We start from the raw sequence: 56,726 nt of genomic DNA on the forward strand, positions 1-56,726 counted from the left end.
GACACGGCGCGGGCGGCATAGGCCACACATCCCGACGCCGCCCGCGCCATGTCGGATCGCGAAAACCGCTTGCGCAACGTGACGGCATCTCACAGGTTCTCGTCAGCGTCATCCATCATGCCAGATTTGACTCAACTCGCCCTGTACGTCGCCGCGGCCTTCCTGCTCGCCGTCACGCCCGGTCCGGGCATCTTCTACGTCGCGGCGCGCACGCTTGCCGGCGGTCGTGCGGAAGGCATTGCCTCTAGCTTCGGCACGGGGTTGGGGGGCATGGTCCACGTCCTTGCCGGAAGCTTGGGTGTTTCTGCCATCGTGCTCGCGAGCGCCGAACTGTTCGCCGTGCTGAAACTGATCGGCGCCGTCTACCTGGTCTGGCTCGGCTTTCGCACCTTGCAGTCCGCCCGACGGGACGCAGCGACAGTTCTGAAGGGTGGCACCGTGGCGCCTCCGGTCGGGGCCCGGCGGGCGTTTCGTGAAGGGGTGCTGGTCGAGGCGCTCAACCCGAAGACAGCAGCCTTTTTCCTCGCCTTCATTCCGCAGTTTGTTGATCCGAGCGCCGGGCACATAGCTCTGCAATTCGTGGTGCTTGGCTTCGTGTCGGTTGCGCTCAACACCCTCGCCGACATCGTGGTCGCTTTTGCGGCCAGTGGCATCCGAGAAGGTGCGGCAGCGCGTCCTGGGCTAGTCCGCCGGTTACGCGAGGCGTCGGGAGGCGCGATGATCGCGCTGGGCGTCGGCCTCGCTCTGGCGAAGCGCCCTGCCACCTGATCGCTGGGCGATGGTCGGAACCGGCCGGGCGCTTTTGTCGACAGTGCTGCAACTCCCTGGCATCGAGCGGCACATGCGAGCGGACGGCATAGAGGTGAAGCCTTCGTGACAGGCGGCCCTTCTCATCAAGTCTTGTCCATGCGCGGCCTTTACGCGCGATTGCGAAGAGCGGGTTGGCGCAAGATGTTTTCCCCTCCGCCAGTCTTCCCGCGTCCGGCCGCGCCGGGAATGCCTGGCCCGGATACCGGTCGATACAGGGTCCGTCGGCGAGGCAGGGCGTCGCAGCGGTCCGTATGGTATCGGCGCCCCGGGCGACCGACCCCGGCGGGTCGCGCGTCGTGGCCGCCTTGCGCTCAGTCGCCTGCGTAGCGGGGTGTGCGCTTCTCGGCGAAGGCAGCCAGCCCCTCCGCCAGATCTGTCCCGGTGAGATGTTCGGCGAAGGCGGTGATTTCCGCGGCGAGCCGGGCCTCGCGCAGCGGGTCGGATGGCAACATGAGTCGCTTGATCGCGCGCTGCGCCTCGGGGCTCTGGGCGGCGATCTCGCCGGCGAGCTCGCGGGCACGCGCCAGCAGCCGGTCGCCGGGCACCACTTCGTTGACGAGCCCCCACGCGGCCGCGGTGGCGGCATCGATCAGCGCGGCGGAGTGGAAGAGCTGCGCCGCCCGGCCGCGCCCGATCCGCTCGCCGAGTCGCACCGTCGCTCCGCCGGCCGGCACGACGCCGTATCGCGCATGGCCATCACCGAGCCGCGCATCGTCGGCGGCCAGAATGATGTCGCACGCCAGCAGCAGCTCGAGCCCGCCGGCGACAGCAAGGCCGTTGGCAGCCCCGATCACCGGCACCGGCAGCGCCTCGATCAGCCCGATGACCTGCTGATTGTAGCGCAGCACATCGAGCAGCGCCGTGCCCCCTGCCGCAAGCGCCGCGCGGAATTCGTTTAGGTCGCCGCCGGCGCTGAAGGCGCGTCCGGTGCCGGTGACGATGACGGCGCGCAGCGACGGCAACGCCGCCAGCTCGCGCAGTCGCCTCTCCAGCGCCCCCATCATCGCCGCCGAGGCGGCGTTGAGCGTCGCCGGACTGTCGAGCGTCAGGATCGCGGTCGGCCCGTCGAAGGCAAGCCGGACCGGCCCGTCGACGGCGCTCAGCGCGAAGCTCTGCGGCAGCGGCGCCAGTGCCTTGCCGATCGCGACGAGTTCGCCCGCCGTCACCCCGGCGAGCGTCGCGGCCACAAGCGTCCGCTTCTGCGCATCCTCGCTCACCTCGGCCGACAGCAGGCTGCCGGCCGCGGTACGGCCGGCGATCTCCTGCCTGAGCTTCTCGCGGATCGCCGCCTTGCGCAGGTCGGGCTTGAAGATCTTGCCGACGGCCGTCACCGGCAGTGCGTCGAGCGTCAGGATCGTGCGCGGCCGTGCGGGCGGCTCGTGGATATGTGCCTCCATATGCGCGGCGAGCGCATCGAGATCGAGGGGCGCGCCCCTGGCCGGCACCACAAACAGCACCGGCACCTCGCCGGCATACTGGTCGGGCATCCCGACCGCAGCGCTGATCGCCACGCCCGGGAACCCGTTGGCGACATCTTCGATCGCTGCCGGGTCGATATTGTGCCCGCTGCGGATGATCAGATCCTTCGCCCGCCCCGTCAGCACCAGCCGCTCGTCCGGGGTCAGATATCCGATATCGCCGGTGGTCAGCCAGCCATCCGCCGACAGCGTGCCGATGTTGTGCTGTGGCTCGACATAGCCGGGGAACACCTGCGGGCCGCGCACCTGCACCACACCGCTCTCGCCCGGCGAGCACAGGCGGTCGGGCTCGTCGGTGCGCACGATGCGCAGCTCCGACCACGGCGCCCGGAAACCGACACTGCCGGCCAGCGGTTCGCCCCGCCCGGGATTGAAGGCGATCGCCGCGGCCGTCTCGGTCATGCCGTAGGTCTCGAACAGGCGGATGCCGGTCCGCTCCATGAAGCGCCGGCCGACCGCCGGCGGCATGACCGCGCCGCCGGTTCCGGCCATCCGTACCGACGTCACGTCGATGGCGGGATCGAACACCTCGGTCAGCGCACCGATCGACGTGGGCACTGCACCGACCACGGTCGCGCGGAAATGTTCGACGAGCCGCCAGTACGCCGCGATCACGGCCGGCGGACGCAGGGCATAGGGCGAGGGGACGACGACATGCCCCCCCGCCGCCAGCACGGACAGCCCGACCGTCATGGTCCCGCCGACATGGAAGAACGGAAAGCCGTTCATCACCACGTCTCGTTCGTCGTAGCCGAACACCTGCGCAAACGAGAAGGCGGCATGGATCTGGTTGCCGTGGGTAAGCTGCACCAGCTTCGGCCGCCCGGTCGTGCCGCCGGTATGGAACAGGGCGCAGACGGTGTCGCGGTCGGTGCAGGGCGCGAAGTCGAGAACCTCGCCGGAATGCGCGGCCAGCGCCGCGGACAGCGGGCGGAAGCCCTCCGGCAGCGGCCCGTCGCCACCGATCACCAGCACCTCGCGCAGGCCCGGCACGGCCTGGCGAAGGCCCTGAGCCTTGTCCCAGCACTCGCGGTCGAGCGATGCGGCCGGAATCACCAGCACCGTCGCACCCTCGGCGACCAGGAGATCGGCGATCGCGTCGGCGCTGAGCAGATAATTGATGGCGCTGGCCACGCCGGCGACCTGGGCCCCCAGCATCAGCACGGGAAGTTCGGGAAGGGTGGGCGCCAGAAAGGCCGCCGCACCCTGCCCCGGTGCAAGGCCGAGGCTACGGAACATGTTCGCCGCGCGCGTCACCTCGGCCAGAAGCCGGGCATGCGTCAACGCGGCGCCCACCTCCGCCGGGTCTGGCGCGCGCAGCACCGTCAGGGCCATCCGGTCCGGATGGTGGAAGGCTGTGGCGCGGAACAGATCGTAGAGATTGCGCGCCGTGATCAGCGCGTCCATCGGCTCGGCCTCGATGGCGCGAATGTCTTCGATGGTGCGGACCGTCCGCACCGGTCGGGTGGTCCTGAGCGGTTGATCCATGGTCAGTGCACCGCTGCGTACATGATCGTTTCCTCGTCGGTCCGGTGCCCCTCGAACTCCTCGACGATCCGCCCCTGGCGGCAGACGAGGATACGGTCGGACAGGTGGAGGATCTCCGGCAGGTAGGACGAGATCACCATCACCGCGACGCCCGCATCGGCCAGCCCGTTGATGATCTGGTGAATCTCGGCGATGGCGCCGACGTCCACGCCCCGCGTCGGTTCGTCGAAGATGACAAGCTTCGGCTTCTGTACCAGGGCCTTGGCGACGACCACCTTCTGCTGGTTGCCGCCGGACAGCTCGATGACGCGCGCATCGGCATTGATCGCCCGGATCTTCAGCGCCTCGATCCAGTGTCGGGCGATGTCCTGCATTTCGCGCATCGACACCACCGCGGCGCGGGTCTGTCCGCTCGCCATCGCGCCGGTATGGATGTTCTCGGCGATCGACATCGTCTCGAAGAAGCCTTCCGCCTTGCGGTCCTCGGTGACGTAGATGATTCCGTCCCGCACGCCCGGACGCGGCACCCGGTAGCGGACCGGCCGTCCGAACAATCGGATCTGGCCACCGTGGAAGAGGTCGCGCTTGAACACCCCGGCAATGACCTTGGCGGCTTCTGTCCGGCCCGATCCGATCAGGCCGAAGACACCCGTCACCTGCCCTGCAAACAGCGAGAACGAGGTGTTGCGCACCATCCTGCCCATCGACAGGTTCTGCACGCTCAGCACCTTCTCGCCGGCCGGACGCGGCGAGCGGTCGCGATGCGCGCCATAGAGCTCCTCGGTCAGGCCGCGGCCCACCATCGCCCGCACGATGCTCTCGCGATCGAACGACGATGCCGGGCCGGTCACCACATGGCCGCCGTCCCGCATCACGGTGATCGTGTCGGCGATTGCCAGCGCCTCCTCGAGTGCGTGGCTGATGAACACGATCGACACGCCACGTGCCTTCAGCCGTCCGACCAGGGCGAAGAACTGGTGCTTCTCTTCAGGCGTCAGCGTCGCCGTCGGCTCGTCGAAGATGATGCAGCGCGCATTGTGATGGACGGCGCGGGCGATCTCGACCATCTGCTTCTGGCCGGCTCCCAGCGAGGCCACCAGCGCGGTGGGATCGACGTGGAAGTTCAGCGATTGCAGAAACTGCTGGCCGGCGATGTAGAGGCCGCGCAGGCGGTGGAACCGCCGGGCATCGGTCAGATAGATGTTCTGCGCGACGGTCAGCGAGGGAACCAGGCTCGTCTCCTGATAGACCATCGCAATCCCGCGGTGCAGCGCCTCGGCCGGGGTCTGCAGGACGGCCGGCTCCCCGTCGATGAGCAGCGTGCCGGACGTGGGCTGCACGACGCCCGCGATCATCTTGGTCAGGGTCGACTTGCCGGCCCCGTTCTCGCCCAGCAAGGCATGCACCTCGCCCCGCATGAGCGCGAAGCTCACGTCCCTGACCGCAGGAACGCCGCGATACTCCTTGGAGACCCCGCGCAGTTCGACCAGCGGTGTCATGACGTCCCCCCGTGCTGGAGCGGAATGCGGACCACGACGCCATCGCCCCGGGCTGCCGCCCACAGCGCACCGTCGTGTTCGATCGCGCTGGTCACGCCGTGCGTCGTGCCATCGGCGCGGCTCTGCAGACTCGCCCGCGGCTGGAAACCCCTATCCAGACGCACGCAGAACCCGGCCGACATCGTCGGTGCCCAGGGCTTGAGAATGCCGAGCTGCTTCACGCCGCCGCCCTGCAGCGATTCATAGAAGCTGCGGCCAGCGCGCAGCTTCGGGGCGACCCAGTACGGCTCGGGCACCTCGGCCATCATGCGGCGCCGGAAGGCCGGTTCGCGCAGCACGAATTCGACGAGCTGGCTGCGCGGCGCGAACATCGTCATCCAGTAGCCGCCCGATCCGGCCGCGAGCCGGCCCGGATAGCCGGGCAGGTCGCCATGCAGCACGGCCCCGCCGGGCCGGACGATGCGGTGCCGCCAGGCTTCGGTCACCACCACGCCGTGATCATCGACGGTGACGCCGGCCGGCCATGCCAGCCCGGCGGCGATCCGCTGTGAGCTGCCGGTGCCGACGGCGATGCGCCACAGGCTGCCGCTGTCGCCGCGCTCGAGCAGGTCGCGCTGCCAGCCGGCTGGACCGTGGCGCTCCGACCCGTTGGCGAGAAGGATCGACTCGCCCTCCGCGGCGATCGCGGTGATGCAGCGCAACCCGGTGTCGATCCTGGCACCATCGAAGCGCCCGCCCTCGACGTGCAGGGATCCGTCCTCCAGCGCCACCGCCAGTCCGCCGGCGAACGGCGCGAGGGCCGAGACTGTCGTGTCGAAGCTGCGATGTGCGACGAATCTGCCATCCCGCTCGACCAGCACCGCGCAGCCGGCCGACAGGTAGAGCCGGCCGTCCGCTGCGGCAAGGCAGTCGGCATCGGCGACCGGCACACGCAAGGGGGCATCGTCGAGGGCCCGGTTCGGCAGCATCGCCCCGTCGAGCGGCGGCACCGTGACGGCTGCCTCGCCGCGGCCGAAGAAGCCGTCGATCAGGCGCATCAGCGGGGCGATCATGCCCGCCCCCAATAGGATTGCCAGCCGGTCCAGCCGGGGTCGGCGCCCTCGAGCTTCAGCCGGCCGATCCGGTTGTTGGAAATGCCACCGATGTAGAGATGGCCCTTGTGTTCACGCATCGAGGTGATCATCGGGTGGTTGTCGCCCTTGCGATCCCAGAACGTCTCGATGACCCGGCCGGTCTCGTCGAAGCGCAGCACGCAGCCGGTGTTGATGTTGGGGAACATCCATTCATCCGGCGCGACGCGACGCGCCATCCGGCGACGGAAGCCGGGCATGCGCAGCGCGAGGTCGAACGCCGGCGTCCGCATGCCGACCAGCGCCAGCCAGTAGGTGCCGTCCGAGGCCCGATTGATGTTGTCGGGATAGCCGGGCAGATCCGGGATGATCGGCTCGACCTGCCCCTTCCTCGGCCCGTCGAACCAGTAGCGGCTGACCCGGCACGCCCAGGTTTCGGCGAACAGGAAGGACTGGCCGTCATGGGTCATGCAGATGCCGTTCGGGAACACGAGGTTCCTCAGCACCGTGCGGGTCGTGCGGCTGTTCGGATCGTAGCAGATGATGCGGCCGTTGCCCCGCGATTCGAGACAGTCGACGGGCCATTCGTGCATCTCGTAGCGCACCGTGGCCTCGGAGAAGAACACCCGGCCGTCGGGGGCGATGTCGAGGTCGTCGGCAAGCCGCAGGCGGGAATCGTCGATGATCGAGAACAAGGACCGGTTGGTCTCGTCGGTCAGCCGCTCGACCGTCCGGTCCTGCCCGATACGGTACAGGCCCATGCCGCCGATGCAGACCAGCAGCGCCCCGTCGCGGGCGAGCGCCATGCCCAACGGCCGGCCGCCGACATGGGCGAAGACCTCGTGCCGGCTGTAGTCGGGAGCGAGGAAGCGCACGATGTCGCCGGTACGGTTGCCGACATAGATGTTGTCGTCCTCGTCGAGAATGACATCCTCGGGACCGTCGATCTCGCCCAGCCCGATCGCCTCGACCGGACGCAGGCGGTCGTTGAGGGCATAGGGCGAGCCGTCGTCGGTGCCCGGCGCCGGGGGCAGGTCCGCGTAGGTGGGCGAGACATAGACCTTGGCCAGCACCTTGTTGCGGTTCTTCAGCCAGCGCACGTCGATCGCCACCGCGATCAGCAGGACGAGCCCGAGCAGCAGCGAGTTCGCGCCGCTGGTCACGCCGAGCCGCACCAGGCCGTTGACCAGGATCATCACGATCAGCGAGCCGATCACCGCCTTCGCCGCCGAGCTGCGGCCGCCGCCCAGGCTGTTGCCGCCGAGCACGGCTGCCGTCAGCGCCGCGATCTCGAGGCCGAGACCGATGTCCGATCCCGCCGCGCCGAGGCGCGAGGCGAACAGGACGCCGGCGCCGGCAGCCAGCGTGCCCGAGACGACATAGGTCATGCAGATGACGCGGCGAACCGGGATCCCGACATTGTGCGCCGAGCGCCGCGACCCGCCGACCGCCAGCACCTGCCAGCCCGGCCGCGTGCGGCTGAGCACCAGGTGAAGGATCAGCGCGACAGCGACCGCCACCACGACGCTGACCGGAATGCCCGCGACGAAGCCGTCGCCGAACCAGAACCACAGGTCGCTGTCCGGAAACGACGCCGCGATCGCCACCGCGTAGCGCAGCAGCAGCATGTCCACGACGGCCCGCACGATGATCAGCGTGACGAGCGTCGTCAGGAAGGCACGCAGCCGCAGGTAGCCTACCAGCAGCCCGTTGACCAGCCCGACCGCCGCCCCGCAGGCCATCGTCAGCACGACGACCGCCCAGACGGGCAGCCCGGCCACGCCAATCAGCGCCAGCGCCACGATGTTGCCGAGCGCGAAGGTCGAGCCGACGCTGAGATCGATGCCGCCGGCCGCCATCACGATGGTCAGCGCCAGCACGATCAGCGCGAACTCGCCCCACTGGCGCGCCAGATCGGACAGGCTCTGCGGACCGTAGAAACCGGGAATCAGCGATCCGAACACCGCTGCCACGGCGACGAGGATGATGAGCGGGATAGCGTTGTCCATCCAGCGCTTGGACAATAGCTCGCCAAGCACATGGTCGGGGACGAGGCGGTAACGCCATCGCACCAGGCGGTCGGTCAGGGTCATCGGGTCTGCCGCAGCGATAGGGAAACGGCGCGGACGGCACAGGGCCGCCCGCGCGGGACACGAGGTGTCAGCTGGGCAGATCCCAGCACGATGCCGGCGTCATGTTGTCCTTGTTGAGGAACACGAGCGGCGTGAACAGCGTGGTGCGCGTCGTGCCCGGCTTCTGGCCGTTCTGCAGCAGGTGCTTGATCATCGTCGCCATGTCGCGTGCCTGACCGGGCACGTGATAGACGACCACTTCCGAGAAGGTGCCGTTGGCGATGTTGTCGCAGGCCATGCGGTTGCCGCCGCCCTGGGTCAGCAGGAACACGTCCTTTCCCGATTCCTTGATCGCCGAGGCTGTGCCGATGTCCATCACGTCCCAGAAGCCGGTGATGGCGCACAGGTCGGGGTGCTGCTGGATGACGGTGGCGGCGATGTTGCGCGCCTTGGTCGAATCCCAGTCGGCCGCCTGGTTGGAGACGACCTGGATCTCCGGATGCTGCTTGAGCACGTTGTCGATCCCCTGCATCTGGTAGATGCTCGCCGCCGCCGTCAGCACGCCCTGGGTGATCGCCACCTTGCCGCTGCCGCCATTGGCGGGGGAGCACTTCTCGACCAGCCGTCGGCCGATCTGCTCTCCCATGCCGACATAGTCGGCACCGACGAACACGTCGGTCGAGTAGCTCGAGCGCATGTTGACCTGCACCACGTAGATGCCGGCCTCCTCGGCCCGCTTCAGGAGCCGCGCATAGGACTGCACGTCGGGATTGTGCACGACGATGACGTCAGGCTTTTCGGCGATCAGCGACGTGATTGCCTGAGCGCCGGCGTCGGTGTTCCAGTTCGGATCGCGAACCTCGAAGGTGATCCCGAGCGGCTCGAGCGCCTCGCGCAGGCCGGCGGCCCAGCCCTCGGTCAGGTCGAAGCCCATGGCGACCGGAACATAGGCCACCCGCTTGCCGCGCAGGCTGTCGTAGTAGGCGGCCCGGGCCGGATCGTCGATGCCCTGGGCCAGGGCGAGCCCCGGCACTGCCAGCGCGGCGCACAGGACGAGATTGCGCATCAGTCTCATTCCGTTCCTCCCTCCATGGCTATGGATCAGATGTCCCCTTGCTGGGCGGTCTGCTCGTCGCGGGGATTGACGATCGTGTCGATCATGATGGCGGCCAGCAGCAGGGCGCCCTTGATGACGTTCTGGATGGTGTACTGGATGTCCATGATCGTCATGCCGTTGAGCAGCACGCCGATCAGCAGCGTGCCGACGATCACGTTGCGGATTCCGCCCTTGCCGCCGGACAGGCCGATGCCGCCGAGCACCACGACGAGGATCACGTCGTAGACGTAGGTGGACAGGGCGAGCCGCGTGTTCATGCTGGCGACCGATGCCGCCGTGACGAGGCCGGCCAGATATCCGATGGCGGCCGACAGCACATATTGCAGGACGATGACCGGCCGGGTCGGGATGCCGGTGATCCGTGCCGCGGCGAGGTTGTCGCCGACGGCGCGCAGATATCGGCCCCACACCGTGTAGCGCAGGAACAGGTGGGCGGCGAGGCAGATCGCGGCAAAGGTGAGGATGGGCACCGGAATGCCGAGCACGCTGCCCTGGCTCAGCCAGAGGATCGGCGCGGCGCCCGGCGGCAGATAGGCCACATCCAGGCTGAACAGGAAGTAGCGTCCGAAACCGTAGATCAGCGTGCCCATCGCCAGCGTCGCGAAGATCGCGGGGATCTCCGCATAGGCGATCAGCCAGCCGTTGATCGCGCCGACGGCGAGGCTGAACGCCAGCGTGAGCACGATCGCCTGGGCAAGCGGCATGCCGGCCGTGACGAGATTGAGCATCCAGGCGACCGACACCGCCATCAGCGCCACCAGCGACAGGTCGATGCCCCTGCCGATGACGACGAGGCCCATCGCCACCCCGAGAATGCCGAGGATCGAGACGCTCCGGATGAGGTTCAGGATGTTGTCGCCGGTCAGGAAGCCGGGCAGTGACAGCGCGAAGCCGGCGCACAGGAGCACCGCCAGTGCGAAGACGATCTGTTCCTGGCTCAAACGCGGAATCATCCGCTCCCCTCCCCGCCGCGACTGGTGCATGGCTTTCGGGGAGACTAGCGATGGCGACCGCCGGCTTCTTTCAGCGGCGCGCACGCGACTTTACTGAGCGCGCACTGCCGGCGACGCTGCTGGACAGGTTACGGGCTTGCCTCTAGCCTCACGGCGCGGAGCCGACCTTGCACGTTGAAGGCGGGCGGCTCCGGGCGGACGACTGCCTGTCCGCGATGGGAGGAACGCATGGACAGTGTCTTCTCGACCGACGACCTGCCGCCGCATGCGCGCTATGGCGCCTGGCGGGACGCCATCTGCGACGTCTATGTGAACGTGGAGGTGTGTGCGAGCGACCCCGAGAACTATCGCGGTTACATCCGCGAGGCGCGCTTCGGCGACGTGACCCTGACGGACATCCTGCTGTCGGAACAGCGCATCCGCCGCGACCGTCGCCATATCGCCCGCCTCGACAAGGATTGCTGTTACGTGCAGCTTCTGCACTCGGGCACCCTCGACGTCCTGCAGCGCGGCGAGACGCTGCGTTCCAATCCGGCATGCGGCGCCATCTTCTCGGCGGCCGAACAGTACGAGCTGCAGGTGCGCGGCGAGGTGCGCTCCTTCTATCTGGAGCTGCCGCGCGACGCCTTCGCGCAGCGCTTTCCGCAGCAGCGCATCCCGGTCCCCGCAGCCAGCAACACCACCCGCGGCATCGGCCGGGTGGTCACCGAATTCTGCGCAACGCTCGCCAGTGAGAGTTCGCGGGTCACGGGCGAGCAGCGCCGCAGCCTCGGCGGCCAGGTGATGGATCTCCTCGCGCTGGCGCTGATGGCGCCGCCCGAAGACAGCGGCATCGCCGACGCTTCGGTTCGCACCGCGCGCCTGCGGGCCGTGCAGCGCTGGATCGAGGCGAACCTCGCCGAACCGGACCTGTCGCTGCAGCGGATCGCCGCAGCCAACGGGATCTCGGTACGCTACCTCCACGTCCTGTTCGAAGGCACCGGCATGTCGGTGTCGGAGTGGATCCAGTACCGCCGCCTGCAGCTCGCACATGACCGGCTGGCGCGTGGGCAGGCGCGCTCGATCACCGAGCTCGCCTTCGATCTCGGCTTCAGCAGTTCGGCGCACTTCTCGACCCTGTTCCGCCGCCGCTTCGGGGTGGCGCCGCGCGACGTCTGGCGCCCGCCCGCCCGGCCCGACTCCCAGACCGGAGGCGACGGCCATCTGCCCCCGCGCACGGCCGCCTGAGGGACCGGGAGGCCGTCAGGCGCGAGGGGCGCGCCGGGCATGTTCGCGCCGCGCCCGCCCAGTTGGACGCAGGATTGCCGGAACGACGCGCAAGGGAGGACGACATGGCGCAGACACTGACTGGAGCGGCCCGCGCCGAGGCGCTGGCTGGCCTGCCCGAATGGCGCGAGGCCGCCGGCCGCGACGCAATCGAGCGGACCTATCGCTTCAAGGATTTCAATGAGGCCTTCGGCTTCATGGCACGGGTGGCGTTGGTTGCCGAGAAGATGGACCATCACCCCGAATGGCGGAACGTCTACCGAACCGTCGAGGTGATGCTGTCGACCCATGATGCCGGCGGCGTCACGGAACGGGATGTCGCGCTCGCCAGGGCGATGGACGCGATCGCCGGCCGCTGACCCGCCGCGGTCGCGGCAGGACCGGCGATCCCTGGCCTCAGCCCCTGGCCTCAGCGCGGCGCGAGCCTGATCGCGCCGTCGAGGCGGATGCCGGAGCCGTTGAGCATCGGGTTCTCGCAGATCGCGCGCACCAGCATGGCATACTCGGCGGGGTCGCCGAGCCGCTGCGGGAACGGCACGCTGGCGGCGAGCGACTGGCGGACCTCCTCGCTCAGCCCGTCGAACATCGGCGTGTAGAACAGGCCGGGCATGATGGTGACGGCCCGGATGCCGTCCTTAGCGAGGTCGCGGGCCATCGGCAGCGTCATGCCCAGCACGCCGCCCTTCGAGGCGGCGTAGGCGAGCTGACCGATCTGGCCGTCCGTCGCCGCCACCGAGGCGGTCATCACGATCACGCCGCGTTCGCCGTCCCGGCCGAGAGGGTCGGCAGTCAGCATGCCTGCGGCCGACTGCGACGCGACATTGAAGGTGCCGATCAGATTGATCGAGATCGTCCTGACGAAGGCGGCAGGGTCATGGGCGACGACTTCGCCGGTGTCGCGCTTGCGGCTGGCGGTCTTCTGGGCGATCGCGATGCCCGCGCAGTTGACCGTGATGCGCTCCTGCCCGTTTGCGGCGCGCGCCCTGGCCAGTGCCTCGGCAACACTGGCCGGATCGGTCACGTCGCAGCGGCAGAACACGCCGCCGGTCTCGCTGGCGACCGTCTCGCCGCGCTCCGCATTCACATCGAGCAGTGCAACCCTGACACCGGCACCGGCCAACATGCGCGCCGTCGCCTCGCCCAGACCCGATGCGCCGCCGGTGATGACCGCCGCGATGTCCTTGCCCAGTTCCATGAGTCGCCTCCAAGTCTGTCCTTGCCGACGTCGGTGGCAGCCGTCTTAGACGATCGGCGCGAGGCTGCAAACCGACCGGCTTGCGGAAATCGTCGCAGGGGCCATGTTTAGCCTGTCACGTGGCCGAACCGGAGGAGAACCTTGAGCACCGGGGACATCAGCCAATGGACAAGCGCCGAGATGCAGCTGCCGACCGTGGCAGCGGCCAACGAGCGCAGGGTGCGCGGCGGCTTCTGGCCGAAACTGCGCCGTCATGCCGCGCGGCTGCCGTTTGCGCATGACCTGGTCGCGGCCTGGTACTGCGCCACCGATCCGGCAACGCCGTTCCGGGTGCGGGCCGTGCTGTTCGGTGCACTCGCCTATTTCGTGATCCCGGTCGACACCGTCCCCGACCTGCTCGCCGTGGTCGGCCTGAGCGACGATGCGTCGGTGCTGCTTGCCGCCCTGACCGTGGTCGGTGCCCATATCACGCCCAACCATCGCGAGAAGGCGGCCGCGACATTGCGGCAGCTCGACCGGTAGCTCGGCCGGGCCGGGGTGTCTGCGCCGCGGTGCGACCGGCTGTCAGCCGCCTCAGCGCGCCGCGGCGGCGTCGGCCTCCATCACGATCACTGCCTTGCCCTTGATCTCGCGCCGCGCCAGCGCCTCGAGCGCATCGACGGTGCGCTCGAGCGGATAGCGGCCATGGATCGCGACCTTCAGACGGCCCTCGGCGAGCCAGCCGAGCAGGCGCGCGGTATTGGCGCGGTCGGCTTCGGCCTCGACCTCGGCGAACTTGCCGTAGAACACGCCGACGATGTCGCAGCCCTTGAGCAGCACCAGGTTGAGGGGAATCTTGGGGATCTGGCCGGCCGCAAACCCGATCACCAGGTAGCGCCCCTGCCAGGCCATCGAACGCAGCGCTGGCTCGGCATAGTCGCCTCCGACCGGATCGTAGACGACATCGACGCCGCGGCCGCCGGTCAGCTCCTTCAGCCGCTCCTTCAGATCTTCGCGGGTGTAGTCGATCACCTCGTCGGCGCCGAGCGCGCGGCAGAAGTCGAGCTTGTCCGGCGAGGAGGCAGCGGCGATCACCCGGGCGCCAAGCAACTTGCCGATCTCGACGGCGGCCGCGCCGACACCACCGGAGGCGCCGAGCACCGCGAGCGTTTCGCCCGGCTTCAGCTTCGCCCGGTCGGCAAGGGCGTGCAGGGTCGTTCCGTAGGTGACGATCAGGCCTGCCGCCTGTTCCGGATCGGCGCCGGCGGGAACATGCACAAGCTTCGCCGCCGGTACGACGACGGTCTCCCGGCAGGCGCCCCAGCCGGGGAAGCCCGCGACCAGGTCGCCCTCGGCGAAGCCGGTAACGCCCTCACCGAGCGCGGCCACGGTGCCGCAGAACTCGGCACCCGGCGAGAACGGCAGCTGCGGCTTGAACTGGTACTTGCCCTCGATGATCAGCGTGTCGAAGAAGTTGAGCGCCGCGGCGCGCACCCTGACCGCCACCTCGCCCGGCCCGGGCCGTGGCTCGGGCAGGTCGCGCACGACGAGCTTCGATGGCGGTCCGAGGGTCTCGCAGAGGACGGCTTTCATCGGCTGGACTCCCGTTCACGATGGCGGCAGATCGGTCTCGGGCATAGAGGACGGAATGGCCTGCGGCAAGCCGCACCGGTGCAAACACGGTAGATCACGCATTGTTACAATTCGTCAAATTATCGCCGCCATTGTTGGGCAATCGATCGTCAAACGGGCGTCGACCGCGTCGCGGACAGGGGGCTGTTTGACGCGACAGGTCGAATCACGCCGTCTCAACCAAGGGCCACGCTCGGTGGCCACGAAACCCATGTCTGGTAGGCAACGATGATCACACTGAGAACCGGGCTCGCCATGGCGGCGATCAGCCTGTCGATGGCCGCAGCGGCATCGGCGCAGACCGCGACCCCCTTGGGCCAGTTCAGGGACTGGGGCGCCTACGTGGCGGAGGGGAGCGGCGGCAAGGTCTGCTATGCGCTGTCGCAGCCGAAATCGATGGAACCGAAGAACGTCAATCGCGATCCGGTCTACTTCTTCGTCACCTCGCGCCCTGCGCAGGGCGTGAAGAACGAGGTCAGCGTGGTGATCGGATATCCGTTCCGCACCGACAGCCGGGCCAGCGCCCAGATCGGCTCCGACACCTTCACCCTATTCACGAAGGACGATGGCGCCTGGGTCGAGAATGCCGCCGAGGAGGCGCGACTGGTCAGCGCGATGCGCGCCGGCGCCACGATGGTGGTCAAGGGCACCTCGCAGCGCGGCACCGAAACGACCGATACCTATTCGCTGTCGGGCATCTCGGCCGCGCTCGACCGGATCGCCCAGGAATGCCGCTGAGCGTCAGGCGCTGCTGGATCGGCAACGTATAGGCGCGGACGGACACACCCCCTATAGTGGGTCCGGTCGTGCTGCCGGCAGGCCGGGGCGAGGCTGCCGCGCCGCCGCGCGGGGTGAATGAAGGTCGCCATGGCAGTTTCCCTCGATATCTCACGCGCCAATCCGAATGCGCCGACGGTCGCTGCCGAGCCCGCGGCGCCCGGTCGCGCGGCGCTCGTCGGTCTCACCCGGGCACGGCTGGCGGCCGCACTCGCCGAGATCGGCATTCCCGAGCGCCAGCTGCGGATGCGCACAACCCAGCTGTGGAGCTGGATCTACGGCCGGGGCGCCACCTCGTTCGCGGCGATGACCGATATCGGCAAGGAGCTGCGGGCGCGGCTCGATGCACGCTTCTCGCTGACAAGGCCAGCCATCGTTGCCGAGCAGGTCTCCGCCGACGGCACCCGCAAGTGGCTGCTGCGGTTCGCGCCGCGAGCGCCTGGCGAGACGCCGGTCGAGGTCGAGACCGTCTACATTCCCGAGCACGATCGCGGCACGTTGTGCGTGTCGAGCCAGGTCGGCTGCACGCTGACCTGCCGGTTCTGCCATACCGGCACCCAGCCCTGGGTGCGCAACCTGACGCCGCACGAAATCGTCGCGCAGATCCTCGTCGCGCGCGACCGGCTCGGCGACTGGCCCGGCGCGGCGCGGCCCGCCGAAGGGTACGTGCCCGACACGGATCGGGCCGTCTCCAACATTGTGCTGATGGGCATGGGCGAGCCGCTCTACAATTTCGACAATGTCCGGGACGCGGTGCTGATTGCGGCCGACGGCGAGGGCCTGTCGCTGTCGAAGCGGCGGATCACCCTGTCGACGGCCGGCGTCGTGCCGCTGATCCCGCGCGCCGGCGCCGAGATGGGCGTGATGCTGGCGATCTCGCTGCATGCGGTGCGTGACGACCTGCGCGACGAGCTTGTGCCGCTCAACCGCAAGTATCCGATCGCCGAGCTGCTGGATGCCTGCCGAGCCTATCCGGGCCTCTCGAACGCGCGGCGCATCACCTTCGAGTACGTGATGCTGAAGGATGTCAACGATTCGCTTGCCGACGCGAGGGAGCTGGTGCGGCTGCTGAAGGGCATTCCGGCCAAGATCAACCTGATCCCGTTCAATCCCTGGCCCGGCAGCCCCTACCAATGCTCGGACTGGGAACGGATCGAGGCCTTTGCCGACGTGGTCAACCGCGCCGGCTATGCGAGTCCGGTGCGTACGCCGCGCGGGCGCGACATCATGGCGGCCTGCGGTCAGCTGAAATCGGAGTCCGCACGCGTGCCGGCCTGGAAGCGGCGATTGGCGGGGGAGGGCCAGCCGGCCGGCGGCGAGGCCCGTTGAGGACCATCGGCCGCATCCTTGCCCGACTGATCGTTGCCAGCATCGGATATGTGATCGCCTGCCTCGCGGTCGGAGCGGCAATCTCCGGGACCATCGTGGCCAACGCCTGGCTCGGCGGCGAGATCGCCACCCCGATGGCGCATCTCACGGTCGAATCGCTGTTCTTCGGCGGCGTTCTCGCCTCCCTGGCAGCGGTCCACGGCTTTGCGCCGGCCGTGCTGGCGATCGTGGTGTCGGAGGTGTTCGGCATCCGCGGGCCGCTCTATCACGTGCTGTGTGGCGGGCTTGCCGGTGCGCTCGGCCATGTCGCCGCCTCGCCGCCGGCATGGTCCGAGGCGGCCGGGGCACTCGATCCGGCCGTCGGCGGGCGTCTGCCCCTGTTCGTGGCCGCCGGTCTGATCGGCGGCTTCGTCTACTGGCTGGTGGCGGGGCGCGGCGCCGGCGTGCTGCGCGAGCCCGCGGCCTGACCGGCAGCCGCGCCGCCACCTCGTCCGATCGCGGGCTTGGAAAACACCACCTCGACGCGAGCAATCGGCAACCCGAACTTGGTCACCCGCGCGGTGTTCAGGACCGTGCCGTCGCGCTGCCGCTCGATGATGTCGCGGAAATGCAGGCGGATCGTCGAGCCGTCCGCGCGCGGCAGGTCGAGGTCGTAGGTCATGCGGATTCGGCCGTCATGCGTCGTGACGACAGCCTCGCCGACCACATCCTCGCGCGTGCCGATATAGGTGCCCTCGCCGGTGCGAACGAAACGCCAGGTCTTGCGCTCGCGCGCGCCATCGGCGAAGCGGAAGTCCTCGACCAGCGTCAGCGTGGTCCCGTCCCAGTATCCCTCGGCGGTCAGCTCGAAGGCCCGATCTACCCCGGCGATCCAGCTGTTGAAGGCGCCGCTGCCGTGGGTCGTACCGGTGAAGTACCCCTCCAGCGTCAGTGGCGCGGGTGCCACGGCATCGGCGGCCGAGGCCGCTCCGGCAACCGCCGCAATGAAGCCCGTGAGGGCCGCCGCCCGGATCAGGCTCGTTGTGTGGATCACGCGTTGCCTCGATCGCCGTCGCCCAATGGTGCCTGACGGTGGTGCCTGACGGTCCTGATACGGAGCCGATGGGACGGCGGATCGCTCACAGACGCGGCAGCAGACCCTCCAGTGTCCCGTAGCGCGCCCAATGCAGCGCCTGTTCGAGCCGGTCGTTGCCCCAGAACAATTCGCCGTCGGCAGTGATGAAGCTCGGCGCGCCGAAGATGCCGAGGCCGAGGGCCGTTTCGGTCTGCGCCTTGAGACGGCCCTTGTTGTCGGGCGTCTCCGATGCCGCGAGCACCGCCCCGGCGTCGAGGCCAAGCTCGTCCAGGATCGCGGTCAGAACATCGCGGTCCGAGATCGTGCGGCCCTCGACGAACTCGGCGCGATAGACCCGGCGGGAGAATTCCGGGCCCCAGCCCGCGTCATGGCCGATCAGCGCGATGCGGGCGGCAGCGAGCCCGTTCTGGGGGAACGGATCGGGCTTGACGAAGGCCAGGCCGATCGCCGCGCATTGCCGCTCCATGTCGCGGATCATGTGGCGGCCCTTGATCGGGAACAGGTTGAAGGGGGAAGTGGTCAGGCCCTGCGCGGCGAAGATGGGACCGAGCATGAACGGCCTCCAGCGCACGCCGACGCCCGCGCGCTCGGCCACCGCCTCGATGCGCATGGCGGCGAGGAAGGCGTAGTTCGAGGCGAATTCGTACCAGAAGTCGATGATGGGCATGGTGCAGCTCCCCGGACGCAGCCCGAGCATGGCGGGACGGCGGGCGATCGGCAACAGGTTGACGCTACCACCATTGCGGATCCCGCCCGACAGCCGATTGCCGAGGACCGGCTGGCGTCCTATAAGCCGCCGATCCCCGCCACGCCAAAGAGGACAGACATGGCCGACGTCAAGAAGGTGGTGCTCGCCTATTCGGGCGGCCTCGACACCTCGATCATCCTGAAATGGCTGAAGGAGACCTACGCGTGCGAGGTCGTCACCTTCACCGCCGATCTCGGCCAGGGCGAGGAACTTGAGCCGGCGCGCCGCAAGGCCGAGATGCTGGGGATCAAGGAGATCTACATCGAGGATCTGCGCGAGGAGTTCGTGCGCGACTTCGTGTTCCCGATGTTCCGCATGAATGCGCTCTACGAGGGCGTATACCTGCTCGGCACGTCGATCGCCCGGCCGCTGATCGCCAAGCGGCTGATCGAGATCGCCCACGAGACCGGCGCCGACGCCATCGCCCACGGGGCGACCGGCAAGGGCAACGATCAGGTGCGGTTCGAACTGACCGCCTATGCACTCGACCCGGACATCAAGATCATCGCGCCGTGGCGCGAGTGGGAATTCAAGTCGCGCTCCGAGCTGATCGCCTTCGCCGAGCGCCACCAGATCCCCGTGCCGAAGGACAAGCGCGGCGAGGCGCCGTTCTCGGTGGATGCCAACCTCCTGCATTCCTCCTCCGAGGGCAAGGTGCTGGAGGACCCGAACCAGGAGCCGCCAGCCTATGTCTTCCAGCGCACGGTCAGTCCGGAGGCGGCGCCCGACAAGGCGACGATCATCGAGATCGGATTCGAGAAGGGCGATCCGGTCAGCCTCGACGGCAAACCGATGAGCCCGGCCACCCTGCTCGCGGCGTTAAACGATCTCGGCCGCGACAATGGCATCGGCCGGGTCGACCTGGTCGAGAACCGCTTCGTCGGCATGAAGAGCCGGGGCATCTACGAGACGCCGGGCGGCACCATTCTCCACATCGCGCACCGGGCGATCGAATCGATCACGCTCGACCGCGAGGCGGCACATCTGAAGGATTCGCTGATGCCGCGCTATGCCGAACTCGTCTATTACGGGTTCTGGTTCGCCCCGGAGCGCGAGATGATCCAGGCGCTCGCCGACCGGAGCCAGGAAATGGTCACCGGCACGGTCCGGCTGAAGCTCTACAAGGGCAATGTCATCGTGATCGGACGGGCAAGCCCGAATTCGCTCTATTCCGACGCACTGGTCACCTTCGAGGATGATCGCGGCGCCTACGACCAGAAGGACGCGGAGGGCTTCATCCGCCTCAACGCGCTGCGCTTGCGGACGCTGGCGGCACGCAAGCGGCGGAGCTAGGCGCGGCGGCGTCTGCCTCGGGAGTTGCGCTGGCGCATTGGCAAGGCTCCGGCATCTGCCTAAATCAGCCTCGGCGGTATCCGGCCGTCCGGCACCGAACGGGAGCGCGCAGCCATGTCCTGGTCCATCAATATCGGCCGCATCGCCGGCATCGAGCTCAAGATCCACCTGACCTTCCTGCTGCTGCTCGCCTGGATCGCGGTCGCCTACTACATTTCGGGCGGTGCGCAGGCGGCGGTGGAGGGGGTGCTGTTCATCTGCGCGGTGTTCGCCTGCGTGGTGCTGCACGAGTTCGGTCATGCGATGGCAGCGCGGATGTACGGTATCGGAACGCGCGACATCACGCTGCTGCCGATCGGCGGCCTCGCCCGGCTCGAGCGCTTTCCCGAGAAGCCCGGTCAGGAGATCGTCGTCGCCGCCGCTGGCCCTGTGGTCAACGTGGTCATCGCGATCCTGTTGATCCTCATCCTAGGCACCTCGGTGCAGCCGGATGTGCTCGCCGAGGTGGAGAACCCGCAGATCGGCTTCTTCACGAAGCTCGCCGCCGTGAACATCTTTCTCGTGCTGTTCAACCTGATCCCGGCCTTCCCGATGGACGGCGGCCGGGTGCTGAGGGCGCTGCTGTCCTACCGGATGGACCGGGCGGCGGCGACGCGGGTGGCCGCCTCGATCGGCCAGGGCCTGGCCTTCGCCTTCGGCTTCGCCGGGCTGATCTATGGCAACGCGATCCTGGTCTTCATCGCCATCTTCGTCTATCTGGCCGCGGGCGCGGAGGCCGCCAGCGAAGGGCTGATGGCGCTCGGCCGCGGCCTCAAGGTCGACGACGCGATGATCCGCGACTATCAGACCCTGCGTCCCGACCAGACCGTGGACGACGCGGCGGAGGCGCTGATCCGCACCACCCAGCGGGAGTTTCCGATCATCGACGGCGCCGGCCGGCTGCGCGCCTTCCTGCTGCGCGAGCAGATGGTACAGGCGCTGGCGCGCAGCGGCCCGCGCACGCCGGTGCTGGAGGCGGCCACCGATACCCCGGTGACTGTGCCGTCCGGCACGCGGCTCGATCTGGCGCTGAAGCGGATGCAGGAGGCCGGCCAGCAGACGATCGGTGTCGTCGACGGCAGCGGCCGGCTGATCGGCTACGTCAGCCAGGAGAACATCGCCGAACTGATGATGCTGGGCGAGGCCAACTGGCACGTGCGCCGTTCGGCTGCCGGCACCGGCCTGGTGCCACGCGTGCCGCCTGCGGCCTGATCTCTCCGGCCCCTCAGACCGACCGGGCTTGTCTTTGCCGGCCGATCTGGCGCTCGTGTCCGTGGCGGTCGTGGCGGGGATTGTTTCCGAGGCGGCAATTGCTATATTGCGGCGCAACAGAGGATGCGGGCGCGGCCAGGGGCCGCCGCCCGTTTTTTGGTTTGGATCCCCATGCAGCTTCGCAACATCGCCATCATTGCCCATGTCGATCACGGCAAGACCACGCTGGTCGATCGCCTGCTCCAGCAATCGGGTGCGTTCCGGGAGAACCAGCGTGTCGCCGAGCGGGTGATGGATTCCAACGATCTGGAGCGCGAACGCGGAATCACCATCCTCGCCAAGGCCACCTCGGTCGTCTGGAAGGACACCCGCATCAACATCGTCGACACGCCGGGCCACGCCGATTTCGGCGGCGAGGTCGAGCGCATCCTAAACATGGTCGACGGCGCCATCGTGCTGGTCGATGCCGCCGAGGGACCGATGCCGCAGACCAAGTTCGTGGTCGGCAAGGCGCTCAAGATCGGCCTGAGGCCGATCGTCGCCATCAACAAGGTGGACAAGCCGGACGCCCGCCCGGACGAGGTGGTCAACGAGGTGTTCGACCTGTTCGCCGCACTCGACGCCACCGACGAACAGCTCGACTTCCCGATCCTCTATGGCTCGGCCAAGGAGGGCTGGATGGCGACGAGTCCGGTCGCGCCGGCCGCACAGTCCGACCGCTCGATGGCGCCGCTGTTCGACCTGGTGCTGTCGCATGTCGCGCCGCCGGCGGTGGAGGACGGACCGTTCCGTCTCCTCGGGACGATACTCGAGGCCAACCCCTATCTCGGCCGCATCATCACCGGCCGCATCACGTCGGGCACGCTGAGGCCCAACCAGGCAATCAAGGTGCTTGCCCGCGACGGCTCGCTGGTCGAGCACGGCCGCGTCTCCAGGATCCTCGCCTTCCGGGGCATCGAACGCACCGCGATCGACCTCGCCGAGGCAGGCGACATCGTCGCCATCGCCGGACTGTCCAGGGGCACGGTCGCGGATACCTTCTGCGATCCGGCTGTCGAGACGCCGCTGATCGCCCAGCCGATCGACCCGCCGACCGTGTCGATGACCTTCCGCGTCAACGATTCCCCGCTCGCCGGCACCGAGGGCGACAAGGTGACCAGTCGCGTCATCCGAGACCGCCTGTTCAAGGAGGCGGAGGGAAATGTCGCGCTGAAGGTCGAGGAGACGCCCGATGCCGACGCCTTCGTGGTGTCCGGCCGCGGCGAACTGCAGCTTGCCATCCTGATCGAGACCATGCGCCGCGAGGGCTTCGAGCTCGGCGTGTCGCGTCCGCGCGTCGTGGTCAAGCGCGACGAGGCGACCGGCCAGCTGCTCGAGCCGATCGAGGAAGTGGTGATCGACGTCGACGAGGAATTCGCCGGCGTCGTCGTCCAGAAGCTGTCGGAGCGCAAGGCCGACATGGTCGACATGCGGCCCTCCGGCGGCAGCCGCCAGCGCATCGTTTTCCACGCCCCGACGCGCGGCCTGATCGGCTATCAGGGCGAACTGCTGACCGACACGCGCGGCACCGCGATCATGAACCGCCTGTTCCACTCCTACGCGCCCTACAGGGGCGAGATCCCCGGCCGACGCAATGGCGTGCTGATCTCGACGGAAGCGGGCGAGGCAGTCGCTTATGCGCTGTGGAACCTCGAGGACCGCGGGCCGATGATGATCGAACCGGGCTGCAAGGTCTATCCGGGCATGATCGTCGGCGAGCACACGCGCGACAACGACCTCGAGGTCAACGTGCTGAAGGGCAAGAAGCTCACCAACATCCGCACCACCTCGAAGGACGAGGCGGTGCGCCTGACCCCGCCGATCCGCATGACGCTCGAGCGCTCGCTCGCCTGGATCGACGATGACGAGCTGGTCGAGGTGACGCCGAAGTCGATCCGGCTCAGGAAGGCCGTGCTCGACCCCAACGAGCGCAAGAAGGCCGAACGGGCGCGCGCTGCCGGCACGGCAGCCTGAGACATCATCCCGTGGCGACGCGCCAGATGTAGTACACGGCCGTCGCGATCGCCACCAAGGCCAGGGTGACGAGCAAGGTGGTTTCCCACCCCGGGAAGTAGGTCACGCCCTCGTCCCACGAATATCCGAACCGGTAGCCGTCATGGTGCAGCGGCGCGAATTCCCAGACGCGCAGGCGGCCGCCGCCGAATTCCGGATCGATGTGGACCCAGCCCGTGCGCAGCTTGTTCAGGAAATGCACGAGCCCGGCCATCGGGATGAAGACGAAGGCGATCAGCAGGAACAGCTTGAAGGCGACCATCTCGGTACTGACGGTCGTCTCCTCCTTCAGCCAGATCGTGGGAATCCGGTCGGTCCAGTGCGCCGCCCGAATGCTGGCCAGGTAGCGGATCCCGGTCAGGCAGACCAAGGTGAGGAGCGGTGCGACCAAGGCGATACCAAAGATCGAAGCCACGCCCGGCCGATCGTCGATCAGCGTGAAGCCGAAAGGACCCTTGCCACCCTGGGTGACGATCCACGTATTCAAGGCATAGGCGACTGCCGCCGCGCCGGTGACGCTCCAGACGATCGCGAGGTTCGATCTTCTCAAAGGTCACCCCCGCCGGCCATGGTCATCGCGGACTCAGCAATCGCTGGAGCTCTTCCAGGTCATTCTGATCGACGGTGACTGCGGCTTCGGCGACCACGCCGAGTCGCCCCTCTGACCGCTCGACGAAGCGCATGGATTTCAGCACCGGCTGGTAGCGAGAGAACTCGTCCGGGATGCTCGCCTGGACCTGCGCCAGGGCCGTCCGCAGGCTTCCGCGGATCTGATCCTTGAACAGGCCTTCGAGCCCCAGCGCATCGGAGATGATGCCGAGCGCCCCCGAGAGGTCGACCTTCTGAACGTCGCCGTCGAGACGAACGGAACGACCGTCGGCCTCAACGACCGGCCAAAGTTCCGTACAGATCCTGCCGCTCTGCGACAGAACCTTGTTCTTGGATGTCTGGCGCTCCTTGAAGGTCACCTTGATCCCCTTGAACTCGGGGACCTTCGCATAGGTGCAGTACCATCGTTCGTAGCGGATCTGTCCGCACAACCTGGCCGAGTTCCCGGCCGGGACCAGCGACACATCGAAGACGTCCAGCCTGTCGCCGCACTCCTCGTTCTTCTTGTCGCCCTGAAGCATCCCCGGCGTCTTGAGCTGCAGATCGCTCAGATCGGCCTCTCCCCAAAGGTCGATCTCGGCAGCTCCTTCCTTGAGCTGGATCTTCATCGCCAGTTCGTGCGGCAGGGTCACGTCGATCTCGTCAAGCTTGGCGGAGAAGGTATCGACCTTGAACGTAATGAACCCTGGTGGCGGCTCCGCACCGGCCGTACCGACAGACCAGCCGATCAAGGCCAGCATGATGATGCACGTCCTGCAACCGCGCATGGCGCTCTCCCTAATTCGGGTTCGAGTCCCAGTTCACGAGGACGAAGACCCGGACGGCAATCTCCGGCCCCTTCCGGTCGCGCCACAGCTGGCTGGCCGAGATCGCGATATCCTCGATAATGAGTTTGTCCGTTTCTTGCTTGCATGAACCGTTGCTGTATTCCTTTTCGATCCAGATGCCATTCGTTTCCCTGGCACCTTCAACATGTCGCGATACATCGATCTCAGAGAAGTATAAGGAAATGTACTTCTTCAGTTCATCGCCTTTCATGTCCCGTGCGATCACATCTTCATTCCCATGATTTGCATGCGCATATTGGGTCGGCGTATATCCGAAAATCCGGACGGTGATCTTATCGCCGCACTTTACCAGCAATGGTATCGTTATGCTTTCCGGCTCTGCGTCAACGGGCTCTGCACAAGCTTCCTCGATCTCATCTATTTCGCTTATGTATCTTTCGTATCCCGTATCATTGGATTGCGAAGCGCTTTGCCTGCTGCTTGAGGCCATGGCAATGCCGCGCCGCATGCAGTCCGCATCCACCACAGACTGCCCACGGCCGTGAAAATGACCCGCGCTGGCGAACACCAGCCGCGATCGGCCCCGGGATGAGTCGACGGTCCGCTGAATGCGGCTGTCGACGGCATCCCCGAACCGGGTCTGGCCGGAATCCTTGAGAATCTTTTCGAGAGCGAGGTCTGTGCCGAGCGCGGAGTGGACTGCCGCGGCAAGATGGCCGTTATCAAGGATATTGGCCACCGTATAGCCGGCACAGAACAGCAGTACGGCGATGATGCCGCCGAGCACATTGCGCCGCCTGTAAAGGGGCTGCTCGAGCGCATCCAGCCTGGACATGATCGAGTTCAGCCTGTCTTCCGCACGCGCAGGTTCATCGCTGGACCCGTTCGAGAAGCCAGTCGGCTTCTGACCTTCAGGGGTGCCGGCCATGGCGGAATCTCACGAACGTTGTATTTGTCCATGATACACGCTATACGTGCATATCGCAACGGCAGATGTGACCCGCCCGCGTCTCCGCAGCAACGGCCTGTCACATTCCGGCAGACCGGATCTGCCATGTCTCATGGGCTGTTGCCGGGGGCCGAGACCGGCGTTACGATTCCCGCCATGAGCACCGTCGTCATCGATGTCCGGCCGGCACGCCCGGCAGATGCGCTGGGTCTGTCGGAGGTTCACGACGAAGCGTGGACGACCGCCTATCGCGGCATCATTCCGGCGGTGATGCTGGAGCGTATGATGGCGCGCCGGGGGCCGGACTACTGGCACCGGGTGGCCTCGCGGCGCGGCGCCGGCACGCTCGTGCTCCAGTTCGACGGCAAGGTTGCAGGCTATGCCACGCTCGGCCCGAATCGGGTGCGGCGGCTGCCCTATGGCGGCGAGATCTATGAACTCTATCTCGGTCCGAGCTATCAGGGGGTGGGGCTCGGACGCAGGCTGTTCCGGGAGGCACGGCGGGTGCTGTCCGTGAACGGCCTGCAGGGGCTGGTGGTCTGGGCGCTGGAGGAGAACGCCCAGGCCAGAGCCTTCTACACCCGGCTCGGCGGCATGGAGGTCGCGCGCGCGGTGGAGCCGTTCGGCGACGTCCGTCTGCGCAAGATCGCCTTCGCCTGGCGGTAGGCGCGCGCTGGCGAGAGAGGCCTCGCGTTCACGGCGGCGTTGTCGCGTCCGTTGCCCTTGGCGTCCGGCCGGGCGTCTGGCCGGCGTGCAGCGAGGTGAACGCCGGGACCGCGGCCGCGGCTTTCCACGAACTGCGGTGTCGGCGCGCAGGCCGAGCCCCGCGCCATCATGTCGGCCGCCAGCCGGACGCGCCCGGCGGCGTCGTGGATCGCCAGCCATCGAGATGGGCGACAATGGCAGAGTCCGCCCGCGCCACCACGGGCAAAGGCAAGTCAGCAACGGCCCCAGCATGCCTCCAGGTTCCGGTTTCCGGGGCCCCCGATTCGTGCAGCCCGCGTCCAAGGACGGATTGCCTTGACCCCCGGCACAGGCTAGGTGCCTGCGGCGCGTTCAGAAGGAGTGAAGCCATGCGGATCGACGCGATCCCGGTCGGGGAGAACCCGCCCGAGGACATCAACGTCATCGTCGAGGTTCCGGTCGGCGGCGAGCCGATCAAGTACGAGATGGACAAGGCCGCCGGCACGATGTTCGTGGACCGGTTCCTCTATACGCCGATGCGCTATCCGGGAAACTACGGCTTCGTGCCGCACACGCTGTCGGAGGACGGCGATCCGATCGACGTGGTGGTCGCCAACCAGCGGCCGATCGTCCCCGGCGCCTACATGAACTGCCGACCGATCGGCGTCCTGGTCATGGAGGACGAGAAGGGCGGCGACGAGAAGCTGGTTGCCGTGCCCTCGACGCGGCTGACGCGGCGCTACGAGCGGATCAGGACCTACGAGGATCTTCCCGCGATCACCATCGAGCAGATCCAGCACTTCTTCGAGCACTACAAGGATCTCGAGGCCGGAAAATGGGTCAGGGTGGTGCGCTGGGGCGGCCCGGACGAGGCGCGCCGCATGATCCTCGAGGCGATCGAACGGGCGCGATCCGGCGCCTGATTCCCCTCGCGGATCGTCCTGACCGACGGCGCGGCGCTGCCGCACCGTCCGGGGGCGGGGCGGTTGTCAGGCCGCCTCCCTGCCGTTCAGCAGGCGCCACAGCTTCTCCGGCGTGATCGGCATGTCGACATGGGTGATCCCGACCGCGCGGTGGAGCGCGTCGACGATCGCGTTGACCACGGCCGGGGTCGCGCCGATGGCGCCGGCCTCGCCCGCGCCCTTCAGGCCGAGGATGTTGGTCGCACAGGGAACGTTGCGGGTTTCGAAGGCGAACTCCGGCAGGTCGTCGGCGCGCGGCAGCGCATAGTCCTGCAGACTGGCGGTCAGGAGCTGGCCCGAAGCGTCATAGACGGTGCGCTCCAGTACCGCCTGGCCGAGCCCCTGGGCAATGCCGCCGTGCACCTGGCCGGCCAGCAGCAGCGGATTGACCACCGCGCCGAAGTCGTCGACGACCGTATAGCGGGGAAAGCGGATACGGCCGGTCGCCGGGTCGATCTCCACCTCGACCACGTGGGTGCCGTTGGGGTAGGTCGCCTCCGGCGGCTTCCAGGAGTCACGCTCGCTGAGCGTTTCGCCCGATTCGGCGGCCTTGGCGGCGATCTCGGCGAAGCTGACCTGCCGGTCGGTGCCGGCGATGCGGATCCCTCCGTCGCCGAATTCGAGGTCCTCGCTCGCCGCTTCCAGCATGTCCGCGGCAATCGCCTTCAGCCGCTCGCCGAGCTTGATCGCGGCCTGCGAAACGGCGGCGCCGCCAACGGGGATCGACCGGGAGCCGCCGGTGAAGGAACCGTGCGGGATGAGGTCGGTGTCGCCCTGGATGACACGCACGCGCGCAGGGTCGATGCCGAGCCGCTCGGCGACGATCTGCGCGTAGGCCGTCACGTGGCCCTGGCCGGTCGATTGGGTGCCGGACAGGACGGTGATGCCGCCGTCGGCGTCGAGAGACAGCGTCGCGGCTTCGGGCCCGCCGCCGGAGCACGCCTCGATATAGGTTGCAAGGCCGATGCCGCGCACCATGCCGCGCCTGCGGCTGTCGCGCAGGCGCGACTTGAAGCCGGCCCAGTCGGCCACCTCCATGGCGCGGCGCATGTGGCCGTCGAACTCGCCGGTGTCGTAGGTGCGGTCGGTCGGCGTGGTCCACGGCATCTGCGAGGGCGTGATGAAGTTGCGGCGCCGGATGACGTCCGGCCGCAAGCCGGTCTCGAGCGCCGCCTTGTCCACCAGACGCTCGATCAGATAGGCCGCCTCGGGCCGTCCGGCGCCGCGATAGGCATCGACCGGGACGGTGTTGGTGTAGGCCCCGCGCACCCGCGCGCAGGCGGCCGGGATCCTGTAGACGCCGGGAATCATCGCCGCGCCGTTGACCGGCACGAACGGACCGACCTGACCGAGATAGGCCCCCATGTTGGCGATGGTGTCGACCTTCAGGGCGAGGAAGCGACCCTTTCCGTCGAGCGCGAGTTCGGCATGGCTGACATTGTCGCGCCCGTGGTAATCGGCCAGGAAGTGCTCGGTGCGGTCGGCGATCCAGGTCACCGGCCGGCCGGTCCTTTCGGCGGCAACCAGCACCAGCGGATACTCGCGGTAGATGAAGATCTTCGTGCCGAAGCCGCCGCCCGTGTCGGGCGTTACGACGTGAAAATCCTCCCGCGGCCGGTTGAAGACTGCCTGTGCCAGCAGCCGCTGGATGACGCTCGGACCCTGCGAGCCGCAAATCAGATGGTAGCGCCGGCTCGTGGGATCGAACCGGCCGATGGCGCCGCGCGTCTCCAGATAGTTGGTGACCAGCCGGTTGTTGACGAGATCGAGCGTCACGATCCTGTCGGCCTTGGCGAAAGCCGTCTCGACCGCCTCGGGATCACCCACCATCGAGTCGAAGGCGACGTTGCCCGGTGCCTCGGGCCAGATCTGCGGGGCGCCGTCGGCCAGCGCGGCGGCGGCGTCGGTCACGGCCGGACGCTCGTCCCAGTCGATGTCGAGCGCCTCGGCAGCGTCGCGGGCAGCGGCGATGCTCGTGGCGACGACCATCGCCACGGGCTCGCCGACATGCCGGACGACGTCCTCGGCGAGAACCGGGTAGCGCGGCACCGGCGAGGTGGTGCCATCGGCGTTGGCCACCATGCCGACGCAGGGCAAGGGTCCGAGATCCGCGACGTCATCGGCGCTCAGGACGAGCTCGACGCCCGGCATGGCACGCACGGCGTCGAGGCCGCCGATCGTGAAACGGGCATGGGCGACGGGACTGCGCACGAAGACCGCCCAGAGCGTGTCAGCAGGCGTATGGTCCGCCAGGTACCGGCCACGGCCGGACACAAAGGCGGGATCTTCCTTGCGCCGGATTGGCGCGCCGATGCCGAATTTCATGGGGTGTGGCCCGTGTCGGGAGAGGGATGGAAAGAAGCTAGCGTTCGGGCCGGCGGTTTTCAACATGGCCGACCCGGACGGCGTCCTGCCGCTGGGAGGCTTCGCTCCAGTTTCGCAATCTGCCAAACCGAAACCCGCAAGCACGCATCTTGTTTTCCATTGACCTTCGGCACAATCTGAACCGGCGCACAGCGCCGACAATGGACAACAACAGACCCATGCTGATCCCCCGGCAGAAGAGCATCCTCGAGCTTGCCCGCCAGGTCGGACGCGTCACCGTCGAGGACCTCGCGGCACGTTTCGAGGTCACTCCGCAAACCATCCGCAAGGACCTCAACGACCTGTGCGACAAACGCCTGCTGACGCGGGTGCACGGCGGCGCGATCCTGTCGTCGGGTGTCCAGAACGTCGGCTACGACGCCAGGCGAATGATGGCGATGGAAGCGAAGGCGGCGATCGGCCAGGCCACGGCTGCCCTGATCCCGGATTCGGCCTCGCTGTTCATCAATATCGGCACCACCACCGAGGCGGTTGCCCGCGCCATGTTGCAGCACGACGGCCTGATGGTCATCACCAACAACCTCAATGTCGCCAGCCTGATGCGCGGCTACAGCCAGATCGAGGTGGTGATCGCCGGCGGGGTCGTGCGGCACGCCGACGGGGGCATTGTCGGTGAGGCGGCGGTGGACTTCATCCGCCAGTTCAAGGTGGATTTCGCGGTGATCGGCGTCTCGGCGATCGACGCGGACGGAGCACTGCTCGACTTCGACTACCGCGAGGTGCGGGTTGCCCAGGCGATCATCTCCAATGCCCGGCACGTCATCCTCGTCTCCGACGCGACCAAGTTCGAGCGTTCCGCTCCGGTGCGCATCGGGCACCTGTCCCAGGTGCAGACCTTCGTCACCGATGTCTGCCGGCCCGCCGCGATCCGACGGATATGCGCCGAAGCGAATGTGAGGCTGATCGAAACCGGCGATCCGGCCGCCACCACGTAAGTTTCGCTTGAAGCGCGAATTCTTTCGTTTATCATTCGCTTGAAGGTCAAAAACGAAGAATTTCTGCTGCAGCGCAACATGCGCTGCGGTCCATGGGGAGTGCGGTGGCGGATACGCCCTACGACATCGCCGTCATCGGCGGAGGGATCAATGGCTGCGGCATCGCCCGCGATGCTGCCGGCCGCGGCCTGTCGGTATTCCTCGCCGAGAAGGGCGACCTGGCCGGTGCCACCTCGTCGGCCTCGACCAAGCTGATTCATGGCGGCCTGCGCTATCTCGAATACTTCGAGTTCCGCCTGGTGCGGGAATCGCTGGTGGAGCGCGAGGTGCTGCTGCAGGCCGCGCCGCACATCATCTGGCCGCTGCGATTCGTGCTGCCGCATCACGCGGGTCTGCGACCCGCCTGGCTGATCCGCCTCGGCCTGTTCCTCTATGATCATCTCGGCGGACGGCGGATCCTGCCGCCGGCGCGCACGCTCGACCTGGCCGCCAGCCCCGCCGGCCAGCCGCTCAAGCCGCACTTCCGGCGCGGATTCGAGTATTCCGACTGCTGGGTTGAGGATTCCCGGCTGGTCGTCCTGAACGCGGTCGACGCGGCCGAACGCGGTGCCGTCATCCGGACCCGCTGCGAGGTGATGCGGGCGGCGCGCGACGGGCAGACATGGCTGATCGACCTGCAGGATCACCTGACGGGGACCACCGACCGCATCCGCGCGCGCGCCCTCGTCAACGCCAGCGGCCCCTGGGTCGCGATCGTCGGCCAGCAGCGGCTCGCCGCACGACCGGATGCCAGGGTGCGACTGGTCAAGGGCAGCCATATCATCACGCGCCGGCTGTTCGACCACGACCGCGCCTACATCTTCCAGAACGCCGACGGGCGAATCGTCTTCGCCATTCCCTACGAAAACGACTTCACGCTGATCGGCACCACCGATCTCGACTATGCAGGCGATCCGGGCGCCGCGCGGATCACGCCCGAGGAAACCCGCTATCTGTGCGCCGCCGCCAGCGAGTATTTCCGCGACCCGGTCAGGGAGAGCGACGTCATCGCCTCGTTTGCCGGCGTGCGGCCGCTCTATGACGACGGCGCCAGCGCGGCGCAGGCGGCGACGCGCGACTATGTGCTGAAGCTCGACGGGGCGGATCGGGCGAGGCCGCCCCTGCTCACCGTCTACGGCGGCAAGATCACCACCTACCGACGGCTCGCCGAGGCCGCACTGGCAAAGCTCGGTGGCTGGTTCCCGAAGATGGGCGGAAGCTGGACCCACGATGCGACGCTGCCCGGCGGTGACTTCCCCGTCGATGGCTTCGAGGCCGAGGTGGCGGCCCTGCGGCGACGCTGCCCGAGCTGCAGCGGCGAACAGGCGCGGCGGCTGGTGCGCGCCTACGGGACGCGGGCGGCCTCGATTGTCGAGGGGGTGCGCGAGCCGGCCGACTGGGGCCGGGATTTCGGCGCGGGCCTCACCGAGCGCGAGGTCCGCTACCTCATCGCGCGCGAATGGGCGATGACCGCCGAGGACGTGCTGTGGCGCCGCTCCAAGCTGGCGCTCAGGATCGATGCGGAGGGCGTCGCCGAACTCGAGGCGTTCATGGGCGCCAACGTGCCGCGCGCGGCGGCGACGGCAGCGTGAGGGCGCCGCGATGACGCTCGTGCTCGACAGGGTCAGCAAGCGCGTCGGCGAGGAGACCCATATCTGCGACGTGAGCCTGACATTCGAGCGGGGCAGCCTCAACGTGCTGCTTGGTCCGACGCTGTCCGGCAAGACCTCGCTGATGCGGCTGATGGCCGGTCTCGATGTGCCGACGCAGGGCCGGGTGCTGGTCGACGGCGTCGACGTTACCGGCATGTCGGTGCGCAAGCGTTCGGTGGCGATGGTCTACCAGCAGTTCATCAACTACCCGACCCTCAGTGTGTACGAGAACATCGCCTCGCCGCTGCGCGTGGCGAAGGTTCCCGCAACCGAGCTCGACCGACGGGTACGGGAAGCCGCGCATCTCCTCAAGCTCGACGCCCTGCTCGACCGCAAGCCGCTGGAGCTTTCGGGCGGCCAGCAGCAACGCACCGCGCTGGCACGGGCAATCGTCAAGCATGCCGATCTGCTGTTGCTCGACGAGCCCTTGGCCAATCTCGACTACAAGCTCCGCGAGGAGCTGCGCGAGGAGCTGCCGCGGCTGTTCGCCGAGACCGGCGCGATCCTCGTCTATGCCACCACCGAACCGTCCGAGGCCCTGCTGCTCGGCGGCAACACGGCGACCCTCGATCAGGGGCGCGTGGTGCAGTTCGGGCCAACCATCGAGGTCTACCGTCGCCCGGTCAGCCTCGTCTCGGCGCAGCGCTTTTCCGATCCGCCGATGAACACGGCGCCGGTGCACAAGTCGGGCGCGTGGTTCCGCTCCGTCGACGGTCTCACGCTGCCTGCCCTCGGCGAGGCGGCGGGGCTGCCGGACGGTGACTACACGATCGGCTTCCGCACCAATCATCTCTATCTGAACCGTCCGGCGCAGGACGCCGTGGCGCTGACCGCAATCGTGGCGATCACCGAGATCACCGGCTCGGAAAGCTTCGTCCACGTCGATTTCGGATCGTCGCGATGGGTGGCGCTTGCCCACGGCGTGCACGAACTCGACATCGGCCAGCCGGTGGAACTGTTCCTCGATCCGCACCGCATCTTCGTGTTCGCCCCCGACGGCAGCCTGGCGGCGGCTGCCGCCATCCGCCAGGCAGCGTGAGGTCGCGATGGCCAGGATTACCCTCGACACTGTCGCCCACGCTTACGGCAACCGGCCGACTGCGCCGGAACACTATGCACTGAAGCCGCTGACCCATGTCTGGGAGAACGGTGGCGCCTATGCGCTGCTCGGTCCGTCCGGCTGCGGCAAGACCACACTGCTCAACATCATCTCCGGGCTGATCACGCCCTCGCAGGGACGCGTGCTGTTCGACGGCACCGACGTGACCCAACTGCCGACCGAAGCGCGCAACATCGCCCAGGTGTTCCAGTTCCCGGTCATCTACGACACCATGACCGTCCGCGAGAACCTCGCCTTTCCGTTGCGCAACCGCGGCGTGCCGCAACCGGTCATCGACCGGCGCGTCGCCGAGATTGCCGAAATGCTCGGCCTTGCGGAGACGCTGCAGCGGCGTGCCCGCGGCCTGACGGCGGACGCCAAGCAGAAGATCTCGCTCGGCCGCGGCCTGGTGCGTCCCGATGTCAACGCGATCCTGTTCGACGAACCGCTGACGGTCATCGATCCGCACCTGAAATGGCAGTTGCGCTCGCAGCTCAAGCGACTGCACCGCGAGTTCGACTTCACCATGATCTACGTGACGCACGACCAGACCGAGGCGCTGACCTTCGCCGACACGGTGGTCGTCATGTACGAGGGCGAGGTGGTCCAGGTCGGCACGCCGGACGAGCTGTTCGACCGGCCGAACCATACCTTCGTCGGCTATTTCATCGGCTCGCCGGGGATGAACGTGCTGCCAGCCGAGGTCGCGGGAACGACCGCACGGGTCGGTGCGCATCAGATCCGCCTTGCCGAAGCCTATCCGGCGCTGGGCAAGGGGCACCGGGTCGAAATCGGCATCCGGCCCGAATTCGTGCGGCTGTCGCGCGACGGCGACGGGATCCCGGTCGGCGTGACGCGCGTCGATGACATCGGTCGGCTCAAGATCGTCCAGATCACCCTGGACGGCCTGCCGCTGAAGCTCGTCGCCTCGGAGGACACGGAGATACCTGCCGCCGACGCCCGGGTGCGGTTCCAGGAGGACAGGATCGGCGTGTTCGTCGACGGACACCGTGTCAGCGGGAGGCCAGCGTCATGAACAAGATTCACGACAACAGGGCCTGGTTCCTGGTCGTGCCGGTCGTGGCGCTGGTCGCGTTCAATGCGGTCATCCCGCTGATGACCGTGGTGAACTATTCCGTGCAGGAGACGTTCGGCAACAACGTCTTCTTCTTTGAGGGCGTCAAGTGGTTCGAGCAGGTCGTGCATTCCGACCGGTTCCATGCCGCGCTCGGCCGCCAGCTGATCTTCACCTTCACGATCCTGGCGATCGAGATCCCGCTCGGCGTGGCGATCGCGCTCGCCATGCCGCGCAAGGGCCCCTGGGTCTCGGTCTGCCTGGTGCTGATGGCGCTGCCGCTGCTCATTCCGTGGAACGTGGTCGGCGCGATCTGGAACATCTTCGCCTTGCCGGACATCGGCCTGCTTGGCCGCATGCTGAACGGGCTGGGCTTCAACTACAATTTCACCCGTCAGCCGGGTGATGCGTGGTTCACGCTGATCCTGATGGACGTCTGGCACTGGACGTCGCTGGTGGTGCTGCTGGCCTATGCCGGCCTGATCGCGATCCCGGACGCCTACTACCAGGCCGCCCGTATCGACGGGGCCTCGCGCTGGGCGGTGTTCCGCTACATCCAGCTACCCAAGATGCGCCGCGTGCTGACCATCGCGGTGCTGCTCAGGTTCATGGATTCCTTCATGATCTATACCGAGCCGTCGGTCCTGACCGGCGGCGGGCCGGGCAATTCGACGACGCTGTTGTCGATCGATCTCGTCAAGATCGCGCTCGGCCAGTTCGACCTCGGCCCGGCGGCGGCGATGTCGATCATCTACTTCCTGATCGTGCTGCTGCTGAGCTGGATCTTCTACACGGTGATGATGCGCAACGAGGATCGGTCATGACGGCTGCCCCGGAGACGCTCTCTGGAACGGTTCCGCTCGCAGCGGCGCGGCCGCGCGGTCGCATCCGTCTCGCCTGGCTGGTGCCGACCATCTACATCATCTTCCTGATGGTGCCGATCTACTGGCTCCTGAACATGTCGTTCAAGAACACCAACGAGATCCTCGGCGCCTTCACACTGTGGCCGCAGACCTTCACCTTCGCGAACTATCGGGAGATCCTGACAAATCCCACCTGGTACATGGGCTACGTCAACTCGATAATCTACGTGACCATGAACACCGTGATCTCGGTCACGGTGGCGTTGCCCGCCGCCTATGCGTTCTCGCGCTACCGCTTCCTCGGCGACAAGCACCTGTTCTTCTGGCTGCTGACCAACCGCATGGCGCCGCCGGCGGTGTTCGCGCTGCCCTTCTTCCAGCTCTACTCGGCAATCGGTCTGTTCGACACCCATATCGCCGTGGCGCTGGCGCACTGCCTGTTCAACATCCCGCTGGCGGTGTGGATCCTCGAAGGCTTCATGTCGGGGGTTCCGAAGGAGATCGATGAGACCGCCTATATCGACGGCTACTCGTTTCCGAAGTTCTTCGTGAAGATCTTCATGCCGCTGATCGCCTCGGGTATCGGCGTCGCGGCGTTCTTCTGCTTCATGTTCTCCTGGGTCGAGCTGCTGCTGGCCAAGACGCTGACATCGGTCGCCGCCAAGCCGATCGCCGCGGTGATGACACGGACCGCCAGCGCATCCGGCTACGAACTCGGCCTGCTCGCGGCGGCCGGCGCGCTGACCATCATCCCGGGGGCGATCGTCATCTATTTCGTGCGCAACTACATCGCCAAGGGCTTCGCCCTGGGGCGGGTCTGAAGGAGGGACGGATGGGCCTCACCTGGATGGCCTGGACCTGGCAGACCGCAACCTTCTTCGCGGCGATCGCGCTGTTGCTCTGCGCCATGACGATCTGGGAGCTGGTGTCGCCGGGCGGGGCGCCGCGGCGCGGCATTCTCGGTATCGACACGACACGCGGCGACCGGCTGTTCATCTCGCTGCTCGGCGCCGCCTTCATCAATCTCGCATGGCTCGGGCTGGTCGGCCCGGACCTGTGGTGGGCTCTCGGCCTGTCCCTGCTCTACGCCGTCGCGGTGTTCCGCTGGGTTTGAGGCCGTTGGGAAGCAATGCCGGCGGGCAGCCGGCGCAAGGAACCAAGGGAGGACTCTTGATGCGAAGATTGTTGCTGTGCACCGTCGGGGCGCTCGCACTGATGGCTCCGGGCGCGGCGCTGGCCGACATGGCCGCCGCCGAACGCTGGATCGACAGCGAATTCCAGCCCTCCGTGCTGTCCCGCGAGGAGCAGCTCAAGGAGATGGAATGGTTCATCAAGGCCGCCGAGCCGTTCCGCGGCATGGAGATCAACGTCCTGTCGGAGACGATCCCGACTCATACCTACGAGTCGCAGGTGCTGGCCAAGGCCTTCGAGGAGATCACCGGGATCAAGGTGAACCACCAGTTGCTCGGCGAGGGCGAGGTGGTGCAGGCGGTGCAGACGCAGATGCAGACCAACCGCAATCTGTACGACGCCTACATCAACGACTCCGACCTGATCGGCACGCATTCGCGCCTGCAGAGCGCCGTCAACCTCACCGACTGGATGGAGGGCGAGGGCAAGGACGTGACCAACCCGATGCTCGATATCGAGGATTTCATCGGGATCTCGTTCACCACCGGCCCGGACGGCAAGATCTGGCAGTTGCCAGATCAGCAATTCGCCAACCTGTACTGGTTCCGCAAGGACTGGTTCGACCGGCCGGAGATCAAGGAGGCGTTCAAGGCCAAGTACGGATATGAGCTCGGCGTCCCGGTCAATTGGTCGGCCTACGAGGACATCGCCGACTTCTTCACCAACGACGTGAAGGAGATCGACGGTGTCCGCATCTACGGCCACATGGACTACGGCAAGCGCGCGCCCGACCTCGGCTGGCGCATGACCGACGCCTGGCTGTCGATGGCCGGGTCCACCTCGCCGGGCCTGCCGAATGGGCGGCCGATCGACGAGTGGGGCATCCGCATGGAGGAAGGTTCATGCAACCCGTCCGGCGCCTCGGTCTCGCGCGGCGGCGGCACCAATGCGCCAGCGTCGGTCTATGCCATCGCCAAGTGGGACGAATGGCTGCGCAAGTACGCGCCTCCCGGCGCTGCCGACCTCGACTTCTACCAGTCGCTGCCGGCGCTGAGCCAGGGCAATGTCGCCCAGCAGATCTTCTGGTACACGGCCTTCACCGCCGACATGGTGAAGCCGAAGAGCGAGGGCAACAACACTGTCGATGACGAGGGCAATCCGTTGTGGCGGATGGCGCCGTCGCCGCACGGACCGTACTGGAAGGAGGGCATGAAGCTCGGCTACCAGGACGCCGGTTCGTGGACGCTGTTCAAGTCCACCCCGGTCGACCGGCGCAAGGCGGCCTGGCTCTATGCCCAGTTCGTCGTCTCGAAGACGGTCGATACCAAGAAGAGCCATGTCGGCCTGACCATCATCCGCGATTCGACGATCAACCATGAGTCGTTCACCGAGCGCGCGCCGAAGCTCGGTGGCCTGGTCGAGTTCTACCGCTCGCCTGACCGCGTGGCATGGACCCCGACCGGCATCAACGTCCCCGACTATCCGAAGCTCGCGCAGCTGTGGTGGCAGCAGATCGGCGACGTCAATTCGGGCGCGTTCACGCCGCAGCAGGCTATGGATCGCCTCGCCGCCGAGATGGATGACATCATGGCCCGCATGCAGGCCGCCGACGAGCAGGCCAACACCTATGGCGGCTGCGGCCCGCGGCTCAACCCGGTCGTCGATCCGTCCGAATGGCTCGGCAAGCCGGACGGCCCGGCTGCCAAGCTCGAGAACGAGAAGGAACCGGGCCAGACGGTCGCCTACGAGGATCTGATCCGGCGCTGGACCAACCAGTAGCGGCCGCTCGGCGCAGCGGGGGCGGCGTCCTCCCGCTGCGCCATCGCCGGGTCGTCGCGGCCCCTGAGCGGTGCCGCGCCATCGACCCGCGCGTCACCGGCCGGGACGACGTGGTCGACTACCCCGGCCGGGGCTCCGTTCCGCCAGCCTTCCCGCAGGGACCCGACCCATGTCCGATCTCGTCCTCGCCATCGACCAGGGCACCACTTCGTCCCGCGCCATCGCCTTCGACCGCGACTATCGCGCAGTGGCCTCGGCGCAGGAGGAGTTTTCACAGCATTTCCCCGCGTCCGGCTGGGTCGAGCACGATCCGGAGGATCTGTGGCGCACCACGCTGTCAACCGCCCGGCGCGCCGTGGAGCGTGCCGGCGGCGCGCAGCGGTTCGCCGCCATCGGCATCACCAACCAGCGCGAGACGACACTCATTTGGGATCGTGAAACCGGAACGCCGTTGCACAACGCCATCGTCTGGCAGGATCGCCGCACCGCCGAGCTCTGCGCCAGGCTGAAGGCCGACGGCGTCGAGCCGATGGTCGCGGCCAGGACGGGCCTGCTCGTCGATCCCTACTTCTCGGCAACCAAGCTTGCCTGGCTCCTCGACACTGTCGAGGGCGCGCGCGCCGCGGCCGAGGCTGGCCGCCTCGCCTTCGGCACGGTCGATAGCTTTCTCCTGTGGCGGCTAACGGGGGGCCGCGTCCACGCCACCGATGCCACCAATGCGTCGCGGACGATGCTGTTCGACATCCATCGCCAGAGATGGGACGAGGAGCTGCTGCGCCTGTTCCGCGTTCCGGCTTCGGTGCTGCCGGAGGTTCTCGATTCCTCGGCCGAATTCGGCACCACCGAAGCGGACATCCTCGGCGCGCCGCTGCCGATCCTCGGCATGGCCGGTGACCAGCAGGCCGCGACCATCGGCCAGGCCTGCTTCCGGCCCGGGATGCTCAAGTCGACCTACGGGACCGGTTGCTTCGCGGTGCTCAACACCGGCGCCGACGCGGTCGCCTCGCGCAACAAGCTGCTGACGACGGTGGCCTATCGGCTCGACGGAGCCGTCACCTACGCGCTCGAGGGCTCGATCTTCATTGCCGGCGCCGCCGTGCAGTGGCTGCGCGACGGGCTCGGCATCCTCGAGCGGGCCGACCAGTCCGGCACGCTCGCCGCCGAGGCCGACGAGACCCAGACCGTCGTGCTGGTGCCGGCCTTCACCGGGCTCGGCGCGCCCTACTGGGACGCCGAGGCGCGCGGCGCGATCTACGGCCTCACCCGCGCGACCGGACCGCGGGAGCTCGCGCGCGCGGCGCTTGAGGCGGTTTGCCTGCAGACGCTCGACCTCGTCGAGGCGATGCACCGCGACTGGGGCGGACAGGGCGCCGCGACGGTGCTCAGGGTCGACGGCGGCATGGTCGCGAGCGACTGGACCATGCAACGCCTCGCCGACCTCCTCGACGCCCCCGTCGACAGGCCGGCCGTGCTCGAGACGACGGCCCTGGGGGCGGCATGGCTGGCCGGACGCCATGCCGGCATCTGGCCGGACCACGAGGGTTTCGCGAGCTCCTGGCGCCTCGACCGGCGCTTCGAGCCGGCGATGGCGCCGGCCGAACGCGCAGCCCGCATCGCGGCCTGGCGGGACGCCGTCAGGCGCACGCTGACCTCGACATGAAGCGGGGGGCGCTGTGACAGCAGCGTTAACTCGGCGGCACTACGTATTTCTACGTAATGATTGGCGATATCGCCTGCAGACTTAGACCTTCCCTAGAGTAACCGAACCAATTCGCCAGACATTCGGCAACACGTTTACTTTTGATTCAATAACCAGGGTTAATGTCCGGGAGAAACTTAACCGGCTGGAGACATGCCATGTCAGCCGATCCCGAACGCGGGCAGAAGCTCGCCTATCTGCGCATCGATACCGAGACGAAGCAATTGCTCGCGGAGTTCCTGCCGCGTCTGCGAAGCCGGATGCCGGCGATTCTGGCCGAGTTCTATGACCACATCATGCGCGTGCCGGAGCTTGCCGCCATGTTCGCGGGCCCCGACCGCATCGAACACGCGAAGAAGATGCAGGCCCAGCACTGGGAGCGGATGTTCTCGGGGCGCTTCGACGAGGACTATTTCAGGTCGGTGGAACGGATCGGCAAGACACACTGCCGGCTCGGACTGGCGCCGGGCTGGTACATTGGCGGCTACGCGCTGGTCAAGCAGGCGATCGTCGCCGACGTCCTGGCCGAGGCGGCCTCCGGCAACCCGCTCGGCCGCGGCCGGCGCATCGCCGCCGCCGCGCCCCTGCTGGCCGCCGTCGAGCGGGCCATCACCCTCGACATGGACCTGTCGATCGAAGTGTATCTGGCGGAGAAGGAGGCGGGGTTCGACAAGCGGCTGAACACGCTCGCCGACCAGTTCAGCGAGGCCGTCGGCAGGATCTCGGCCGATCTGTCGAGCGCAGCGGCCACGCTGCAGAGCTCCGCCGGCGGGCTCGAGCGCGCCGTAGACGAGACCAACCGACAGGTGACGACCGCCGCGACGGGTGCGGAGGAGGCATCCGCCAACCTGCAGACGATTGCCTCGGCAGCGGAGGAACTGTCGGGGTCGGTCTCGGAGATCTCGCGCCAGATCGCCGATGGCAGCCGCATCACCGCCGATGCTGTGGACAAGACCCGCGCGATGACTCGCAGCGTCGCCAGCCTGCAGGAGGCGGCCGGCCGGGTCGGCGGGATCGTCCGGCTGATCGAGGAGATCGCCGAGCAGACCAACCTGCTCGCCCTCAATGCCACCATCGAGGCGGCGCGGGCCGGTGAGGCGGGACGCGGCTTCGCCGTCGTGGCCGGCGAGGTGAAGGGCCTCGCCCAGCAGACCGCGCGGGCGACCGGCGAGATCGCTGACCAGATCCGCGGCATCCAGGAGGTGGCCGATGTCGTGGCCGGCCACATCGAGGCGATCGGACGGGCGATCGGGGCGGTCGAGGAGGTGTCGGCGGCCGTCGCGACGGCCATCGAGGAACAGACCGCGGTGACCTCGGAGATCTCGCGCAATGTCGGCGACGCGGCCGGCGGCGCCGCCTCGGTGACCGCCGCCGTTCATGGCGTGTCGCAGGCCTCGGCGCAGTCGCTGGAGGCGGCGATGGCGCTCGCCAGGGTCGCTGAGGCGGTGCGCGACAAGGCGGGCGCTCTGGACCGGCAATCGGCCGCCTTCCTCGAGCGCATCCGCTCGGCCAACGCCCAGCCGGCGTGACCGGACGCCGCGTCTCAGCCGCCGCGGTGCTTGGTACGCAGCAGCGCGGCCCCCGCTGCGAGCGCCTTGAGCTTGCCGACGGCGACGTCGCGCGGCAACGGAGCCATGCCGCAATTGGTGCAGCCCTGAATGCGCTCGGCGTCGGCATGGCGCAGCGCTTCGCCGAGGATCGCGGCGACCTGCTCGGGGGTCTCCACCGTCGTCGTGGCGACATCGATCGCGCCGACCAGGATCTCCTTGTCGGGCAACAGCGAGATCAGCGACATCGGCACATGCGAGCCGGCGCATTCGAGCGACACCTGGCCGATCCGGCTGGCGTTGATCGCAGGAAAGATCGCCTCGTACTGGCGCCATTCCGAGCCGAGCGTCTGCTTCCAGCGGATGTTCGCCTCGATGCCGTAGCCGTAGCAGATGTGAACAGCGGTCTTGCACGAGAGGCCATCGGCAGCCCGCTCGAGCGCTGCGATGCCCCACTCGACGACTTCCTCCGCGAACACGTTGAACGCCGGCTCGTCGAACTGGATGACGTCGACGCCAAGCGCGGCGAGCTCGCGCGCCTCGGCATTCAGGATCTCGGCGAAGGCCATCGCCATGTCGGCGCGTCGGCCGTAATGGGCATCGGCAATGGTGTCGCAGATCGTCATCGGCCCAGGCAGCGTCACCTTCAGCCCGCGCCGGGTGTGGGCGCGGGTGAAGCGGACCTCTTCGGCATGGACCTGCCGCTTCCGCGCGACGGGACCCGTCACGGTCGGCACCTCGACCACGTAGCGATCCTTGCGGATCCCCATCTTGGTCTTGAGGGTCCAGTCGATACCCTCGACGTGCTCGAGGAAGCCGTGGACGAAATGGATGCGGAACTGCTCGCCGTCACTCACGATGTCGATGCCGGCATCCTCCTGCTCCTTGAGCCAGAGCAGCGCCGCGTCGCGCTTGGCCGCCTCCAGCGCCGCGCCCTCGTGGCGCCAGGCGGCCCACAGCTTCTCGGGTTCGGCCAGCCAGAACGGCTTCGGCAGGCTGCCGGCGAGCGTCGTCGGGAACAGATGCGGCAGGCTCATGGGTATCCTCCCCCGGTGTCTCGCCGCATCGTGGCGCGCGGCGCGGTCGAGGACAGCCTAGATCCGGCCGCGATGCTTGGAAACGCGCCGCGTGCGACAATCACGGCCCGGACCGGGCACCCCAGCGATCAACACGCGGCAACGACTGGTGGGCGATACTGGACTCGAACCAGTGACCCCTGCGATGTGAACACAGTGCTCTACCAACTGAGCTAATCGCCCGCCGGGCCGGGATATAAGGGGGCAGTCGAGGCCGAGTCAAGCAAACCGGCCGCGGCCGTCAGGCCGGCGCGAGGCCGAGACGGCGGGCAGCGATCGGATAGAGCGCGTCGAAACCAGAGATGACGTGGTCGGGCCCGAGATCGGCCACCGGCACCGGCGTGTAGCCGAAGTCGACCGCGATCACCGGCACCTTCGCCGCCTTCGCCGCGTCGATGTCGGCGCGGCTGTCGCCGACCATGATCGCCCGGCCCGGATCGCCGCCGGCGCGTGCGATGGTGCCGAGCACATGCCCCGGATCGGGCTTGCGGACGGACAGCGTGTCGGCCCCGACGATCGCGGCGAAGCGGTCGGTCAGGCCGAGCTCCGCCAGCAATTTCAGGGTCAGGCTCTCGTACTTGTTGGTGCAGACTGCGAGCCGCACCCCCTCGGCGGCCAGTCGGTCGAGTGCTGCCTCGACACCGGGGAACGGCCGCGTGCCGACCGCGATGTTGGCCTCGTAATGCGCGAGGAAATGCGCATGCATCGGCTGCACGAGATCAGGCGTCGGCTCAACCGCGATGGCTCTCAGCGCCGCCTCGATCATCGCCCTAGCACCATGCCCGACGGTTGCGAGCGCAAAATCCCTCGGCAACACCGCGAATCCGGCCGCGGTCATGGCCGCGTCGAGCGCCGCCAGCAGGTCGGGCGCACTGTCGACCAGCGTGCCGTCGAGATCGAACACCGCCACCGGTGCCGCCATCGTCTCGCTCCAGTTCGATGGATCGTTCAAGGCCATCCCGGCCCGTGAGGAAACGGCGCTATAGCATATGGAGAGGGAGCGGGCGACTGTGCTAACCCGCTCGAGGGGGATTCGAGAGGGAGATCCGGCCGATGAAGGGGATCGTGCTCGGCTACGACACCCGGTCGCGGCTGACAATCCTGCGCGGTGAGGATGGCCGCCGTTACGGTTTCGCCCCGGCCGACTGGCGCGATCAGCGGGCGCCGCGCAAGCGCGACGTCGTCGATTTCGAGCCGGATGGCCACCGCGCACGCGATGTCTTCATGCTCGAATCGGCCAACGGCACGCCGCCACCGACCGCGGCCGCGCCGGCCACCGCGCTCTCCGCCTGGCCTGTGACGCGGGTGCTGGTCGAGCGCCCGGCGATGGCCGCGAGCCTTCTGGTGCTGCTGGCGGGCCTGACCGGCGCCTATGCGGTCGGCGATCTGCGGATATCGCTGATCGAGGCGCCCGAACTGATCGCACGCATGTCGGAAGCGCTCGACTCGCTGGTCGCGGTGTCCGGGGCGGATCCCTCGCCAAGGCTCGGTGCGGGGGCAGCGCGGGTGCTGCTGGTCCTGCTGCTCGGGCTCTATCTGGTACCGTTGCTCGCCGCGATCACGCTGTGGAGGGAGTTCGTCGGTCGGCCCGACATGCGTCTTGCGCGACTGGCCGGGCTTGCCGCGATGATCCTGCCGGTCGGCCTGCCGCTGCTTGTCATCCTTGTCGTCCAGATCTGGGTGCTGCCGGGGCTTCCCGACCTCGCCGCCCGGCTCGGCCGCGCGGGGGTGACGACCCCGCAGCAGGTCTTCGAGGTGCTGCGTGTCTACTCGACGGGCACGGTGCTGGTGTTTGCGGCCGGTGCGCTTCTCTGGTCAGCGGCCAATGGCAGGGCGATCCTGCCGAGATTCCTGCGCCGGCCGGCCGGCGAGGACGAGCCAGCGGCCGCTGCGCCTGCAGACACGGGCACGGCCGAGCTGTTCGCGCCGGTCGGCCCGCGCGCCTACCCGCCGCGGCCATCGCCCGCGCCGGACGTTGCGGCGTCGTGGCCGAACCCTCGCCCCGCAGCCCCGTCTCAGGCGCCGCGCGAACCCGCGCCGACGTCGCCGGCACCGCCGCATCCGGCACCGTCGGGCCCGGTCGCGGAGCCGGCCGCGACCGGCCGTCCGGCGCCACCGCCCGGGAGCGACGAGCGGTTCGCCGCCGCACCGGGAGCGGCCCCACCGCCGGCGCCGGACCGCGCGCCGCTCGACGCGATGGGGCTCCTCGCCGAGGACATGCGTGCCGCCCTGTCACGCCGGGAGCCTGGCCACGTGGCGTCGGGGCCCTACCGGACGACGCCGCTGCCAGACAGCCGGGCAGGTCACGATCCGCAGCTCGAGGTGCGCGGACCGCAGGTCCAGGATCAGCACGGGTTCGCGCCCGGGGGACAGGCGCCTGCCCTTGGCGAGCCATCCGTTCCGGTCCGCGCCGCGCCGCTGCCGCCGCGATCGGCATCGGTCTGGCCGAGCTCGCTGGCCGCCGGTCTGGCAAGAGCGGATCTTGTCGCCGGCCCGCACGAGGAAGCCGGCGAGGCGCAGTCGGACGGAGCGCAGGAACGGGGCGAGCCCGCCGGTCTGCGGCGGGATCAGAGCTTGTAGGCCATCCGCACGCTGCCCCAGTGGCGGCCTGCGACGATGATCGGCGCATCGACCTCCTTCATCATCACGACGGTGCCGTTGCCCATGTCGCGGGCATAGGACTGGACGAGATGCGGCCGGATGTTGCGTGCCGCCGACAGGCCGGCACGGTCGTCGAAGATCCGCCGGTTGCGGGCGTTCGCCGCATTCCAAGCAACCTCGCCGGGCCGCTGCGGCTTCGAATACACCAGGTTGTGGACCGGCAGGTAGCCATTGCGGTCAACGCAGGCGCAGAAGACCATGCGTGGATCCGAGTTCAGCGCCTCCTCCTGGATCGGAGGCAGCAACCGGTCGAATTCGGCCAGATAGGCGGTCGAGAACTGCTGCGGGTCGGTTCCCGGGATTGGCCGGTAGTTCGTGTCGAAGACCGCTTCCATCGTCAGCCTGCCCTCGGCGATCGCCGCCTCGATCGCGGCGGCGGCGCGGCGCGCCACATCGCGGGCCCGCGTGATATACGCAGCATGGCCGGACTGGATCGCCTGCACGGTCTGCGCAAGTTTCGCTGCCACCGCAGGGTCCGGCTCGGACAGCGCAAGGCTGATGCCGAACCGGCTCGAGCGCGTCACCTTCGCCTCGATGCTGCCGATCCCCTCGAGCGTGACGGTCATCGTCCGCCCCGGCGCCGGAGCCCAGTCGGCAAGCGGCTTCAGCGTCACCGCCGCCTCGGACAGGTCAAGCGTCGTGGCCACATGGCGCGCATCCCCAACGCGGATCTCCGCCCCCATCTCGATCGGCAGATGGTCGAAGACTCGTCCGTCGCCACGGTGAGACTGGCGCAACAGCATGGCGAACCGGTCGTCCAATCGCTCGACCACCCCGTTGAGACCGGTGCAACCCTGTCGCGCCACGCCGCCGAGCTCGACCGCTCGCGCCGTCGACCGGTCGATCTCGGCGACATGGCCGGCGACGTCAGCGACGAAGGCGGCCGTCTTGCGCGCGGAATCGCCGACATGGGCGGAAGCCTTGACCTGCTGGTCGACGGATGCGGCAACGTCGGAGAACACCGGACCGAGACGGCCGATGATCTCGGTGATGCGGTCGAGCGCGGTCACGCTGCCTTCGGCGGCGGCCTGCAGATCGGCGACCTTGCGGGCGATCTCCTCGGTCGCCTTCTGCGTCTGCTGCGACAGCGACTTCACCTCGTTGGCGACGACGGCGAAGCCGCGGCCCGCCTCGCCGGCGCGGGCGGCCTCGATGGTCGCGTTGAGGGCCAGCAGGTTGGTCTGCTTGGCGATCGCCGCGATCAGCTGGACGACCTCGTCGATCTCGAGGCTGGACCGCTTCAGGCTGGCGACGCTTTCCCCGGCGTCGCCCGCCAGGGTGGCGGCGCTACCGGACAGGCGCGCGGTGTCGGCGACACGGTCGCCGATCGCGGCGGTCGCGCTGGAGATGTCGCCGACCGCACGGGCCAGTTCCTCGGTGAAGGTCCTGGCGTCCTCGGCCATGCGGGCCAGCGACGAGGTCTGGCCGCGCACCTCCTCGATGAGCTCGATCTTGTCGGAGACCTGCGACTGCAACGTGGCGGCCATGTCGACGACCTCGCGCAGCGCGACCGCAATGTCGGCCTCGGTCAGGGCGACGGTCGCGGAGAAATCCGGCTCGACGGCAGCAACCTCTGCCGGCGGCGGCTCGGCAGCGACCGGCAGGTCGGTGACAGGCGGCGCGTCCTTCTTCAGCAGGCTTCGAAGCGGCAATTCCTTCCCCCGGGCAAAGGTTTCGGTGTTGTTGTCGCGCACACGGCCAGCAACCGACAATTAAGTCGATTTCCTTGAACATGTGTTAACCAGCTGCTTTGAATTCGGTGGTGGACAATCCTGTCCGACGACATGTCAGTAGAACGCGCGTTCGGACGGCTGCCGCAGCAATCGATCTGGTCATCTGGCCAGCCATGGGCGACCAATAAAACTTTAGTCGAATGCCGCCAGCTGCCGGAGCCAATAGTTCAGACACGCTGGATATGGTGCGCAGCATCGTAACCGGACACGGACGACGCCACACGACCGTCGTGGCGAGCAAGGTGCGAACAGGGCCATGAATCTCATCGAAGAGCTGCAGAGCATGCAGCGTCAGATCGATCCTGCCAGACGCCGGCAGATGCTGAGCGCGTTTGCGGACCTGTTCTTCGACAGCGCGGAACACTACAGCGACCGTCTGCTGATCCAGTACAGCGACGTCCTCGCCGACCTTCTCCAGCGTGTCGATCCCGAGACGCGGGCGGAGATCGCCGAGCGCATCGCCGACGCCCCCCATGCGAGCCAGGCGTTGCACCTGTTCCTTGCCCAGGCGGAGCTCGATGTCGCGGCACCGGTGCTGCGGCGGTCGCGTGTGCTCGGCGACGAGGCGCTGGTCCAGATCGCCACCAACAAGAGCGAAGGCCACCGCCTCGCCATCGCCATGCGCGAACATCTAAGCGAGACGGTCACCGACGTGCTGGTGGAATTCGGCGAACCGACGGTGCTGCAGGCGGTGACGCTCAATCTCGGCGCGGAGATCTCCGAGCTTTCGTTCGGCCGTCTGGCCGAGTTCGCGGAGAAGGACGAGGGCCTGCTCGATGCGATGTCGCAGCGTCCCGACCTGCCCGGCGCAGCAGCTGACCGCATCCTGCGACTGCTCCCTGCCGAAGCGCGATCGCGGCTGGCGACGCTGCTCGCGGCCGATCGGGAGTCGGTGCGCCCGCTGCTGTCGCAGGCGGCTTGGGTGGCGCGCCAGCAGCGGCTCGACCGCGCTCTGGAACGGCTCGAGGCGAAGGGTCTGATCCGCCAGATCGCCGAGGGCGAACTGCCCCGCGACGTCGTCGTAAAGTGGCTGGCGGGGAAGGATCGTGTGCTCGATCTGGCGCTGGTCTTCGCGGAACTCGCCGAGTTCCGCGAATCCGTCATGACCTCCTGCCTGCTGAAGGCGGACAATGGTCCGCTCGTCGTCCTCATGCGCTCCCTCGACCTCTCCGAGGATGCCGTGCGCTCCGTTGCCGTGATGCGGTGCCGTCGGCTGTCGCTGCCGCTTTGCGAACGCGACCAGCTGCTCGCCCGCTGGCACGCGATCCAGCCGGAGACTGCCAAGCGGGCAATGCGCTTCACCCGCCTGCGCGCATCGCACGGCGCCGCTGCCGCCGCCTGAGCGCCACACAGGTCGCGGCCGCCGCGCCGGACACCGACCATTGCCCGAGTTGCGTCGGATGGATCGGCCTGTCGCATAGCCCCAAACGCGCCGGCGCGCGCGCGATTGTCGCGCCCGCGTCGGAGGATGCCGGCGACCGGCGCATATGGCGGAGTGGTGCAGGCGCATGCTAGGTAGCGCCCAGTCGAACGACACGGCAGGACATTTGGAGGCACCGATGCGACTGAAGGATCCGACCCTTCTCAGGACACAGTGTTTCGTGAACGGCGAGTGGATCGGGTCCGGCGCGATCGCCGTCACCAACCCGGCCAATGGCGAGGAGATCGCCAGGGTGCCGAACTTCGGCGCCGAGGAGACCCGCCAGGCGATCGAGCACGCTCAGGCCGCGTTCGGCCCATGGGCGGCCAGGACCGGCAAGGAGCGGGCGAAGATCCTGCGCCGCTGGTTCGACCTGATCATCGAGAACAAGGACGATATCGCGATGATCATGACCAGCGAGCAGGGCAAGCCTCTGGCCGAGGCCGCCGGCGAGGTCGACTACGCGGCCTCGTTCGTCGAATTCTTCGCCGAGGAGGCAAAGCGCATCTACGGCGACGTGATTCCGAGCCATCGCGCCGATGCGCGCATCGTCGTGGTCAAGCAGCCGGCCGGCGTCGTCGCCGCGATCACGCCATGGAACTTCCCCGCCGCGATGATCACCCGCAAGGTCGGCCCGGCGCTCGCCGCCGGCTGCACCGTGGTCTGCAAGCCGGCCGGCGAGACGCCGCTGACAGCGCTGGCACTGGCAGAGCTCGGCGCCCGCGCCGGCATTCCCGCTGGCGTGCTCAACATCGTCACCGGCAAGGCCTCGGCGATCGGCAGCGAAATGACGTCGAACCCGCTCGTCAAGGTGCTGACGTTCACCGGATCGACCGCGATCGGCAAGATCCTGATCGAGCAGTGCGCCAAGACGGTCAAGCGCGTCGGCATGGAGCTCGGCGGCAACGCGCCGTTCATCGTCTTTGACGACGCCGATCTCGACAAGGCGGTGCAGGGCGCCATCGCCTCGAAGTTCCGCAATGCCGGCCAGACCTGTGTCTGCGCCAACCGGATCTACGTGCAGTCGGGGGTCTACGACATCTTCGCCGAAAGGCTCGCCAGCGAGGTGCTGAAGATGAAGGTCGGCGACGGCACCGAGGTCGGCGTCGTGCAGGGGCCGCTGATCAATGCCGCGGCGGTGGAGAAGGTCGAGGAGCACGTGCAGAACGCGGTCGCGCTCGGCGCTGAGGTCGTCGTCGGCGGCAAGCGGCACGCGCGCGGCGGCAACTTCTACGAACCCACCGTACTCAAGAACGTCACGACCAGGATGCTGATTACCCGCGAGGAGACCTTCGGCCCTGTCGCGCCGTTGTATCGCTTCGAGACGGAGGAGGAGGTGATACGCCTCGCCAACGATACCGAATTCGGGCTTGCGGCCTATTTCTACAGCCGCGACGTCGGCCGCTGCTGGCGGGTCGCCGAGGCGCTCGAGTACGGCATCGTCGGCATCAACGAGGGGCTGATCTCGACCGAGGTCGCACCGTTCGGCGGCGTCAAGGAATCGGGCCTCGGCCGCGAGGGGTCGCATTACGGCATCGATGAGTTCGTCGAGATCAAGTACATGCTGATGGGCGGGCTTGCCAGATAGAGGCCCCGTCATGGTGACGACCTCCTCGCCGGACGCCCTGAAGCGCCTCGCAGCCGAGCGCGCCCTCGACTTCGTCGATTCCGGCATGCGTCTCGGTCTCGGCAGCGGGTCGACCGCAGCGCATTTCGTCGCGGCCCTGGGGGCGAAGGTCCGCGCCGGCGGCCTCGATGTGGTCGGTGTGCCGACGTCGGAATCGACCCGTCGGCTTGCCGTCGAACATGGCGTGCCGCTGACGACCCTCGAGGAGACGCCCGAGCTCGACCTGACGGTCGATGGCGCCGACGAGGTGGACGGGCGGCTGCGACTGATCAAGGGCGGCGGCGGGGCGCTGCTGCGGGAAAAGATCGTTGCGGCCTCCTCCGGCCGGATGATCGTCATCGCCGACCGGTCGAAGCGGGTCGCCCGGCTCGGGCGCTTTCCCCTGCCGGTGGAGGTGGTGCCGTTCGGCCACCCCTCCACTGCCGTCAGGATCGCGCGCGCACTGGCCGGGATCGGCCTGCCGACGGCGATGCGGCTGCGTCAGGGCAGCGGCGACGGCCCCTACCGCACCGACGGCGGCAATCTGATCTACGACTGCGATCTCGGCGAGATCCCGGATCCGGAGACGCTCGACGCGGCGCTGTCGGCAGTGCCGGGCGTCGTCGAACACGGTCTGTTCATCGGCTTGTGCGCCTGCGCGATCATCGCAGGTCCGGACGGCATCGAACTCCTGGAGAGAGGCTGAGGCCGCAATGGCGGCGTTCGACTACGATCTGTTCGTCATCGGCGCCGGTTCGGGCGGCGTGCGCGCCGCTCGGATCGCCGCCGGCTACGGTGCCCGGGTGGCGATCGCGGAGGAGCATCGCATCGGCGGTACCTGCGTGATCCGCGGCTGCGTGCCGAAGAAGCTGCTGGTCTATGCCAGCCGCTTTCGCGACGAGTTCGAGGACGCCGCCGGCTACGGCTGGAACGTCGGCGAAACGGCCTTCGACTGGCCGACGCTGATCGCCGCCAAGGACAGGGAAGTCGCCCGCCTGGAGGCCGCCTATCGGCGCAACCTGGAGGCCGCGGGCGTCGAGATCATCGCGGCGCGCGGCGAACTGCGCGGTCCGCATACGGTTCACCTGGCCGGACCGGGCCGCGATGTCACCGCCCGGACGATCCTGATCGCCACCGGGGGGCAGCCCAATCTCGACCGACAACTGCCGGGTATCGAGCATGTCATCACCTCGAACGAGGCGTTCCATCTCGAGCGGCTGCCCGAGAGCATCGTGATCGCCGGCGGCGGCTACATTGCGGTGGAGTTCGCCGGCATCTTCAATGGCCTCGGTGCCCGGACGACGCTGATCTATCGCGGCGAGGAGATCCTGCGCGGCTTCGACGACGATCTGCGCACCGGCCTCCACGCGGCGATGACCGCGCGCGGCATCGAGGTGATCTGCGGCGACGTCTTCTCCCGCATCGAGAAGACCGACACGGGGCTCGTCGGCCATACGCGGCAAGGCAGGGCCCTCGCGGCCGAACAGATCATGTTCGCGATCGGCCGTTCGCCGCGCGTCGAAGGGCTCGGCCTTGACCGGGTCGGCGTCGCGCAGGGCTGGAACGGGGCAATCGTCGTCGACGGGACCGGCAGGACATCGGTCGACAGCATCTATGCGGTCGGCGACGTCACCGACAGGGTGAACCTCACCCCGGTCGCGATCCGCGAAGGCCATGCCTTCGCCGACATCGTCTTCGGCGGCAAGTCGGCCGCCATGTCGTACGACGCCATTGCTACCGCGGTGTTCTCGACCCCGGAGATCGGCACCGTGGGCCTGAGCGAGGCGGAGGCGCGCGAGCGGTGCCGCGCGCTTGACATCTATGTCGCCCGCTTCCGGCCGATGAAGCAGACGATGACCGGCCGCGACGAGCCGGCAATGATGAAGCTCGTTGTCGATGCTCAGTCCGACGTGGTCGTCGGCTGCCATCTGCTCGGCCCGGACGCCGGCGAGCTCATCCAGATCGTCGGCATCCTGGTCAAGCTCGGGGCAACCAAAGCGCAGTTCGACGCGACCGTCGCGGTGCATCCGACGATGGCCGAGGAACTGGTCACGCTGCGTACCCCCGCCCGTCGGTGGCGGGCTGAGGACCCCGCGACCGAACGAGCGCGCACCGCAACCTGAACGCCCGATGAACGGGAGCTTCAGGTCCGGCTCATCCGGACTCCGCTACCTGTCGGCCCAGTCAGCTGGTCCCGCGTACGGAGTATCCCGATGGGCAAGTTCGTGATGTCGCTCGCGCTCCTCATCATGATGGCCGGAACCGCCTTCCTGGTGGCGGCGCCGGTGCTGGTCAAGGCCGAGCATTCGACGCTGCTGTCGCGCGGCGAGACCTGCTTCACGCGCGGCATCGTCTGCCGCTAGCCGCTCACGCTGGCACGGCGGCGGGACGGGGCTGGCGGACCGGGAACCCGAGCGCGGACAGTTCGCCGGCCAGCGCATCGGGGCCGGTGAACCGGATCGTCCGGAATCCGAGTTGGCGGGCGGCCTCGACATTGTCCTCGCGGTCGTCGATGAACAGCATGTCGGCCGGCGCCAGACCGGTCCGCGCGCACAGGACATCGAAGATGCGCGGATCGGGCTTGATGAAGCCGACCTCTCCCGAGACCACCGCCTGATCGAAGTCGCCGAGGAATGGGTAGGCGGCGCACGTCGTCTGCCAGAGCTCGGCGGAGAAGTTGGTCAGCGCATGGACGGCAACGCCGTTGCGCTTCAGGTCGGTCAGGATCTCGACCGTGCCCTCGATCGGGCCGCTGATCGTCTCCAGCCAGCGCTCGTAGAAGGCGGCGATCAGCGCGCTCGAGCCGGGGAACCGCTCCGACAGCGCCGCGACCCCGGCTGCGCAGGATCGTCCGCGATCCTGTTCGGCATGCCACCCGGGCGTCAGCACATGGGTCAGGAACCAGGCGCGCTCCTCGCGGTCGGGGATCAGCTTGTCATAGAGATAGGCCGGATTCCAGTCGAGAAGCACGTTTCCGACGTCGAATACGACGGCCCGCAAATGCGTCTGCATGACGGTGCTCCCCTGGATGCTGCGCCGCGAATTTCACGTTGCATAGCACAATCCGGGGCCCTGCAGGAACCCGCGCCGGCTGTCCGGCGGTTTGCCGGCCGGCCGGCGCCGCGGCGAGCCGCGACGGTAGCGGCAACGGCGCGCCGTCGAGGTCCGATCAGGCAGGCGCGCCGTCGGGCGTCCGCCGCTCGCGATCGGAATGGACCTGCATGGTCGGAGAATGCCCTAGTCGTCCAGATAGTCGGCGCAGCGCGGTGCAGGCGCCTCGCCCCACGGCATGATCGGCACCGTCGAGGTCGAATTCTCGGGGCTGCCTTCGATCAGCTTGTCGGTGTAGACGAGGTAGACCAGCACGTTGCGGGTGGTGTCGCAGCCCCGTACGATGCGCATCCGCTTGAAGAACACCGAGCGGCGCTCGGAGAACATCTCCTCGCCCTGCGAGAAGCTGCCCCTGAACGACACCGGACCGATCTGGCGGCAGGCCAGCGAAGCATTCGACAGTTCTTCCGCGACACCAAACAAGCCGCTCAGCCCACCCTTCTCGGGAACGGTGAAATGACAGGCGACTCCTGCCACCTTCGGATCGTCGATCGCATAGGTCGCGAGCTTGTGGTCGGGGGTCAGGAACTTCCAGACGGTGGATTTCTTGAAGATCAGCTCGGGCTCCTGTGCGGCAGCCGGCGACGCGATGCCCAGCATCGTGGCCAACATCGCGGCCAGCAGGCGGACGAGGACGACAGGTGCAGGCATGAACGGTTCTCCGGTTCGCGGCGGCCGACCAGAGATAGGCAGCCAACCCTCTGTCTGCGAGGGGCACGGATCGCGGACGGTCGCCCCCTAGCCCGTCATCCCAGCCCGGCGCGCCGCCGCCACGGCCTGGCGCAGCACGTCCATGTCGCCGACATGGTTGGCGAGGAGCAGTACCAGCCTGGCGTTCAACGCCGCGCTCTCCGCTGCCGTCAGATCGCGATGGGCATCGACGAGCAGGTGAAAGGCCGCATCCGGATCGGCGAAGCGGCTGTCGGTCATCAGGTCAGCCATCTGTCATCCCCTTGGCACGGGCGAGCGCCGCCTCGATCCGCGTGCGGTCGTAGCGGCGGAACCGGGCGGCAAGATAGTGGTCGGGGCGAACGAGCCAGCAGCTGCCCGGCGCCGGATCGTAGCGAACCGCGAACAGACCGGTGGCATCGTGCAGGTCGCGCCCGATGCGGAGCAGGCGGACACCCGGCAGCGGCTCCGGTGTGGTCCCGTCATCGGCATGGAGCAAGGTGAAATCGCGCCCAAGCGCATTGAGCAGCCAGACCTGGCGCCCGGCGGCATCGACCATCGGGGCGTCCGGCAGCGGCGCGCCCGGCCGCATCTGGCCGCCGAACGGGTCGGTGTCGGGCGTGGACAGGGTACTGTCGTAGATCGCCGCGGTGTGCAGGCGGCCGGAATTGACCATCCGGCGGGCGAAGCCGTGGTCGCGGGCGAGTTCCAGCACCGCATCGCGCAGCACCTTGTCGCCAGGACTCTTCGGCACGAGGAAGTCGGTGGAGCGGGTCGAATGGGCGATGTTGACGTCGGCGGCCTGGATTCGCTCGCAATCATAGCTGTCGAGCAGGCGCGCCGGCGCCTCACCGCTGACGACGAGGGCGAGCTTCCAGGCCAGATTCTGTGCGTCTTCGATGCCGGAATTGGCGCCGCGCGCTCCGAACGGCGAAACCTGGTGCGCGGCGTCGCCGGCCAGGATCACCCGGCCGTGCACGAATCGCTCGGCGCGACGGCACTGGAACGTGTAGACCGAAACCCAGACGAGATCGTATGGCCGGCCTTCCATCATCCGGTCAAGGCGGGCACGCACCCGCTCCGGCCTGGTCTCCTCGCGCGGATCGGCATCCCAGCCGATCTGGAAGTCGACGCGCCAGACATCGTCGGGCTGCTTGTGGATCAGCGCCGACTGGCCGGAATGGAACGGCGGTTCGAACCAGAACTGACGGATGGCGGGAAGATCCGCCTGCATGCGGATGTCCGCGATCAGGAACTGGTCGCGGAAGGTCTCGCCGACGAAGTCGATGCCGATGAGGTCGCGGATCGTCGATCGTGCGCCGTCGGCCGCAACCAGCCAGTCGGCCGCGATCCGGTAGCGGCCCTCCGGCGTGTCGATGTCGAGACAGGCGCCATCGGCGGTCGATTCGAGGCCAACCACCCGGTTGCGCCAGCGGATGTCGGCGCCGGGCAGCCGTTCCAGCCGTTCGACGAGCAGCTTCTCGAGATAGTATTGCTGCAGGTTGACGAAGGCCGGCATCTTGTGCCCCGGCTCGGGCAGGAGATCGAACCGGTAGACCTCGCGGTCCCGGAAGTGGACCTTGCCGACGTGCCAGCCGACCCCCTTGGCGGCGACCGCCTCGCCGACACCGAGCGTGTCGAGGATCTCCAGACAGTGCTTGGAATAGCAGATGCCCCGCGAGCCTTCGCCGATCCGGTCGGCATCGTCGAGCAGCACGACCGGAACGCCACGCTGGCAGAGATCGATCGCCGCCGCGAGGCCGACCGGCCCGGCGCCAACCACCACGACCGGGTGGCGAACGGGGTCCGCGGCATCCTGATCGGGCGACCGACGATAGGCGAAGCGGTAGAGCGCCTGCCGGGATTCAACATCGGCCATCGCATCCTCCCGTGGGTGCGGCGGCCCGCGCTCGTTCGGCGCAGCGGGTCCGCGCTCTCCCCGTTCAGAACTCGCGGCCGATGCTCCTGTCAACCGAGATCGGACCGGCGCCGCGCACGGCGATGAGCAGCGCGGCGACAGCCCACAGAAAGGCGAACTCGTAGCCCCCGTCCTGCATGAAGAAGCCGTTGGCCAGATGCACGCTGATGCCGGCGACGAACAGGAAGCCGGCGGCGAGCGCGGCGGCGGGGCGGGTGAGGAAGCCGATCGCGATGGCGATGCCGCAGCCGATCTCGACGAAGATCGCCAGGCCGGCGAACAGCCAGCCCGGCGTCATGCCGAGCGAACCGAGGAAGCCTGCCGTTCCGGCAAAACCGCCGCCGCCAAAGGCGCCGAACGCCTTCTGAAGACCATGCGGAACGAGAAAGCCGCCAACGACGAGACGGAACAAGAGCTCGGCGACGGGATCGAGGGAGCGGTAGATCGGACCCAGAATCGGCACGATCAGGCGCTGGTCGGTGGTGGACACGGGCAATCTCCTGATACGGTCCGGGCCCCCATGGCGCGGACGGGCACAAGCTGGGCAACCCGCCTTCCCGCATCAACCGGGCGCCGGTGAGCAATGTGTTGCGCAGATCGCATCAATGGCTGAAGCGGCATTGCCCGCCCTGCCGTCGCTGCCTATTGTCCCGACCGTCTCCGCGGGAGGCCCGGACCCGGCGTCCGGACAAGGCAGGGATGATAAGGCGGGCGATGGCGGACAGCGGCGGACAGGGCGGACGTGCTCGGCGCGCCGACGTGCTGCGGCTGGAAGCCTTCCTGCCCTACCGCCTGATGATGCTGGCCGAACAGGTCAGCCAGTCGCTGGCACGCATCTACGGCCGCCGCCACCATCTCGCCAACCCCGAATGGCGGGTGCTGGCCGCGCTCGGCCAGCACGGTCGGATGACCGCCACCGAGATCGGCCGGCACAGCCGGATGCACAAGACCAAGGTCAGCCGGGCGGTGGCCGAGCTGGAACGTCGCGGGCTGCTGGTCCGCACTACCTCCGACGTCGATCTGAGGGTCTTGCATCTGGCGCTGACCGAGGCCGGGCGTGCAGTCTATGACGACATCGTTCCGTTGGCAGTGACCTTCGCCGCCGATCTTGCGGCGGACCTGTCACCCGAAGACGCGGCGGCGCTCGACCGCATCCTGGCGACGCTGATGCAGCAGGCATCGGCTGGCGAGGCGGCTGGCGGCGATGCGGCATCCTGACCACACCTCGCCGCATCGCGAGATCGTGGCCGGG

General features: G+C 68.0%; 51 protein-coding genes and 1 tRNA gene. 29 read left to right on the top strand and 23 right to left on the bottom strand.

All coding sequences use genetic code 11. From position 1 onward, the window contains the following. The first annotated feature begins 117 nt into the window (after positions 1 to 117). The gene (locus EDC22_RS05380; RefSeq protein ID WP_132805979.1) at positions 118 to 768 is read left to right on the top strand and encodes a LysE family translocator; all 651 of its coding nucleotides are present in this window, start codon (positions 118 to 120) and stop codon (positions 766 to 768) included. A gap of 353 nt (positions 769 to 1,121) precedes the next feature. On the opposite strand, the gene EDC22_RS05385 is transcribed toward EDC22_RS05380, so the two are convergent. The 6 genes from EDC22_RS05385 to EDC22_RS05410 form a co-directional block, all read right to left on the bottom strand. Next, positions 1,122 to 3,776 carry an AMP-binding protein gene (locus tag EDC22_RS05385; RefSeq protein ID WP_132805615.1) on the bottom strand — a complete coding sequence of 885 codons (2,655 nt, stop codon included), beginning with the start codon at positions 3,774 to 3,776 and terminating at the stop codon, positions 1,122 to 1,124. 2 nt (positions 3,777 to 3,778) lie between these two features. Then, positions 3,779 to 5,275, bottom strand: coding sequence for a sugar ABC transporter ATP-binding protein (locus EDC22_RS05390; protein ID WP_132805616.1), 1,497 nt, complete (start codon positions 5,273 to 5,275; stop codon positions 3,779 to 3,781). Then, positions 5,272 to 6,327 carry an NHL repeat-containing protein gene (locus EDC22_RS05395; protein WP_132805617.1) on the bottom strand — a complete coding sequence of 352 codons (1,056 nt, stop codon included), beginning with the start codon at positions 6,325 to 6,327 and terminating at the stop codon, positions 5,272 to 5,274. The genes EDC22_RS05390 and EDC22_RS05395 overlap by 4 nt, the downstream gene beginning before the upstream one ends. Then, entirely contained in the window at positions 6,324 to 8,438 is a 2,115-nt protein-coding gene (locus EDC22_RS05400) for an ABC transporter permease (protein ID WP_132805618.1), read from the bottom strand. The genes EDC22_RS05395 and EDC22_RS05400 overlap by 4 nt, the downstream gene beginning before the upstream one ends. Before the next feature lie 67 nt (positions 8,439 to 8,505). Next, positions 8,506 to 9,492 (bottom strand): sugar ABC transporter substrate-binding protein, encoded by a 987-nt coding sequence (locus EDC22_RS05405; RefSeq protein WP_132805619.1) that lies wholly within the window; start codon positions 9,490 to 9,492, stop codon positions 8,506 to 8,508. A 26-nt stretch (positions 9,493 to 9,518) separates the two neighbouring features. Further along, the gene (locus tag EDC22_RS05410; RefSeq protein WP_132805620.1) at positions 9,519 to 10,487 is read right to left on the bottom strand and encodes an ABC transporter permease; all 969 of its coding nucleotides are present in this window, start codon (positions 10,485 to 10,487) and stop codon (positions 9,519 to 9,521) included. 228 nt (positions 10,488 to 10,715) lie between these two features. Here EDC22_RS05410 and EDC22_RS05415 point away from each other — a divergent pair, with 228 nt between their 5' ends. Continuing rightward, complete coding sequence (locus EDC22_RS05415; RefSeq protein WP_132805621.1) at positions 10,716 to 11,714, top strand: helix-turn-helix domain-containing protein; 999 nt, start codon at positions 10,716 to 10,718, stop codon at positions 11,712 to 11,714. Between the two features lie 74 nt (positions 11,715 to 11,788). After that, positions 11,789 to 12,112, top strand: coding sequence for a 4a-hydroxytetrahydrobiopterin dehydratase (locus EDC22_RS05420; protein ID WP_281048275.1), 324 nt, complete (start codon positions 11,789 to 11,791; stop codon positions 12,110 to 12,112). Between the two features lie 50 nt (positions 12,113 to 12,162). Here the strand turns inward: EDC22_RS05420 and EDC22_RS05425 are convergent, their stop codons facing one another. Then, positions 12,163 to 12,948, bottom strand: a complete 786-nt coding sequence (locus EDC22_RS05425; RefSeq protein WP_132805623.1) for an SDR family NAD(P)-dependent oxidoreductase — start codon at positions 12,946 to 12,948, stop codon at positions 12,163 to 12,165. Between the two features lie 141 nt (positions 12,949 to 13,089). Here EDC22_RS05425 and EDC22_RS05430 point away from each other — a divergent pair, with 141 nt between their 5' ends. After that, entirely contained in the window at positions 13,090 to 13,470 is a 381-nt protein-coding gene (locus EDC22_RS05430) for a YkvA family protein (protein ID WP_245499649.1), read from the top strand. A 51-nt stretch (positions 13,471 to 13,521) separates the two neighbouring features. On the opposite strand, the gene EDC22_RS05435 is transcribed toward EDC22_RS05430, so the two are convergent. After that, entirely contained in the window at positions 13,522 to 14,520 is a 999-nt protein-coding gene (locus tag EDC22_RS05435) for an NADPH:quinone oxidoreductase family protein (protein WP_132805624.1), read from the bottom strand. Between the two features lie 267 nt (positions 14,521 to 14,787). On the opposite strand from EDC22_RS05435, the gene EDC22_RS05440 reads away from it, so the two are divergent. From EDC22_RS05440 to EDC22_RS05450, 3 genes are all read left to right on the top strand, one after another. Further along, positions 14,788 to 15,297, top strand: a complete 510-nt coding sequence (locus EDC22_RS05440) for an invasion associated locus B family protein (RefSeq protein ID WP_132805625.1) — start codon at positions 14,788 to 14,790, stop codon at positions 15,295 to 15,297. Between the two features lie 129 nt (positions 15,298 to 15,426). After that, the gene (rlmN, locus tag EDC22_RS05445; RefSeq protein WP_132805626.1) at positions 15,427 to 16,665 is read left to right on the top strand and encodes a dual-specificity RNA methyltransferase RlmN; all 1,239 of its coding nucleotides are present in this window, start codon (positions 15,427 to 15,429) and stop codon (positions 16,663 to 16,665) included. After that, positions 16,662 to 17,132, top strand: coding sequence for a hypothetical protein (locus tag EDC22_RS05450; protein WP_132805627.1), 471 nt, complete (start codon positions 16,662 to 16,664; stop codon positions 17,130 to 17,132). Before rlmN ends, EDC22_RS05450 begins: the two co-directional genes overlap by 4 nt. On the opposite strand, the gene EDC22_RS05455 is transcribed toward EDC22_RS05450, so the two are convergent. Together EDC22_RS05455 and EDC22_RS05460 are read right to left on the bottom strand one after the other, a co-directional pair. Next, entirely contained in the window at positions 17,078 to 17,698 is a 621-nt protein-coding gene (locus tag EDC22_RS05455) for a DUF3833 family protein (RefSeq protein WP_245499650.1), read from the bottom strand. The two genes, EDC22_RS05450 and EDC22_RS05455, sit on opposite strands and share 55 nt — an antisense overlap. 85 nt (positions 17,699 to 17,783) lie before the next feature. Then, a complete protein-coding gene (locus EDC22_RS05460; RefSeq protein ID WP_132805628.1) occupies positions 17,784 to 18,407 on the bottom strand; it encodes a 2-hydroxychromene-2-carboxylate isomerase in 624 nt (207 codons plus the stop codon). Between the two features lie 159 nt (positions 18,408 to 18,566). Between EDC22_RS05460 and EDC22_RS05465 the strand changes: the two genes are divergently transcribed. The 3 genes from EDC22_RS05465 to typA all read left to right on the top strand — a co-directional run bounded on the left by EDC22_RS05465 (position 18,567) and on the right by typA (position 23,045). After that, positions 18,567 to 19,781: an argininosuccinate synthase gene (locus tag EDC22_RS05465; protein ID WP_132805629.1), complete on the top strand. Its 1,215-nt coding sequence runs from the start codon at positions 18,567 to 18,569 to the stop codon at positions 19,779 to 19,781. 114 nt (positions 19,782 to 19,895) lie between these two features. Then, positions 19,896 to 21,032 carry a site-2 protease family protein gene (locus EDC22_RS05470; RefSeq protein ID WP_132805630.1) on the top strand — a complete coding sequence of 379 codons (1,137 nt, stop codon included), beginning with the start codon at positions 19,896 to 19,898 and terminating at the stop codon, positions 21,030 to 21,032. Positions 21,033 to 21,203: 171 nt separating this feature from the next. Next, positions 21,204 to 23,045 (top strand): translational GTPase TypA, encoded by a 1,842-nt coding sequence (typA, locus tag EDC22_RS05475; protein WP_132805631.1) that lies wholly within the window; start codon positions 21,204 to 21,206, stop codon positions 23,043 to 23,045. A 4-nt stretch (positions 23,046 to 23,049) separates the two neighbouring features. Here typA and EDC22_RS05480 read toward each other — a convergent pair whose 3' ends face one another. From EDC22_RS05480 to EDC22_RS05490, 3 genes are read right to left on the bottom strand one after another with little or no spacing between them, the layout of a single operon-like run. Continuing rightward, entirely contained in the window at positions 23,050 to 23,634 is a 585-nt protein-coding gene (locus EDC22_RS05480) for a hypothetical protein (RefSeq protein WP_132805632.1), read from the bottom strand. Between the two features lie 22 nt (positions 23,635 to 23,656). Then, complete coding sequence (locus EDC22_RS05485) at positions 23,657 to 24,433, bottom strand: hypothetical protein (protein ID WP_132805633.1); 777 nt, start codon at positions 24,431 to 24,433, stop codon at positions 23,657 to 23,659. A 37-nt stretch (positions 24,434 to 24,470) separates the two neighbouring features. Continuing rightward, the gene (locus tag EDC22_RS05490; protein WP_132805634.1) at positions 24,471 to 25,409 is read right to left on the bottom strand and encodes a hypothetical protein; all 939 of its coding nucleotides are present in this window, start codon (positions 25,407 to 25,409) and stop codon (positions 24,471 to 24,473) included. A gap of 177 nt (positions 25,410 to 25,586) precedes the next feature. On the opposite strand from EDC22_RS05490, the gene EDC22_RS05495 reads away from it, so the two are divergent. Next, positions 25,587 to 26,096, top strand: a complete 510-nt coding sequence (locus tag EDC22_RS05495; RefSeq protein WP_132805635.1) for a GNAT family N-acetyltransferase — start codon at positions 25,587 to 25,589, stop codon at positions 26,094 to 26,096. A gap of 407 nt (positions 26,097 to 26,503) precedes the next feature. After that, positions 26,504 to 27,037, top strand: coding sequence for an inorganic diphosphatase (gene ppa / locus EDC22_RS05500; protein ID WP_132805636.1), 534 nt, complete (start codon positions 26,504 to 26,506; stop codon positions 27,035 to 27,037). 66 nt (positions 27,038 to 27,103) lie between these two features. Here ppa and EDC22_RS05505 read toward each other — a convergent pair whose 3' ends face one another. Beyond that, positions 27,104 to 29,401, bottom strand: a complete 2,298-nt coding sequence (locus EDC22_RS05505; RefSeq protein WP_132805637.1) for a xanthine dehydrogenase family protein molybdopterin-binding subunit — start codon at positions 29,399 to 29,401, stop codon at positions 27,104 to 27,106. 218 nt (positions 29,402 to 29,619) lie between these two features. On the opposite strand from EDC22_RS05505, the gene EDC22_RS05510 reads away from it, so the two are divergent. From EDC22_RS05510 to EDC22_RS05555, 10 genes are all read left to right on the top strand, one after another. Beyond that, on the top strand, positions 29,620 to 30,396 hold the full coding sequence (locus EDC22_RS05510; RefSeq protein WP_132805638.1) for a DeoR/GlpR family DNA-binding transcription regulator: 777 nt from the start codon (positions 29,620 to 29,622) through the stop codon (positions 30,394 to 30,396). Positions 30,397 to 30,488: 92 nt separating this feature from the next. Next, positions 30,489 to 32,027, top strand: coding sequence for a glycerol-3-phosphate dehydrogenase (gene glpD, locus EDC22_RS05515; protein ID WP_132805639.1), 1,539 nt, complete (start codon positions 30,489 to 30,491; stop codon positions 32,025 to 32,027). 10 nt (positions 32,028 to 32,037) lie between these two features. Beyond that, positions 32,038 to 33,126, top strand: a complete 1,089-nt coding sequence (locus EDC22_RS05520) for an ABC transporter ATP-binding protein (protein ID WP_132805640.1) — start codon at positions 32,038 to 32,040, stop codon at positions 33,124 to 33,126. Between the two features lie 7 nt (positions 33,127 to 33,133). After that, positions 33,134 to 34,222 carry an ABC transporter ATP-binding protein gene (locus EDC22_RS05525; protein WP_132805641.1) on the top strand — a complete coding sequence of 363 codons (1,089 nt, stop codon included), beginning with the start codon at positions 33,134 to 33,136 and terminating at the stop codon, positions 34,220 to 34,222. After that, positions 34,219 to 35,085, top strand: a complete 867-nt coding sequence (locus tag EDC22_RS05530; protein WP_132805642.1) for a carbohydrate ABC transporter permease — start codon at positions 34,219 to 34,221, stop codon at positions 35,083 to 35,085. Before EDC22_RS05525 ends, EDC22_RS05530 begins: the two co-directional genes overlap by 4 nt. Before the next feature lie 107 nt (positions 35,086 to 35,192). Continuing rightward, positions 35,193 to 35,945 carry a carbohydrate ABC transporter permease gene (locus tag EDC22_RS05535; RefSeq protein WP_425385517.1) on the top strand — a complete coding sequence of 251 codons (753 nt, stop codon included), beginning with the start codon at positions 35,193 to 35,195 and terminating at the stop codon, positions 35,943 to 35,945. Positions 35,946 to 35,956: 11 nt separating this feature from the next. Next, positions 35,957 to 36,238, top strand: coding sequence for a DUF2160 domain-containing protein (locus EDC22_RS05540; RefSeq protein ID WP_132805644.1), 282 nt, complete (start codon positions 35,957 to 35,959; stop codon positions 36,236 to 36,238). Between the two features lie 59 nt (positions 36,239 to 36,297). Beyond that, on the top strand, positions 36,298 to 38,034 hold the full coding sequence (locus EDC22_RS05545; RefSeq protein WP_132805645.1) for an ABC transporter substrate-binding protein: 1,737 nt from the start codon (positions 36,298 to 36,300) through the stop codon (positions 38,032 to 38,034). Between the two features lie 169 nt (positions 38,035 to 38,203). Beyond that, positions 38,204 to 39,694: a glycerol kinase GlpK gene (gene glpK, locus EDC22_RS05550; protein ID WP_132805646.1), complete on the top strand. Its 1,491-nt coding sequence runs from the start codon at positions 38,204 to 38,206 to the stop codon at positions 39,692 to 39,694. Positions 39,695 to 39,891: 197 nt separating this feature from the next. Beyond that, on the top strand, positions 39,892 to 41,262 hold the full coding sequence (locus EDC22_RS05555; protein WP_165926804.1) for a globin-coupled sensor protein: 1,371 nt from the start codon (positions 39,892 to 39,894) through the stop codon (positions 41,260 to 41,262). Positions 41,263 to 41,276: 14 nt separating this feature from the next. Here the strand turns inward: EDC22_RS05555 and EDC22_RS05560 are convergent, their stop codons facing one another. The 3 genes from EDC22_RS05560 to gph all read right to left on the bottom strand — a co-directional run bounded on the left by EDC22_RS05560 (position 41,277) and on the right by gph (position 43,308). Continuing rightward, positions 41,277 to 42,317: a methionine synthase gene (locus EDC22_RS05560; RefSeq protein WP_132805648.1), complete on the bottom strand. Its 1,041-nt coding sequence runs from the start codon at positions 42,315 to 42,317 to the stop codon at positions 41,277 to 41,279. A 146-nt stretch (positions 42,318 to 42,463) separates the two neighbouring features. Next, positions 42,464 to 42,539, bottom strand: a tRNA-Val gene (locus tag EDC22_RS05565). Between the two features lie 58 nt (positions 42,540 to 42,597). Then, on the bottom strand, positions 42,598 to 43,308 hold the full coding sequence (gene gph / locus EDC22_RS05570; protein ID WP_342635140.1) for a phosphoglycolate phosphatase: 711 nt from the start codon (positions 43,306 to 43,308) through the stop codon (positions 42,598 to 42,600). Positions 43,309 to 43,409: 101 nt separating this feature from the next. Here gph and EDC22_RS05575 point away from each other — a divergent pair, with 101 nt between their 5' ends. Next, positions 43,410 to 44,936: a hypothetical protein gene (locus EDC22_RS05575; RefSeq protein WP_132805649.1), complete on the top strand. Its 1,527-nt coding sequence runs from the start codon at positions 43,410 to 43,412 to the stop codon at positions 44,934 to 44,936. On the opposite strand, the gene EDC22_RS05580 is transcribed toward EDC22_RS05575, so the two are convergent. Beyond that, entirely contained in the window at positions 44,924 to 46,729 is a 1,806-nt protein-coding gene (locus EDC22_RS05580; RefSeq protein ID WP_132805650.1) for a methyl-accepting chemotaxis protein, read from the bottom strand. The two genes, EDC22_RS05575 and EDC22_RS05580, sit on opposite strands and share 13 nt — an antisense overlap. 277 nt (positions 46,730 to 47,006) lie before the next feature. Here EDC22_RS05580 and EDC22_RS05585 point away from each other — a divergent pair, with 277 nt between their 5' ends. The 5 genes from EDC22_RS05585 (at position 47,007) to EDC22_RS17900 (ending at position 52,139) form a co-directional block, all read left to right on the top strand. Continuing rightward, the gene (locus EDC22_RS05585; RefSeq protein WP_132805651.1) at positions 47,007 to 48,092 is read left to right on the top strand and encodes a DUF2336 domain-containing protein; all 1,086 of its coding nucleotides are present in this window, start codon (positions 47,007 to 47,009) and stop codon (positions 48,090 to 48,092) included. A gap of 217 nt (positions 48,093 to 48,309) precedes the next feature. Beyond that, positions 48,310 to 49,758: an NAD-dependent succinate-semialdehyde dehydrogenase gene (locus EDC22_RS05590; protein WP_132805652.1), complete on the top strand. Its 1,449-nt coding sequence runs from the start codon at positions 48,310 to 48,312 to the stop codon at positions 49,756 to 49,758. A gap of 10 nt (positions 49,759 to 49,768) precedes the next feature. Further along, the gene (gene rpiA, locus EDC22_RS05595) at positions 49,769 to 50,482 is read left to right on the top strand and encodes a ribose-5-phosphate isomerase RpiA (protein WP_132805653.1); all 714 of its coding nucleotides are present in this window, start codon (positions 49,769 to 49,771) and stop codon (positions 50,480 to 50,482) included. Between the two features lie 7 nt (positions 50,483 to 50,489). Then, on the top strand, positions 50,490 to 51,899 hold the full coding sequence (gor, locus tag EDC22_RS05600) for a glutathione-disulfide reductase (RefSeq protein WP_132805654.1): 1,410 nt from the start codon (positions 50,490 to 50,492) through the stop codon (positions 51,897 to 51,899). Between the two features lie 90 nt (positions 51,900 to 51,989). Then, positions 51,990 to 52,139: a hypothetical protein gene (locus EDC22_RS17900; protein WP_165926805.1), complete on the top strand. Its 150-nt coding sequence runs from the start codon at positions 51,990 to 51,992 to the stop codon at positions 52,137 to 52,139. Between the two features lie 4 nt (positions 52,140 to 52,143). Here the strand turns inward: EDC22_RS17900 and EDC22_RS05605 are convergent, their stop codons facing one another. From EDC22_RS05605 to EDC22_RS05625, 5 genes are all read right to left on the bottom strand, one after another. After that, positions 52,144 to 52,788 carry an HAD family hydrolase gene (locus EDC22_RS05605; protein WP_132805655.1) on the bottom strand — a complete coding sequence of 215 codons (645 nt, stop codon included), beginning with the start codon at positions 52,786 to 52,788 and terminating at the stop codon, positions 52,144 to 52,146. Positions 52,789 to 53,013: 225 nt separating this feature from the next. Then, entirely contained in the window at positions 53,014 to 53,538 is a 525-nt protein-coding gene (locus EDC22_RS05610; RefSeq protein ID WP_132805656.1) for a CreA family protein, read from the bottom strand. An 87-nt stretch (positions 53,539 to 53,625) separates the two neighbouring features. Beyond that, positions 53,626 to 53,829, bottom strand: a complete 204-nt coding sequence (locus EDC22_RS05615; RefSeq protein WP_132805657.1) for a DUF2783 domain-containing protein — start codon at positions 53,827 to 53,829, stop codon at positions 53,626 to 53,628. Continuing rightward, positions 53,822 to 55,435 (bottom strand): FAD-dependent oxidoreductase, encoded by a 1,614-nt coding sequence (locus EDC22_RS05620; RefSeq protein ID WP_132805658.1) that lies wholly within the window; start codon positions 55,433 to 55,435, stop codon positions 53,822 to 53,824. Before EDC22_RS05620 ends, EDC22_RS05615 begins: the two co-directional genes overlap by 8 nt. A 64-nt stretch (positions 55,436 to 55,499) precedes the next feature. Continuing rightward, positions 55,500 to 55,964, bottom strand: coding sequence for a DoxX family protein (locus EDC22_RS05625; RefSeq protein ID WP_207903712.1), 465 nt, complete (start codon positions 55,962 to 55,964; stop codon positions 55,500 to 55,502). Between the two features lie 224 nt (positions 55,965 to 56,188). Between EDC22_RS05625 and EDC22_RS05630 the strand changes: the two genes are divergently transcribed. Then, the gene (locus tag EDC22_RS05630; protein ID WP_132805659.1) at positions 56,189 to 56,692 is read left to right on the top strand and encodes a MarR family winged helix-turn-helix transcriptional regulator; all 504 of its coding nucleotides are present in this window, start codon (positions 56,189 to 56,191) and stop codon (positions 56,690 to 56,692) included. Positions 56,693 to 56,726 lie beyond the last annotated feature (34 nt).

Origin of the sequence: Tepidamorphus gemmatus (assembly GCF_004346195.1) — a bacterium.
GTDB lineage: Bacteria > Pseudomonadota > Alphaproteobacteria > Rhizobiales > Tepidamorphaceae > Tepidamorphus > Tepidamorphus gemmatus.

Coding starts and splice junctions, on each gene's coding strand:
- EDC22_RS05380 (WP_132805979.1), top strand. CDS start 118: ATGCCAGATTTGACTCAACTCGCCCTGTACGTCGCCGCGGCCTTCCTG.
- EDC22_RS05385 (WP_132805615.1), bottom strand. CDS start 3,776: ATGGATCAACCGCTCAGGACCACCCGACCGGTGCGGACGGTCCGCACC.
- EDC22_RS05390 (WP_132805616.1), bottom strand. CDS start 5,275: ATGACACCGCTGGTCGAACTGCGCGGGGTCTCCAAGGAGTATCGCGGC.
- EDC22_RS05395 (WP_132805617.1), bottom strand. CDS start 6,327: ATGATCGCCCCGCTGATGCGCCTGATCGACGGCTTCTTCGGCCGCGGC.
- EDC22_RS05400 (WP_132805618.1), bottom strand. CDS start 8,438: ATGACCCTGACCGACCGCCTGGTGCGATGGCGTTACCGCCTCGTCCCC.
- EDC22_RS05405 (WP_132805619.1), bottom strand. CDS start 9,492: ATGAGACTGATGCGCAATCTCGTCCTGTGCGCCGCGCTGGCAGTGCCG.
- EDC22_RS05410 (WP_132805620.1), bottom strand. CDS start 10,487: ATGATTCCGCGTTTGAGCCAGGAACAGATCGTCTTCGCACTGGCGGTG.
- EDC22_RS05415 (WP_132805621.1), top strand. CDS start 10,716: ATGGACAGTGTCTTCTCGACCGACGACCTGCCGCCGCATGCGCGCTAT.
- EDC22_RS05425 (WP_132805623.1), bottom strand. CDS start 12,948: ATGGAACTGGGCAAGGACATCGCGGCGGTCATCACCGGCGGCGCATCG.
- EDC22_RS05435 (WP_132805624.1), bottom strand. CDS start 14,520: ATGAAAGCCGTCCTCTGCGAGACCCTCGGACCGCCATCGAAGCTCGTC.
- EDC22_RS05440 (WP_132805625.1), top strand. CDS start 14,788: ATGATCACACTGAGAACCGGGCTCGCCATGGCGGCGATCAGCCTGTCG.
- rlmN (WP_132805626.1), top strand. CDS start 15,427: ATGGCAGTTTCCCTCGATATCTCACGCGCCAATCCGAATGCGCCGACG.
- EDC22_RS05460 (WP_132805628.1), bottom strand. CDS start 18,407: ATGCCCATCATCGACTTCTGGTACGAATTCGCCTCGAACTACGCCTTC.
- EDC22_RS05465 (WP_132805629.1), top strand. CDS start 18,567: ATGGCCGACGTCAAGAAGGTGGTGCTCGCCTATTCGGGCGGCCTCGAC.
- EDC22_RS05470 (WP_132805630.1), top strand. CDS start 19,896: ATGTCCTGGTCCATCAATATCGGCCGCATCGCCGGCATCGAGCTCAAG.
- typA (WP_132805631.1), top strand. CDS start 21,204: ATGCAGCTTCGCAACATCGCCATCATTGCCCATGTCGATCACGGCAAG.
- EDC22_RS05485 (WP_132805633.1), bottom strand. CDS start 24,433: ATGCTGGCCTTGATCGGCTGGTCTGTCGGTACGGCCGGTGCGGAGCCG.
- EDC22_RS05490 (WP_132805634.1), bottom strand. CDS start 25,409: ATGGCCGGCACCCCTGAAGGTCAGAAGCCGACTGGCTTCTCGAACGGG.
- EDC22_RS05495 (WP_132805635.1), top strand. CDS start 25,587: ATGAGCACCGTCGTCATCGATGTCCGGCCGGCACGCCCGGCAGATGCG.
- ppa (WP_132805636.1), top strand. CDS start 26,504: ATGCGGATCGACGCGATCCCGGTCGGGGAGAACCCGCCCGAGGACATC.
- EDC22_RS05505 (WP_132805637.1), bottom strand. CDS start 29,401: ATGAAATTCGGCATCGGCGCGCCAATCCGGCGCAAGGAAGATCCCGCC.
- EDC22_RS05510 (WP_132805638.1), top strand. CDS start 29,620: ATGCTGATCCCCCGGCAGAAGAGCATCCTCGAGCTTGCCCGCCAGGTC.
- glpD (WP_132805639.1), top strand. CDS start 30,489: ATGGGGAGTGCGGTGGCGGATACGCCCTACGACATCGCCGTCATCGGC.
- EDC22_RS05520 (WP_132805640.1), top strand. CDS start 32,038: ATGACGCTCGTGCTCGACAGGGTCAGCAAGCGCGTCGGCGAGGAGACC.
- EDC22_RS05525 (WP_132805641.1), top strand. CDS start 33,134: ATGGCCAGGATTACCCTCGACACTGTCGCCCACGCTTACGGCAACCGG.
- EDC22_RS05530 (WP_132805642.1), top strand. CDS start 34,219: ATGAACAAGATTCACGACAACAGGGCCTGGTTCCTGGTCGTGCCGGTC.
- EDC22_RS05535 (WP_425385517.1), top strand. CDS start 35,193: ATGGTGCCGATCTACTGGCTCCTGAACATGTCGTTCAAGAACACCAAC.
- EDC22_RS05540 (WP_132805644.1), top strand. CDS start 35,957: ATGGGCCTCACCTGGATGGCCTGGACCTGGCAGACCGCAACCTTCTTC.
- EDC22_RS05545 (WP_132805645.1), top strand. CDS start 36,298: ATGCGAAGATTGTTGCTGTGCACCGTCGGGGCGCTCGCACTGATGGCT.
- glpK (WP_132805646.1), top strand. CDS start 38,204: ATGTCCGATCTCGTCCTCGCCATCGACCAGGGCACCACTTCGTCCCGC.
- EDC22_RS05555 (WP_165926804.1), top strand. CDS start 39,892: ATGTCAGCCGATCCCGAACGCGGGCAGAAGCTCGCCTATCTGCGCATC.
- EDC22_RS05560 (WP_132805648.1), bottom strand. CDS start 42,317: ATGAGCCTGCCGCATCTGTTCCCGACGACGCTCGCCGGCAGCCTGCCG.
- EDC22_RS05575 (WP_132805649.1), top strand. CDS start 43,410: ATGAAGGGGATCGTGCTCGGCTACGACACCCGGTCGCGGCTGACAATC.
- EDC22_RS05585 (WP_132805651.1), top strand. CDS start 47,007: ATGAATCTCATCGAAGAGCTGCAGAGCATGCAGCGTCAGATCGATCCT.
- EDC22_RS05590 (WP_132805652.1), top strand. CDS start 48,310: ATGCGACTGAAGGATCCGACCCTTCTCAGGACACAGTGTTTCGTGAAC.
- rpiA (WP_132805653.1), top strand. CDS start 49,769: ATGGTGACGACCTCCTCGCCGGACGCCCTGAAGCGCCTCGCAGCCGAG.
- gor (WP_132805654.1), top strand. CDS start 50,490: ATGGCGGCGTTCGACTACGATCTGTTCGTCATCGGCGCCGGTTCGGGC.
- EDC22_RS17900 (WP_165926805.1), top strand. CDS start 51,990: ATGGGCAAGTTCGTGATGTCGCTCGCGCTCCTCATCATGATGGCCGGA.
- EDC22_RS05605 (WP_132805655.1), bottom strand. CDS start 52,788: ATGCAGACGCATTTGCGGGCCGTCGTATTCGACGTCGGAAACGTGCTT.
- EDC22_RS05610 (WP_132805656.1), bottom strand. CDS start 53,538: ATGCCTGCACCTGTCGTCCTCGTCCGCCTGCTGGCCGCGATGTTGGCC.
- EDC22_RS05615 (WP_132805657.1), bottom strand. CDS start 53,829: ATGGCTGACCTGATGACCGACAGCCGCTTCGCCGATCCGGATGCGGCC.
- EDC22_RS05620 (WP_132805658.1), bottom strand. CDS start 55,435: ATGGCCGATGTTGAATCCCGGCAGGCGCTCTACCGCTTCGCCTATCGT.
- EDC22_RS05630 (WP_132805659.1), top strand. CDS start 56,189: ATGGCGGACAGCGGCGGACAGGGCGGACGTGCTCGGCGCGCCGACGTG.